The 42,070-nt window shown below is 58.3% G+C and carries 33 protein-coding genes and 3 pseudogenes; 12 read left to right on the top strand and 24 right to left on the bottom strand.

The window, feature by feature from the left end; genetic code table 11:
* From ACFFWD_RS27855 to ACFFWD_RS27830, 6 genes are all read right to left on the bottom strand, one after another.
* A partial coding sequence (locus ACFFWD_RS27855; protein ID WP_376970689.1) for a hypothetical protein occupies positions 1-904 on the bottom strand: 904 nt, incomplete at its 3' end.
* A 342-nt stretch (positions 905-1,246) separates the two neighbouring features.
* Positions 1,247-1,564, bottom strand: a complete 318-nt coding sequence (locus ACFFWD_RS27850) for a transposase (RefSeq protein ID WP_376970687.1) — start codon at positions 1,562-1,564, stop codon at positions 1,247-1,249.
* Between the two features lie 177 nt (positions 1,565-1,741).
* Positions 1,742-3,184, bottom strand: a complete 1,443-nt coding sequence (locus ACFFWD_RS27845) for a lipopolysaccharide biosynthesis protein (protein ID WP_376970685.1) — start codon at positions 3,182-3,184, stop codon at positions 1,742-1,744.
* 172 nt (positions 3,185-3,356) lie between these two features.
* On the bottom strand, positions 3,357-4,481 hold the full coding sequence (locus ACFFWD_RS27840) for a glycosyltransferase family 4 protein (protein ID WP_376970683.1): 1,125 nt from the start codon (positions 4,479-4,481) through the stop codon (positions 3,357-3,359).
* Positions 4,478-5,935: an O-antigen ligase family protein gene (locus tag ACFFWD_RS27835; protein ID WP_376970681.1), complete on the bottom strand. Its 1,458-nt coding sequence runs from the start codon at positions 5,933-5,935 to the stop codon at positions 4,478-4,480. Before ACFFWD_RS27835 ends, ACFFWD_RS27840 begins: the two co-directional genes overlap by 4 nt.
* 218 nt (positions 5,936-6,153) lie before the next feature.
* Complete coding sequence (locus tag ACFFWD_RS27830; protein ID WP_376970679.1) at positions 6,154-7,908, bottom strand: polysaccharide deacetylase family protein; 1,755 nt, start codon at positions 7,906-7,908, stop codon at positions 6,154-6,156.
* Positions 7,909-8,273: 365 nt separating this feature from the next.
* Here ACFFWD_RS27830 and asnB (ACFFWD_RS27825) point away from each other — a divergent pair, with 365 nt between their 5' ends.
* Both asnB (ACFFWD_RS27825) and ACFFWD_RS27820 read left to right on the top strand, forming a co-directional pair.
* Positions 8,274-10,241, top strand: a complete 1,968-nt coding sequence (asnB, locus tag ACFFWD_RS27825; RefSeq protein WP_376970677.1) for an asparagine synthase (glutamine-hydrolyzing) — start codon at positions 8,274-8,276, stop codon at positions 10,239-10,241.
* A 7-nt stretch (positions 10,242-10,248) separates the two neighbouring features.
* The gene (locus tag ACFFWD_RS27820; RefSeq protein WP_376970675.1) at positions 10,249-12,390 is read left to right on the top strand and encodes a beta propeller repeat protein; all 2,142 of its coding nucleotides are present in this window, start codon (positions 10,249-10,251) and stop codon (positions 12,388-12,390) included.
* 123 nt (positions 12,391-12,513) lie between these two features.
* Here the strand turns inward: ACFFWD_RS27820 and ACFFWD_RS27815 are convergent, their stop codons facing one another.
* From ACFFWD_RS27815 to galE, 17 genes and pseudogenes are all read right to left on the bottom strand, one after another.
* Positions 12,514-13,557 carry a polysaccharide deacetylase family protein gene (locus tag ACFFWD_RS27815; protein WP_376970673.1) on the bottom strand — a complete coding sequence of 348 codons (1,044 nt, stop codon included), beginning with the start codon at positions 13,555-13,557 and terminating at the stop codon, positions 12,514-12,516.
* An 806-nt stretch (positions 13,558-14,363) separates the two neighbouring features.
* The gene (locus ACFFWD_RS27810; protein ID WP_376970671.1) at positions 14,364-15,332 is read right to left on the bottom strand and encodes a glycosyltransferase; all 969 of its coding nucleotides are present in this window, start codon (positions 15,330-15,332) and stop codon (positions 14,364-14,366) included.
* Positions 15,333-15,540: 208 nt separating this feature from the next.
* Positions 15,541-15,660 (bottom strand): annotated as a pseudogene (locus tag ACFFWD_RS27805) (Rho termination factor N-terminal domain-containing protein); the annotation flags it as partial.
* Positions 15,661-16,181: 521 nt separating this feature from the next.
* Complete coding sequence (locus ACFFWD_RS27800) at positions 16,182-16,451, bottom strand: FAD-dependent monooxygenase (protein WP_376970669.1); 270 nt, start codon at positions 16,449-16,451, stop codon at positions 16,182-16,184.
* 89 nt (positions 16,452-16,540) lie between these two features.
* Complete coding sequence (locus tag ACFFWD_RS27795; protein WP_376970667.1) at positions 16,541-17,446, bottom strand: GNAT family N-acetyltransferase; 906 nt, start codon at positions 17,444-17,446, stop codon at positions 16,541-16,543.
* Between the two features lie 397 nt (positions 17,447-17,843).
* Complete coding sequence (gene asnB, locus ACFFWD_RS27790; RefSeq protein ID WP_376970665.1) at positions 17,844-19,835, bottom strand: asparagine synthase (glutamine-hydrolyzing); 1,992 nt, start codon at positions 19,833-19,835, stop codon at positions 17,844-17,846.
* Positions 19,836-19,903: 68 nt separating this feature from the next.
* Positions 19,904-21,043 (bottom strand): glycosyltransferase, encoded by a 1,140-nt coding sequence (locus tag ACFFWD_RS27785; RefSeq protein WP_376970663.1) that lies wholly within the window; start codon positions 21,041-21,043, stop codon positions 19,904-19,906.
* A 126-nt stretch (positions 21,044-21,169) separates the two neighbouring features.
* Positions 21,170-21,919 carry a hypothetical protein gene (locus ACFFWD_RS27780; protein ID WP_376970661.1) on the bottom strand — a complete coding sequence of 250 codons (750 nt, stop codon included), beginning with the start codon at positions 21,917-21,919 and terminating at the stop codon, positions 21,170-21,172.
* On the bottom strand, positions 21,916-23,115 hold the full coding sequence (locus tag ACFFWD_RS27775) for a DegT/DnrJ/EryC1/StrS family aminotransferase (protein WP_376970659.1): 1,200 nt from the start codon (positions 23,113-23,115) through the stop codon (positions 21,916-21,918). The genes ACFFWD_RS27780 and ACFFWD_RS27775 overlap by 4 nt, the downstream gene beginning before the upstream one ends.
* A gap of 42 nt (positions 23,116-23,157) precedes the next feature.
* Complete coding sequence (locus ACFFWD_RS27770; protein ID WP_376970657.1) at positions 23,158-23,817, bottom strand: sugar transferase; 660 nt, start codon at positions 23,815-23,817, stop codon at positions 23,158-23,160.
* Complete coding sequence (locus ACFFWD_RS27765; protein ID WP_376970655.1) at positions 23,804-24,970, bottom strand: Gfo/Idh/MocA family protein; 1,167 nt, start codon at positions 24,968-24,970, stop codon at positions 23,804-23,806. The genes ACFFWD_RS27770 and ACFFWD_RS27765 overlap by 14 nt, the downstream gene beginning before the upstream one ends.
* Positions 24,971-25,223: 253 nt before the next feature.
* The gene (locus ACFFWD_RS27760) at positions 25,224-26,780 is read right to left on the bottom strand and encodes a GumC family protein (protein WP_376970653.1); all 1,557 of its coding nucleotides are present in this window, start codon (positions 26,778-26,780) and stop codon (positions 25,224-25,226) included.
* Positions 26,781-27,778: 998 nt separating this feature from the next.
* A complete protein-coding gene (locus ACFFWD_RS27755) occupies positions 27,779-29,056 on the bottom strand; it encodes a glycosyltransferase family 4 protein (protein WP_376970651.1) in 1,278 nt (425 codons plus the stop codon).
* Positions 29,057-29,360: 304 nt separating this feature from the next.
* Entirely contained in the window at positions 29,361-30,239 is an 879-nt protein-coding gene (locus tag ACFFWD_RS27750; protein WP_376970649.1) for a LuxR C-terminal-related transcriptional regulator, read from the bottom strand.
* A 437-nt stretch (positions 30,240-30,676) separates the two neighbouring features.
* Positions 30,677-32,365, bottom strand: coding sequence for a hypothetical protein (locus ACFFWD_RS27745; protein ID WP_376970647.1), 1,689 nt, complete (start codon positions 32,363-32,365; stop codon positions 30,677-30,679).
* A gap of 118 nt (positions 32,366-32,483) precedes the next feature.
* Positions 32,484-32,738, bottom strand: a pseudogene (locus tag ACFFWD_RS27740) (transposase); the annotation flags it as partial.
* Positions 32,739-33,158: 420 nt separating this feature from the next.
* Positions 33,159-34,196: a UDP-glucose 4-epimerase GalE gene (gene galE, locus ACFFWD_RS27735; protein ID WP_376970645.1), complete on the bottom strand. Its 1,038-nt coding sequence runs from the start codon at positions 34,194-34,196 to the stop codon at positions 33,159-33,161.
* A gap of 281 nt (positions 34,197-34,477) precedes the next feature.
* Between galE and ACFFWD_RS27730 the strand changes: the two genes are divergently transcribed.
* Both ACFFWD_RS27730 and ACFFWD_RS27725 read left to right on the top strand, forming a co-directional pair.
* Positions 34,478-34,876 carry a hypothetical protein gene (locus tag ACFFWD_RS27730; RefSeq protein WP_376970643.1) on the top strand — a complete coding sequence of 133 codons (399 nt, stop codon included), beginning with the start codon at positions 34,478-34,480 and terminating at the stop codon, positions 34,874-34,876.
* On the top strand, positions 34,876-35,226 hold the full coding sequence (locus ACFFWD_RS27725) for a hypothetical protein (RefSeq protein ID WP_376970641.1): 351 nt from the start codon (positions 34,876-34,878) through the stop codon (positions 35,224-35,226). The genes ACFFWD_RS27730 and ACFFWD_RS27725 overlap by 1 nt, the downstream gene beginning before the upstream one ends.
* A 48-nt stretch (positions 35,227-35,274) precedes the next feature.
* Here the strand turns inward: ACFFWD_RS27725 and ACFFWD_RS27720 are convergent, their stop codons facing one another.
* Entirely contained in the window at positions 35,275-35,499 is a 225-nt protein-coding gene (locus ACFFWD_RS27720) for an ATP-binding protein (protein WP_376970639.1), read from the bottom strand.
* A 324-nt stretch (positions 35,500-35,823) separates the two neighbouring features.
* Between ACFFWD_RS27720 and ACFFWD_RS27715 the strand changes: the two are divergent.
* The 8 genes and pseudogenes from ACFFWD_RS27715 to ACFFWD_RS27680 all read left to right on the top strand — a co-directional run bounded on the left by ACFFWD_RS27715 (position 35,824) and on the right by ACFFWD_RS27680 (position 41,650).
* A pseudogene (locus ACFFWD_RS27715) lies at positions 35,824-37,426 on the top strand (AMP-binding protein).
* The gene (locus tag ACFFWD_RS27710) at positions 37,423-37,701 is read left to right on the top strand and encodes a hypothetical protein (RefSeq protein WP_376970638.1); all 279 of its coding nucleotides are present in this window, start codon (positions 37,423-37,425) and stop codon (positions 37,699-37,701) included. The pseudogene ACFFWD_RS27715 and the gene ACFFWD_RS27710 overlap by 4 nt, the downstream one beginning before the upstream one ends.
* Before the next feature lie 38 nt (positions 37,702-37,739).
* Positions 37,740-38,654, top strand: coding sequence for a methionyl-tRNA formyltransferase (locus ACFFWD_RS27705; RefSeq protein ID WP_376970821.1), 915 nt, complete (start codon positions 37,740-37,742; stop codon positions 38,652-38,654).
* Between the two features lie 28 nt (positions 38,655-38,682).
* On the top strand, positions 38,683-39,564 hold the full coding sequence (locus ACFFWD_RS27700) for a hypothetical protein (protein WP_376970636.1): 882 nt from the start codon (positions 38,683-38,685) through the stop codon (positions 39,562-39,564).
* Between the two features lie 520 nt (positions 39,565-40,084).
* Entirely contained in the window at positions 40,085-40,342 is a 258-nt protein-coding gene (locus tag ACFFWD_RS27695) for an LLM class oxidoreductase (RefSeq protein WP_376970634.1), read from the top strand.
* Positions 40,343-40,356: 14 nt separating this feature from the next.
* Positions 40,357-40,674 (top strand): hypothetical protein, encoded by a 318-nt coding sequence (locus ACFFWD_RS27690; RefSeq protein ID WP_376970632.1) that lies wholly within the window; start codon positions 40,357-40,359, stop codon positions 40,672-40,674.
* Positions 40,675-41,057: 383 nt separating this feature from the next.
* Complete coding sequence (locus ACFFWD_RS27685) at positions 41,058-41,417, top strand: DUF6883 domain-containing protein (protein ID WP_376970630.1); 360 nt, start codon at positions 41,058-41,060, stop codon at positions 41,415-41,417.
* Positions 41,417-41,650 (top strand): DUF4926 domain-containing protein, encoded by a 234-nt coding sequence (locus tag ACFFWD_RS27680; protein ID WP_376970628.1) that lies wholly within the window; start codon positions 41,417-41,419, stop codon positions 41,648-41,650. The genes ACFFWD_RS27685 and ACFFWD_RS27680 overlap by 1 nt, the downstream gene beginning before the upstream one ends.
* Positions 41,651-42,070: the final 420 nt, after the last annotated feature.

Raw genomic sequence — 42,070 nt, 5'->3', positions numbered from 1 at the left:
CCGTCCCCGGCGAGGCGGAGGCCTGCGTCACTGTCGGCGCGACGTTTGGCGGGGTGGTGGTCGTGGGCGAGCCCCCGCTCACCGCCTCGAGCAATGGAAGGAACGAATTCAAGTCCAGACGGAGGGCGTTCATCGTCGCCGCATCATAGGCGTTCGCCTGGGCGCGAAGGGCGGTCTGGGTGTTTCCATTGTCGGTGACGTAGGCACCGTATTGCTGGAGGGCGCGGAACACCTCTTGGCCGAGCGGCGAAAGGCCGGAGGGCATCGGCGTTCCGGGCGGAATGGCCAGAAGCTGGCCTTCCTGCACGCTGCCGTTGGGGTTGCTGCCGTCGCCGGCAACGGCGGGGGCGACGTAGCCTGGCTTCAAGAGCGAGGACTCGATGGCTAGCTGCAGGGCATGATTGATCGTGCCCGTGTCCGTCTGCGCCTTGACCAGGAGCCCGCCGAGCTCGCTCGCGCCGGCGCCAACGATGCCTGCGCCCTGCGAGGAGGTGCCCCAACCGGTACCCGTGGCCACGTTCGCCTCGCCATACGCCTCGGCGGTCGCGGTCGTGTCGCTCGTGCGGTTGAATCGCCAGAAATTGTAGGCGATGTCGCCGTCGATGACGATGATCGGGGCGTCGGGATTCGGCGAGCCGTCGCCGGCCCCGCCGGTCGCCCCGGCCGGAACATGGACACTGACGGTTCCGCCGGGCCATCCCCAACTAGCGGGAACAGACACCTGCACGACCGGGTCCGACGACGAGGCGACGTAGACTGGCGGCGAGCCTTGGGCCCAGGTCGCGTCGTAGTTCCATCCGGTCGAGGTGGGCCAGTTGAGCCGCGTATATGTTGCTCCAGTCGGGACCTGCTGATTCCAAGCCGAGTCCGACGAAAACGGAGTGGATGACAAATTGTACGACATGCCTACCCTTTCGTTGTGGCGCATCACGAGCCTGGTAACGTACCGAGGCGCTCTCTTGAGCGGTTTGCCGCTCTCCGTGCGTTTCACCCGTCAGTTTGTTCGAACTTTGGTCCTAATGAGACGGACAGACAGCCGAACAACGGCATTTCGTACGTGAATGAACCGGAGCTGGCGCAACCGCTCGACACGCCTGGAACTGCGCGCAGAATCACTCGTCGCGTCCCTGCAATACCCCCGCAGTGCTATTGACATACCGGTTTGAACCCTTCGATTCACTCCGGATTACGGCAGCAAGCCGCTCAGGCTCCACACCGCTGCCGGCACGGACCACAACGTCGCCGATCACGATTTCCACAACGTGCTCGTCACCGCATCAAACCGCACGAACTTGACCGCTTGGCCTCGCGCCCCAGAAACCGGTGCGACCAGTCCAGAGGCAAGCGCCTTGCGTCGCCACGCAAACAACTGCGCTGGATCGAGCCCGTGAGGCCGCGCGATAACCGACACGTTCTCGCCCCCGCAAAAACGTTTCCTTGACGATCCGTTCCTTCGCCTCCCGCGACCAAGTGCGATAGCTTCGCCCCCCGGATTGACCGCAAGCCGCTCGGGTGTGGCCGTGATAACTTCGAAATTCTTGGTGTCAGAAGTTCGTTCGCTCATATGAGATCCTGGCAAACAAATCACCAGGAGATTCTCTGACAATCGAACATCATCCGATACGTGGAAGCACCTACACGGTTACGCTTGTTCGTCCAATGACCGGAAAGAACAGCGATGCACCGAAAGCGAAACAGTCAGCACTGAATCTCGACGCCCAGCAGGTTCGGCCATCCGACGTCACTTCAGCCATTCACGAAGGAGAGAGGACCGATGCATGTTCGTGAGCACAAAACCAAGCAGCACGACCATCACAAAGACCGAAGACTTCACGAAGAGGCGCAGAAGGACGGATGTGTCCAGCCCGGAGCAGAAGATGTGGACGACGAACACACCGACTGCGACCACAAGGATGACCTTCCAAGTCTGATCGAGCCGTATCATTTGAGCTATGCTGGTTCCTAGTGCTTTGGCGACCTTGTTCAAGGCCCAGCACTCCCAAAGAACAAGGCTTGTGATGCTTCCTGCTACCGCGCCGGCAAGTCCGAAAAACTGGAGAGCAAGAATGCTCAAAGCAATCGATAGCAGAAGAGATATTGCGCCGACTATTGCAGCCTGCCGGCCGAATCCAAATGCAAGAAGCAGATGCCCCGCCGCGAAGACGGTTGCCATATCTCCCAAAAGATAAATCCGCATGAGCGGCACCGCGCCCAGATAGGCGCGCGTATATATGAGTTCCACGAGTTCCTCCGCGGTCGAGATCAGCAACCCGAGAACTGGGGGGAGCATAAGTCCCACCAGGAGGTATGCTTTCTGTATCAGCGCGCGGGCGTCATCAAGCTTGCCCTCGCCCACCAAGGAATTGATAGAGGGCTGAAGAGCGTCATTCAGAGGCCGGCGGGTCAACATTCCGACGACCGTAACCATCGAGGCAATCGAGATGAGTGCAAAGGCCGTGTTCGAAAAGTTCGCCGCCACGACCCACTGGTCGGCCTGCCCGCGCAAAGCGAAAAGCCCTTGGGCGACAGCAAAGGGCAACGAATAATTCAATTGCATGCGCGCCAGCTGCCCGTCGAATCCGAGTCCCGTTTCCTGCGCGGCAAACAGGGCATAGGCGACCGCTGTCCCGACCTTCACCATAGCCACGCCGCACATGGCCATCAGGACCCAGCCCACGTCGCCGGACGCGACGGCTGCACCTGACAATGCCGCCGCCCTGAGTATCGCAAGGCCGACCGTTGCGCAGGCCTGCCACTCCGCTCTTCCATCCGCATTCGGCAACACGTCGAGAATCGACGCCAATATCCAGGTGCCGGCGAAAATCTGCACGAGCGGCGAGTGGCGCTGCAAGCCGGCGATCGAACCGGGCAAGACGGGCATCAGCACCAGAAGCAAGAGGACCGAGAGCCCCCCGAGCGCGAACAGGCTTGCGAACGTATTCCCCACCAGCTTCGGTCGGGTTCCGGGAGCAGCGCGCGGCAGGAAATAAAGCAGGGACTGCGGCAAGAAAAGGGGAAACAGGATCACCCCTGTCGTGGCGACCAACCATATCAGCCGGTAGTCCCCAAACTCCTGCTTGGTCAGATGGCGGACCAGGATGACCGGCAGCGCCATTTGCACAGCATACTCGAGCAGCCCTGCAGCGGCCAGAGAACTTGCCTTGCGGCGAATCCTTGACGTCATGCCGCGCGAGCCCCCCTCCGTGTGGCCTTGTCCGGCAGGCTTTCGTGCTTCCTGCGCATCGAGCATAAGGAAACGAGGCCAAGGACGCGCTGACGCGCATGCATGCCATCCCTTTTGCATACATCGCCGTCGATCAGGAGTCTAATCGCCACACCGGTTCGCTCGACGCGCGTCATTTCTTCCTTCGGTGAACCGCTTCCTCGATTGCTGCGAGGTAGGGCTTCAGCACCACGTGATCGCCATGCATCCGGTCCATATAGCTCCTGCATCGCTCGGACGCCTTTCGCCATGCTGTTTCATCGGCAATCAAATGGCCAGCAACGCAAGCCATCTCATCGATGGACTGGGGCGAGGCACCCAGGCCTTCGCGCTCGATAAGTCCATCAGGATCAAAAAATGATACTACCGGAACGCCGCGACGCCAGGACTGAAGAAAGGAATTTGGAAAACCCTCCGTGTCCGAGGTATTGACGAAAATTTTGGCGCGGTCGTACAGGTCACCCACGTCGTGATAAGGCACGCGACCGCAAAACGTCAGGTTCGGCAAGCTCTTCGCGGCAGACTCGATCTTGCTGTACAGATCGGAAAAACCCGGTTGTGGACCGCCAACCATGTGTATATGCCGGGAAGGCATACGACGCGCCAACTCGATGACGAGCTCGGGTCGCTTGAGGTCATACAGGTTGCTGACCCAAAGAATTTCCAGATCGCGCTGATCATGATCCAGCTGCCGATCCGGGGGATCCACCAGCATGTCAGCGACCACGCTCGTCAATCCGTAATTTTCCAAGAGCGCGCGTTGCTGGCCGGCGTGCTGGCAAAGGACACTATCAGCCCTCCTCAATCCGTATTCGTAAAGTTTTTTGTCCCGCGTGTACTGTATAAGCAACTTCTCCGGATCGGCGTCTACGTCGGATGCCAATCGGTGGACGAGACCACGTCCATGCCGACGGCAGAACATCGCAACCAAGCCGACAAGCATCCCGGCACAACTCGTATAGTAGACGTCGGCATCGGCCCGCATCAACGCCGCCCACGTTGCGGTCCAACGGGGATAAACAAAACGAAGTACCGGAAGACCCGCATCCGCACGATACGCCTTGTAGGTCGTGACGCAGTGCCAGGAGGCCGCGTCGGATTGACCGTAATCCCCGACGACCATGGAAACCTGGTATCCACGAGTGGCGAGTGCCTTCGCGAGCAGCGTCTGTTGGACCTGCTCCCCGCCAATACCATGGTGATTGTATTCGGGGGCAAGGACCGGGAGGTTTCCAAGACCGACGAAGCACACCTTCATGGCTGCGTTCTTTTGGTCGAACAGGTTGATTGGGCTTGGCCGAGGGCGAGCCCGTAACACAACCAAAGGGCCACCTGCGGGTAGGTCGGTACAAATCGGTCATCCGTCAATCCCTGGACGGCGAGGCACATCAGGCAAACGACGCCCCCTTCGAAAACCCCGCGCCATAGAGGATCTGCATGGTTCTTCGCGAGGCGCCTGAACATGGCCCATGCCGACCAGAAGAAGGCTGCGACGACTGGGACACCCACCATCCCCAGATCAAGAAGAACGCCGAGATAGGCGCTGTGGGGGTGTCCCACCGGCAGCATGGCTCCGCGGAGATTGGGAGTCGCCCACAAGGTCGAACCGAGGCCATGCCCGAGGATGGGCGCTTCCCAGAACGTTGGCAATAGTGGGAGCCAGATTGTGTCGAGGCGACCGGCCGTGATTGCATGAGTATCCTCTGTGCGGAACCCCGTCGTCGCCCGTTCGAGGAATGCGTCGGGCAATATCAAGGCGACTCCGAGGACGATCAACAGCGCAAGAACAAGCTGGCCCGCGCGGCGCCGGCTGAACAGATAATAGCCAACGATGACGGCAAGGCCGAAAAAAGCGCCTCGAGAAAAGGTCAGCGCCGCCGTCGTGGCGGCGGCGACGGCGCATGCAAAAAGCGTCAGGCGCGGCAGCGGTTGGGCGGTGGCGGCCGCCGTGCAAAGCAGGATCGCAAACCCCAAGTTCGCCATGAGGCCGACCTCATTGGCGTGCATTCCAGTCCAACCAAGAAAATCGCGCGGTTTCATGACATCGCCGTTTGGCGACGCGAGACTGTGCAGGCTGATGCCGTTGACGACGAGGTAACCCACGATGAGCACGAAGAAGACAGCGTAGGCAACTGCGAGCGCCCAGATCAGAGGCCGCCCATTTCCATTTCGCGAGACCACAGCCGCCAGCCAAGCCACGATAACGATAATCATCGGCTTAGCGAAACTGTCCAGCAGGTATGTCCTCACTGTTAACGGCTCTTGGCCGTGTAGCGTGATTGCGCGCTCTGCCGAACCGGAGCCGCGGTAAGCGGCAAGTGCAATCAGTGCGACATAAACCAGTAGTGCCAGCGGCAGACGGGGGAACCGAACGGCCTCTCGGCTTAAGAGCGAAGCCGAGCATAACGACGAGAACGTGAGCACGAGCAGGCAATTTTCCAAATTGAGTCCCGTGACCCCGAATACCTGACGGGGAACCAATTGGGTTGCCGCGAAGGGCAACAGTAACACCAACAGCCAGACCCCGTTCTGATAGTTGGCGAGAACCACCGCCGCGGCAATCGGCAGCGAACAAAGTACAAGGGGAATCGCTCCCCCGACCATTGCCGTCAATCCGCTCGCGATCGCAGCAAATATCCCGATGAGAATTAAGAATAACGTATCGGCTCGCAACGGCGCGAGGGAGCTGGAATTCGAGCGGGAGCCGTTCATCTATCGATACCGTGTTTGTCGAATGACCTTTTGCGTGCCGTCATCGTCCGCGACGTGATAGTGCACGAGATTCGCCGTCTCATTCTTCACGATCATATGCAGAGCCGTTTGACGTCTGATACTGCGCGAACTCTGCGAATTGGAGGTAATCCTTTTGAGTTCTCCGATCACGTATCGGGTCAGGCGTCGGAGTCCGCTACAAAGCGATCTGCTCCCGGCTACATGCGACAACGAAACAGGTCGCGGTGCCCGTAATTGTCGCGAAGTTCGGACAGATATCGCCGAACCGCCACCCCAAGTTGGTATGAGACCGATTCAGAATCCGGGAACGCATCCGGCGGTTCGTGATAAACGCAGCGTATATCCGCCGTCCTACCGGGCGGGATATCGACAATCAATCGAATACATCCATCCATGTATTCGTACGCGACGACGTCTTGGTTGACTGTAACATCTTTCAAAGAGACAACCTGTGGTTCTTGCTTCACGACCCGGATCCGTCGCGTCACCGCCTCCATGTTTTCGATGCGGAGTTGTTCAGCAACCATCTTTACTATGCTTGTTCCGCCGTCGCGTCGAATGCTGTAGCTGCGGCAAACGGCGTCCCCGAGAGTCCGCCAACAGAGTTTCCACCGCAACGATGCAAGCTGTCGGAGGAACTCCGTCAATTCGCTGCCGTGGTCCCGGAAAAGGTCGTGATGCCCGGCAATGAAGCACGGCTTGCCCAGGATTCCATCAAATGCGAAGTTTTCAATGCCGTGGTCGATGTACCGCCGGGTATAAATCGAGAATTCCCCATAGCGGGCGATGGCGACACTCCACAGGTCTGCAAGTGTCGTTTCGTTCGACGTGTCATCGGCCGGTGCGACTTCCGTGTTCACCGCCGCGACGAAGCCATTTCGCTTGAGAGCCGAAACTGCCTCGGGCGAGAATGCCCCTTGCGGAAAAACCATCACGTTATCGTGGTCAAGCGCAGTCTTGTTGAGAAGGGATTGCATCCGACACTTGGCGGTCTTCAGCTTTCTGTCGAGTAGGTCGACTGAACGCGCTGCAAATTCACCACGGGTGTGATCGCAGCCGTGCACGCAGACGGACAGTTTTCCGCTATTTTGCTGAAAAGCGGCAACGGTGTCGCGATTTGTTCGTTGCCAGTTCCATGGAATGAAGGCGATGGTCGTCGCGAACGTCTGCTTATTGGCCAACTGCAGTAGTTCGCCAAAATCGAGAAAGCCGTACCGTGGCCTCAGGGGTGGATCGTCGATGATCAGGCACGCGTTTGTTTCAGAGGTGGTCCAGCAGACGCCGCGGAACGACCACTTCAGATACATCACGACTGGCACCGCACCGGCGAAACGCTTCTTCACATCAAAATAGATCGCAGCCCGTTCGCGAATGTCCACCATCGCCAGTGACGCATCAGCAAAAAAACGCACACCCGAATAAGCAAATCCGGCGAACAGATGTCCCTCGGGCGCCGCGACAATGCTCTGCAATTCGCCGCCGTGCCGGATGACAAGTGCCGCATCCGCGGCGCCGGGCTCCAGTTGGATCTGCAGGGCCGACATTGGGCCGCACATGTCTGGAAAAGTATCAGTGACGGACACGGTTATTGGCCGCGCGTCGATGCCGCGGATGTCCGCCTCCGGGTCTCCCGTGATCTGGCGTAGCAGAGCCCTGCAGGGATCCACAGCTTGAAATCCATAGATGAACACAGAAGCGGCTGCCGTCAACCAAGCCGGAAACGTTCCGGTCTTGCAGGACTGCAGGGTTTCGGCGAGACAGGGCGCGGAAGTTAGGATCGAGAACTGCGGATGACTTGCCGTCAGCGAGGCTACATTGCCCCCTTTCGCTTCGCTGACTGTCAGCGCAGTCCATGGAATTCCGAAAAAATCAAGGATCTCCGCCAAATTGCAATCGTCGGGCGATGGAGTGCCGCTGCGGAGCAGCAGCGCGATCGAAGGTGCCGTATCCATGGCGTCGGTGTTCCCTCCGGCGTGACCTCCAGCAAAGAGTGAGGCTCATGTCATGGTTTGACATAACTTCAAGCGTTGCGCGATTGAGAGGGTAACTGCCAGCCCAATGCTATAGAACGACGACGTGGATTTTGTCGGCGCTGTCGGATGTTTTGTCTACGCATTTGGGGATGCCTCTTTTGGTCTACCTCTTTGGATTCTTGTCCGCGTGTTCTAATGCGTTGCGCTTGGGCTCATAAATTGCAGCACCGCTATCGCTAACCGTCGTCAGTGCTATCCATGCTAGCGTAGTAGGCTCTCGATGAGCAGCGGCCGCTTGCGCGCGCGCCGCGCATGACCGTCTACAAGCGCGAGCGGACTCCATCATGTGCGGCATCTGCGGGCAGTTTAACTTCGGCAGCGGTGCGCCCGTCAGCGCTTCCACCATCGAAGCGATGATGGGCACGATCATCCACCGCGGCCCCGACGACGCCGGCCAGCAATTGGATGGGAATCTCGGCCTGGGTTTCTGCCGACTGGCGATCATCGATCTGTCACGCGCTGGCCACCAACCGATGTCCGACCAAGCCCAGACGGTGTGGGTGGTCTTCAACGGAGAGATCTACAACTTTCAGCGGCTCCGGCAGGAGTTGCAGGGGCACGGCCACGTGTTTCGTTCCAACTGCGACACCGAGGTGATCGTGCACGGCTACAAGCAGTGGGGTGACGCCGTGCTGAACCGCTTCAACGGCATGTTCGGCCTCGCCATCTGGGACGTGAAAAAGCGCCGGCTGCTGCTGGCGCGCGATCCGATGGGCATCAAGCCGGTCTATTACGCAATCCGCAACGGATCGCTCGCTTTTGGTTCGGAGATCCGGCCGGTCCGCGTTGCTCTCGGCGAGCCACCAGGCGTTGATCCTGAAGCCGTCGCTCTTTTTCTGCGCTATCGCTACACGCCGGCCCCGCGCACGATGTTCAAGGGCATCCAGAAGCTCGCCGCGGGTGAAAAACTCGTCGTCGAAAACGGCCAGGTGCACGTCTCGCGCTACTACCAGTTCGCCCCAGTGCCATTTGCCCCGCAGCCCCGCCGGGAGGAGGCGGCGGAAAAATTGATCGAGCTCTATAAGGCGGCGATGAAGCGGCATCTCATCAGCGACGTTCCGCTCGGACTGCTGCTCAGCGGCGGCCTGGATTCGGGCCTGCTGCTCGCGCTGATGAGCTTCTATGGCCGCGACTGGCACACGTTCACCGTCGGGTATGGATCGTCGTTCGCCGATGATGAGCTCGAGGATGCCGCCAAAACAGCCCGGACCTACGGGGCCAAGCACAACACGGTTCACCTCACCCGGGAAACGTTTGAAGACGTCCTGCCCCGCATCGTGGACGTCCTCGAGGAACCCGTCGCCTCGTCCTCGATCGTGCCGATGTACTTCGTCTGCCAGCGCGCCCGTCAAAACGTGAAGGTGGCGCTCATCGGCCAGGGACCGGATGAGCTGTTCGGCGGATACGCCCGACACCTCGGCGTGCGCTATGGCGCCGCCTGGCGCGCGCTGCCCGGCTGGTTGCGGACACCCAGTGCCGCACTCGTGCGCGCCCTCCCGCGGAACGATACGGTCAAGCGTGGCCTTTACTCGCTGCACGAGCCCGACCGGCTTCGTCGTTTCCAGCAGGTATTCTCCCTGGTTTCGGACAACGCGATGCAGGGGCTTTTCCGCCCCGGGCTGATCGCTGACGGCGAAGCCACCGTTACGGCCCGCTGCTGGGAGGAATACCGGCCGGCCTTCGAAAACCTGGACGACCTGAACGCCTTTCAGTTACTCGAGCTGCGCTCGTCGCTGCCGGACGAGTTGCTCATGTATGGCGACAAGCTGTCCATGGCGCACGCCCTCGAGCTTCGCGTACCCTATCTCGATCGCGAAGTGGTCGAGCACGTCCAGCAATTGGGCGCGTCCTTCAAGGTGCGGCAAGGCGTTCGCAAGTGGCTTCACCGCGAAGTGAGCAAGCGGATGTTGTCGTCGGAAATCATCGATCGCAAGAAGCGCGCATTTGCGGCGAATGTGGTCGATGGGTGGTTCCGCCAATCCCTCGACGGACGGATCCGGCAATACCTCGCCGATCCGCAGTCACAGGTCTACCGCTTCCTGGCGCCGGCTGCGGTGCAATCCATGCTAGGCGACCACGCGACAGGCCGGGCCGACCACCACAAGATATTATTTAGTGTCGTCGTGCTGGAGCAATGGCTCCGCATCGCCCGCGAATGCGACGTAAACATCGTGCGTATTAACAGGCAGGACGCCTTAAATGGCTCGGCAAGCGGGGGGTGGCAGCGCGTAGCGCCCCAGCGAGCACCCTAGGAAACCCATGCGCACGTCCAATTACCGGAACTTCATCATTCGCTTTTGCTTGTTCGCGTCGGCCATCGTCGCCGCTTTCACGGGCTATTCGGACGTCGACTTTGTGACCGGCAGGGGTGTTGTCAAGAGCGAGCCATACATCTGGACAAACGTGAAGTGGGGCGGCGGTGGCTACGTCACCGGGATCGTCGCACATCCATCCGCCCCCAACTTGCTCTACATCCGCACCGATGTCGGTGGATGCTACCGGTGGGATTCTGCCAACCAGCGGTGGATTCCGTTGCTCGACTGGCTCCCATTCTCGCACGAGAATCTATTCGGCGGAGAGAGCATCGCTATCGATCCATCGAATCCCAACAACGTCTACTTCGCTGCCGGGATGTTCAATTGGTGGCGCGGCGGACCGTGGGATGTGCTTAAGTCTACGGATCAAGGCAAGACATGGGAGCGCACTAATCTGAACGTCGTAATGAACGGCAACGATTTCCCCGGCGCGCTCAACGGGGAGCGCCTGATTGTAGATCCGAACGACGGCAACGTCCTCTACTTTGGTTCACGCAACGATGGTTTGTGGAAGAGCACCAACGCCGCAGCAAGTTGGCAGCGGGTCGAGAGTTTTCCCAAAGGCACGGCGGGAGTCGGGATCACCTTCGTGGCCATCGATCGCACGACAGGCGGGGCGGGGTCGCCTTCTTCAACAATCTATGCCGCTGTACGTGGCCACGGAGTCTACCGAAGCATGGACGCAGGGCGCTCGTGGGCCGTCATGGCCGACAGCCCAGTTGACCCTCACCGTGAAGCCATCGCCTCTGATGGAACCCTCTACGTGACCCACGACGACGGCGTCGCGAAATTTTCCGGGGGCGCCTGGACCAACATTTCGCCGCCTCAGCGCAGGCGCAACTTTTCGGCCATCAGCGTTGACCCTACAAATCCAAACGTCGTGGTGACGATGGAGGCCCGCTACGGCTGGTACCGCTCCACGAATGGCGGCACCAGTTGGACCTTTTGGAACGTGAGCGCCACGTCTTCGGTTCCGTGGCTGCCCAACAGCGAGTTTGCCGATCGGCCGTCGGCGATGGTAATCGACCCCGCCGATCCGAAGCGGGTCTGGTTCACGGACACCGGTGGGGTGTGGCGCACAGACGACATAACCGCGCGGCTCCAGATCTGGACGAGCTACGTGAGCGGGTTGGAGGAAATGGTCGTATTCGACGTGAAGTCCCCGCCCTCGGGCGCTCCCCTTCTCTCAGGTGTGGCCGACCACATAGGGTTTCGAAACGCCTCTCTAAACGCCCCTCCGCCTAACGAATTCGGATATACGCCTTTCGGCAACTCCACCGGAATCGATTTCGAGGAGGCGGATCCAAACTTCGTCGTGCGCGTGGGTCATCCCGGACTCACCTCTCCCGCTGGTGGGTACTCAATTGACAACGCGCAGACGTTCACCGCCTTTCCATCCAACCCCAACGGAACCGTCGACGGTAGGGTGTCGGTTTCGGCCACCTCGCGGCGGATCGTGTGGCTGCCGAAAGGAAGCGCTCCCTACTACTCGACCGACCTGGGCGCCTCGTGGACGAAGTCAATTGGAGCGCCATCGGGCGCCATCGAAGGGGCGAACTACTGGAGCAAGAACAAGCCGCTGGCGGCGGACCGCGTAGATGGAAGCAAGTTCTACCTCTACGACTACAACAGCGGGCATTTCTACCGCTCAATCGATGGCGCGGCGACATTCGAGAGCGTCTCAACGATTCCATCCTTGGGCTGGAAACAGCAGGTCGTGGAGGCCGCACCAGGAATGAACGGGGAGGTTTGGATGAGCAACGGTGCCTCGGGCCTTTATCGGTCGTCGAACGCAGGCAAGACCTTCGCCAAGGTTGCCAACGTCCATTACGCTTTCATGTTCAGTTTCGGAGCGCCGCCCAACGGGTCGAAAGTCCCGACGGTCTTTCTCTACGGCACGGTAGAAGACACGAAGGGGATATTTCGGTCCGACGACATGGGCACCAGTTGGATTCTCGTCAACGACACCCAGCACCAGATGAGCGATCTCGTGAACGGAGCGGGGTCCATGGCGGGCGACCGGCAGGTCTGGGGCCGCGTGTACATCGGGACCGACGGACGGGGCGTCTTCTACGGCGTACCGTGAGGCAGTCCCAAGTCCGCTCGCGAGCTAAGACGTGTCACGTCAGGTAACTGCTGACCTGTGAAGTACCGAAGTACCAGCATTATTAGTCGTTCGTGAAAAAGCACCCAGGCCGTTGAGCGGGAGTCAGTTCTTGGCGCTGGGGAACAAACTCGTAAGGATCTTCGCCACATTGGAAACCCTTTTTCCGACACCAGAGACCTTCGCAGCTACGGTCAACCAATGATGGTTCACATCAACGCTCAAACGATGCAATAGATATTGGTTGGTCTGGGGTGTGTTAATGCCATTTACTGTCGTCACTGCCCACGTATAGCCAGCCTTTTGTACACTAAGTACCGCTTGCCTCCCTATGTCAGCAAGCATTCCAACTGGATAGGCAAAACTGCGTATTGGGGACTCCAAGTGCTGCCCCAACTGTATACGGGACTCGCTCACCTCATAGTCTATCTCGTTTGGATCCGTTAGGTAGGCCAGAACAGGGTGATGCATTGTGTGACCACCAAATGAAATCCATTCGGACCTCTTCATGATCTCGACCTCTTTCCAAGAGATGGACAAACTGCTCCTTTCTTCTAATTCCAACGCATAAGGCACCACAAGGAGTTGGCGCACTTCTCTCAAATACATTTCGCGCTCGTCAACCGATGAGGCAAAACGTAAGCGAGTATCTATCGATTGCACCAATGAAGTTCGTTCTTCTGGTATGTTCAGGTGATAGGTTTGGCCCTCAATAACAACTTCTTGGACTTGGGCATGCTTAATGAGGTAATTCGGTTCATGCCACCAGAAGCGCTCACCTGTTTCAATGTAGCCGGGAATAAGGAAGAGGGTTAGAGGAATTTGGAGTTCACAAGCTAGCGCAAAAGCATGCGTATAGTTGTCATAGCACCCATCATCTAGCGTTATAACAAGCAGTGTGCGCCGATCCTCTACTGGACGTTTTGACGGCGTAAACAGTTCTTCGAGAGCATCCTCAAGATGGAGGAGCCGATAGTGACGTCGAAGGTAGAGCAGATGTTCTCGCAGTTTACCGCCGGTAACTGCATGGTAATTCACAATGATGAGTCGCCGTCCTTGTCGCCGCATCCACCAGCGTCCTAGCCGCACCAATCCACTGTAAAACAAAATGCCAGCAGCTACAGCCAACATTTTATAATACACAGACACAGGCCGCTAATCCCCTGACTTGTCCCGCAATAAATAGCGAATACCATTCACTGTGGCTGTCCAGGTTGGACGAAGATCTCTCCAATCCAAATAGTCATACGACATGGGTACAAACCCATACCCCCGACGCCCACAAATCCAATTCGCACCAAGTCAATAGCTGGCGCTTTGAATCCAATCATGGGCTCGGCGTTGTTACCGGCACGGACATCGGTCCCGAGAGAGGCAGCCATCATCGCTGCACTCAAACGACCGAGCTTGTTTCCAGAACGATCTTTCATGGCTCCACCTCCAGGTTCTCCACAACGGTCGGCCATGCGATACTCAGGGCGGCGGCATTGTCAGGTGCGGCCGTCGCATCCGGCGACGTGGGCTGGGTTCTGGTGGCCATGTGCGGCGTGGCTATGGTGAAGGTCGGGATAGCGGTCGCCTATGCCCTGTTTGCAACGGGCTGTCTTTCGCGGTCTGAACTTCCGCGTCCTCGGTTTGGTTCGGAGTGTCGAGGAGGGACAATTTTGGAACGCAGTACATTCGAACGAGACATGCTCCCCTCCCTAGGTCGCGCTCTTCGAATTTACTACTATAACCGCCCTTTCTCGCCAGCCCCGTGGAGCGCACTATTGAGGGATAACCCTAAAGTTAGCATCTCGGATGTCGATGGCCGCTGATCTGCGCCCTGACAGATTGGAACCGATCGACCGCGCGCAGTCGAGAACGCCCGTCCCACAAGTTCCCCATTTGGCAAGAATCAAGGGACAACGATCGTCATCCGCGCGCCACGCGCCAACCTCTCCCCTCCCGCAGCTTCACGAAAGAACCCGACCGTACACCGATTGTATTCGCCTTGCGACCTTTGCGAGCGAAAGTTCATCGAGCGCGGCATAACCGTCGGAAAGACGCTTTCCACGGACCAGTACCTTCGCTACAGCTTCCGCGATAAGGGTCGGCTCGTCAGGTACGATGTAACATCCTTCGAGCTCCTTAATTCGCTCGGCCACGTCGCCAACATCGACGGAAACAATCGGTAGATTGCAGGCAAGAGCTTCTTTGACAATGTTCGGAGACCCCTCATGAGCGGACGTAAGGAGCAAACAATCGACGGCGTTCAGGAACCGTGCCACTTCTCGTTGAGGTCTCTTGTCAAGTGTGACCAATTGGGCGGATGGATTTGATTTTCGCACCAACTCAAAAGCGGCTTCGGCGAGCGGGTATCTCTTATAACCCCCCATTGAGGGCCTGCCTGCAAATAGAACGTGCTGCTCGTCTTCCTTTAGACCCACTTCGCGCTTAGCGACCGTTCTGGGATAGAAGATATCAAGATCAACCCCATTGGAAATAATGGACGTTGTCTTGACGCGAAGATATTTTGCAAGATCCGCACTCTTCGCAATATTGTGAGCCGTCGCGTACGACAATAAACGGGAGAATAGTCCGTGCAACACTCGATTAGAGAATCGATATTCTCCCCACTCGTTGCAATCTCCATATACGTCGTTGCCCATAAAAGACACAACGAGTGGCAGGATAGTAGCGAATCTGGCAGTCCAGCCTGAGTACATATAATGCGCATGAACGATATCGTACTCCCTCGAACGCACAGCCTTCCGTACTTCAGCAATGCCCTTGATATATCTGCCAATGCCAGTGCCACTGAGCAGGCAAACATCAACATCAATCCCAAGCTTCGCCAGCGACTCCACTTGAGTGCAGATGAAAACGCCGTCAGACGGATTCTGTTCAGTAGGGTATGCGCCCGTAACATGCAGAACCATCATCGCAGCTTGCTCCTTGCGGCCTCCGGGAATGGCGACCGCCTGATAATTCGCTATAAACCTCGATGAACCTTTCCACCATTGCAGTTATGCTGCGATCTCGAGAAATCGGGCCGTTAAACCCGATGAATCATTTCCTGCCAGAAGCGCCGGCGCATCACCGATCGGAATACGGACGTCAAATAGCGCTCGCCCTCTTTCTGACTGCGGATAGAATGGCGAACATCAGCTCTTGCTTGCGCATGGTGCTGGCATTTTCGACCCCAATCTCTTCCGCGAACGCAACGAGTTTGGTCTTCAGTCTTGTTTTTACACCTCTTGCTGACTTCAGTAGTGCCGGACCTGGATCGTCCCAACGCCAGTAGGCGTTGTGAATCCGATGATGTGGTGGATAGAAACAGCTGGTGCCGAGGATCCGGGCCGAGATAAAATCCGTAAATTCGTCGCGCCAGACATGGGTTGGGTCAAGATTGAGTGGTGGACACGGCTGGCCGGCGGCATCGCAATAAGCGACATGACAGAGATTGATGCCGCAGAGTGCGGAGATCTCCACCTGCCCATCGGTCCGCCCAACTGTTGGCTCGACAAACCGGAAGCCGCCATCACGCTGGTCGCGCTTGTATTCCATGCTGGCGAAGCCGTTCGTAAACCCGATTGATCGGAAGAAGCGTATCGTCAGATCCTCCAACTCCTCGGCGATTTCCGGCGCCGCCCAGCAACTAGCGGTCAGGCCGATCTGCGGCGGCCAAGAACGGCCTTTGCGGCCCGTAAAGGCAACCGAGGCATGCGGGCCGATGTAGCAAAGGCAAAAGTAGATGGAGTCATTCGACCCCTCGATCCACTCCTGAACAATCACCTCCCCCACCTTGTCCAGCACTCGCTCGCAGAGCGACCGCGCGTCGGCTTCGCACTCGATGCGATAGGCCTTCTCAAAGGAGCCGTCATACGCTTGGGAACGGGCGTTCGGCTTGATGCGAACCCAGCTGATTTGAGCAGCATGCCTTTCGGCATGTTGTTTTTCCAACTCGCCATCGGACTGCCGACGATACAGCAATCAACGCCGAGTTTGCGCAAGTGTGCTGCAACCGACAATCCAAAGGGGCCCGCACCGACAACGGCCACATCGCATGATCTAGTCAAAGCCAGACCTCTCGTTGGTTCTCGCCTGCCGAACGGCCCACCCCGCCAGCCGAACGTTCAAGAGCTCGCATCTACACACGGAATACAGAGCACAGCTCCTTCTTGGTCAGCTGCGGCCTCAGATTCGTAGCAATGGTCCTTAGCACTGACTTGGCACGCCTAAAGTTGGCCTCGAGGCGGCGCTCTGGACCGTCTCTACCTATCGCGATCCACTTCATAGCATGCTCCGCATTAGCTAGATGGGACTTATGCCCGGCGGAGCCCGCCAGAAAATCGTAGCCGCACTCCCCGCGTACGATGCTGTCCTCAATAGACAGCACATGGCTGATTAGCCCGGGCTTGAGCCGGCCATCGCGCTCATAGAGAAAGCCGCTTTGGTAGTTAAGAACACGGTCGTCATGCACGAAGTTGTAGAGGACCCCGATCGTCTGGTCCCCCACCAACGTCCGTGAGATGCGGACGGCCCCCATGGGGACCCCGCGCGCAATCAGTTCCTCGTGAAACGGACGGAAGCCCGGATTGGCAAGCGGTCCCCTGCGTCCCCATCGCGCCTCATGAAACGCCTCCAGCAAATCGAACGCGGCAAGGGCCTCCGAGGTGGTTTCCATAATCCGCAGCTCAACAGGGCCGCGTTCCGCATATAACCGCATGGCACGGTTCACGGCCTGGCGCGTATTGCGGCCCAATGTGGCGCGGTAATTTCCGCCTCTCTGGCGGACTTTGGCGAAATCAATCCACCATACCGTATCTGCCCGCTTCACCTCCGTAATGAGCCCAACTCGGCTTGCGGTGCGACTCGCGGCCATCTCAAGGTCTAGGTCAATTCCGGAGAGCACCAGCTGGTCCGAGTGCCGCAAGCGGTGCGTCAAGGCCTCGAGACATGCGTCTATAGTGGCATCGGCTAGAGATCGATCTGCAAGAATATCATTGTACTCGATGTACAATCTGTCGAAACGAGTATCTCCGGCTTCGTTCAACAGCCAACGCGCCCCCGCATGCAGCCCGAGACTCCACGCCCGCCGTCGGCAAATAATCGCCAAGCCAACGATCTTGCCTGACGCCCGAGCGACGAGAACGTGTGGTTGCGCGGCCTTCGGGAGATGATGTAGCCAAGTGCCGATCCAGAGCCAAGACAAATAGAATGAGTGAGTCGCCCGCGCTTCGAGCTCCTTCCACGAAGTCTCAAGTCTCTCAACGTTCCGCAAAGTCTCCACGCTGACGTCGATGAGCATCATGACCCCCAGAGGCGCTCGCGATATGAAGTTTCTCTTAGATGCATGTAAAGATTTGCCTTTGATGCATTTAAAGACGAAATTCTTGACTACCCACCCACGCAGGGGGTGTCCTCCGTGTCATGTCGGTGACATAGGATTCTCACGATCCTGCGTTCCCTAAGCGCCCGCTAGGAATTGCCATCGCATTACTGGCCTGCGCCGGCCTCCGTTGCATTTGCTCGGCCCATTGTCTTCGCCACGCCTCGAAGGAAAGTAGGGTCCATAGCTGGGGTCCATAATTCTTCTCCCCCGAGATATGCTTCCGCCAAATCTCTTGCGCCGGTTTTACGTCGAGGATCCCACCGCCGTATCTGGCAGGCGCAAACAGGTCCTCGGCCCAATCGCGTAACGGTACTCTAAGCCATTCGCCTATAGGGACACTGAATCCCATTTTCGGCCGTTCGACCAAATGGCGAGGAACGAAACGGTCGAGGACCCGTCGCAGCAGCCACTTCGTCTCTCCATTCCGCACCAAAAACCGTGGAGGAAGGCGCCACGCAAATTCGACTATCCTATGGTCCAGGAGTGGCGGACGCGCCTCCAAGGCTACTGCCATTGACGCCCGATCGACCTTCTGCAGTATATCGTCCGGAAGGTAGGTAACTGTATCGAGAAAACGAGCGCGGTCCAAAACGCCAAGTCCTGGTGGCGCCCCTCCCGGCCCAGGGGGATCTTCCCGATCAGCAATGTGAAGCCCCACATCCGGAACCAGGCTGACAAGCCGAGTGTAAACCCCATCCGGATCCAACGACATCACGCAAGATAGATTTCGCACCTTATCTCCAAGTCGTTGCGGAACCATACCGCCAAGGAGGTGCGATAAATGATTTAAGATGGCGGGTGGCAAAGCGCCCAAGATGGCACCGGCGGCCACCCGAAACCGAATAGGCATCGGGCCAGCGTATCGCGAGAACCGCGTCAAAATCTTGTACCTGTCGTATCCGGCGAACAGTTCGTCGCCGCCGTCGCCGGACAATGCTACGGTGACGTGACTTCGCGTCAGCTTCGACACAAGAAAAGTAGGTATTTGCGAAGAATCTGCCAATGGCTCGTCATACATTTCAGGGACCAGAGGTACCGTCGCAAGCGCATCAGCAGCGGTAACGACCAGTTCCGAATGGACACTCCCTATGTGACGAGCAACGCGGGCGGCATAGGCCGACTCGTCAAACCCTAGGTCGGGAAATCCAATCGAAAACGTACGGACCGGCCCTTTCCCAGCTGCCATCATTAACGCCGCAATTGAAGAGGAATCGATGCCTCCTGACAAAAAAGCGCCCAGCGGCACATCGGAAATCATTTGCCTGCTGACTGCATCGGCGAGCAACGACGAAAACGTTTCTATTGCCTCTCGGTCACCAACTTCCAGCGGCGCTTCGAAGCCTTGTGCGACGGCATCTTCCAAGCGCCAATACCGCGACCGGGAAATACGCCCATTGACGCCAATCGATACGATCTCACCCGGCATCACCTTCTCGATGCCGCCTAATATCGCACCCGGTCCCGGAACATAACCAAATTTGAGATAACTGCTTACTGCTGCAGCATCTATCTCCCTTGGCACAAATCCCAGTCTCAGCAAGGCCTTTATCTCGGATCCAAACGCGATCTTTCCTCCATGGAAGGTAAAGAACAGGGGTTTAATTCCAAGTCGATCGCGTACGAGATGCAGCACCCGCTCTCGACGATCCCAAAGTGCCATCGCGTACATGCCGTTGAGCGACTTTATTGCCGCCGTTATTCCTTTACTTGCAACGGACTCGACCAGAACCTCTGTGTCCGAATGACCTCGCCACTTCACCCAGGCAACGCTCGGCTCCCGACGAATTTCTTCCGTATTATATATTTCGCCATTGTAACTCACGACCCACCGCCCATCTGCGGACATCATGGGCTGCGCTCCGGCCTCGCTTAGGTCAATTATGGCAAGTCGGCGGTGTGACATCGCGACGCCAATCGCTGCATCAATCCACACCCCCTCACCGTCTGGTCCGCGATGCGCAATTGCATTCGCCATGTCGCGCGCCGAACGTTGCAAGGCCTCCGGCTGCGCAGCGAGACTAGGGTCAATCAAACCTGCAATCCCGCACATAGCGACCAATACCCCTTTCAGCAGCCTCCAAATATGATCGTTCGATCAACCTGAGGCCCATCTCGCAATCAAACTGCCCTGTTCCCGCTTGCCAATCGCCGAAACAGCTCAACGTGCTTCTGCACCATTTGCTCAATCCCGAACTTCTGCTCCAAGAGCGCCCGTCCTGCACGACCGAACGCGCTTCCGATGTCAGGACGGTCGACAACTTCCCTTATCCGCAACGCCAGCGCATTTTCATCTCCGAATGGTATTAGGAATCCATTCTCTCCGTCCTTGACAATTTCGCGATTACCCCCCGCGTTTGTCGCTATGACCGGCTTCTCCAGCGCCATGTACTCCATAATTGCATTGGCTATTCCCTCCCCGTGGTATCTTGAGTCCGCTAGCAATACTCCGACGGAAAACGTTTTTACGATTTCTTCGACCCGTTTTCTGACTCCCAGAATGCGTATATTCGCCTGACTGTCGCTCTTCAAACGCACCCTGAAGCTTTCCAGATCCGGTCCTTCGCCGACAGCAACGAATGTAATATCCTTCCGCTCGCTGCACAGCAATTTTGCCGCTTTGAAAAACGTACTATAGTCTCTCTCTCGATGGAATCTTCCGACCATACCGACTACGTGTTTGGTTCCTATATCCAACGAACGCTTGACGTCGTCGACGTCCGGAAGATTGTTTATTCGATCAAAATTAAAACCGTTATGTATGCAAAGACCTTTTTTGCCATCTACTCGGAACGATCTAAGTCCCGCTAATGAATTTGCCAATATTACATTTGAAAATGGAGCTGTAAGAAGTAAACGTCGGTACCCGCGATCCTTCAAATTCAAAGAGAGCGGTGCGTTTTGTATCATCCCGTTGATCAAAGCCGATCTAAATATCAACGCAATTGGCGACGCATACACGGAACACATCGACTCCCACGTGTATATTATGTTCGGTCGGTATTGCCTCGCCAGGCTATATAGATTTTGGAGAATACGGAAATCCCATTGCCGGCTTCTTTTGAAGATGTGTATTTTTATTCCCAGTGATCTCACCTCGTCATAGTGTATGACATCTGAAAGAACGACCAGTTCGTTGATGAACCCATCTAATTTGTTGAACCCGCGCAGCAATTCAACCAGTTGCCGCTCCTTCCCTCCGGAGGCCAACGTATCGGTTATATGCAGTATCCTGATCGCGGCGCTTGACGAATTCAGCATTCTATCACCCGATCGTTATGACCGCAGCCCCAGCGTTTAACTGACTAGGACTCGGATCCATGTTGGTGACGTAGAGGATCCTCACGATTAGTGTTCACTCCACGCTTGGCAGGAACTTCCATCGAGTCACTGGTCTGCGCCGGTAGTCGCTTTGAGCCGTCGCCGGATCCCCGCCGGGACACCCATCACGAGCGCGCCGTCGGGCACGTCCTTCGTCACCACCGCGCCAGCGCCAACGACGGCGCCAACGCCGATTCTGACGCCTGGCAATAGGTTGGCTCCCACTCCGATCGCCGCGCCGCGCGCGATGTTGGGCCCAAGCATGGTCGAACCGTCGTAGCCGTCGCGGCCGATCGCATTGTCGTTCGAAGTGCCGACACAGCCCGAGATGAACACGTCGTCTTCGATCGTCATATTGCCCGCCAGCCAGGTGTGATCCTGCACCCGAACGCGATCGCCGATTCGCGTGTTGTAATTGACCGTGACGTAACGTCCGATGATGGTCTTCGAGCCGATCCGCGATTGTTCGCGGATCGAGGCGCCGTCACCGATCAGGGTCCCCGCGCCGAGCGAGACGTCGTAAAAAATCACCGCGTGCGGTCCGATAGAACAATCGGGGCCGATATCGACCCACGCCTCGAAACGCGGCGCGCGCGACAACGCGCCGGCCCCCTTGGGTGCCTTGCCGATATAGGCTCCTGGGAAGATTTCGACATTGTCCCCGACTCTTGCGCCGCTCTCGATCACGACATGCGGGTGAATGGCCACCCCGTTGCCAATCGTAACATCAGGCCGCACCACGGCGAACTCGGCGATCGCGACGGCCGCACCGATCGCCTCGGTCTCGACCACCGCCCATGCGCTGATTCGATTCATCGCCAATCCTTTCGATTCATCGCCAAGCGTTCGCCATCGGCGCGTAGCGCGGCGCGCGAATCCGTTGAGTTTCGCCCCAATTTGCTGTGACCGTCCCGCTCGGCCGCAGCGCGCGCAATCGCGGCGATACGGCGCACCTGGTCGCGTGCGAGCTCGGGGAACATAGGCAGGGACAATGATCGAGCGGCCATCGCTTCGCAGCACGGCAAGTCGCCCCGCCTGTAGCCGAGATGGGCGAGAGCAGGCTGCAGGTGAAGCGGCAACGGATAGTGGATCCCGGTCGTCACGCCAGCCTCGTTGAGCTCATTCCGCATTGCGTCCCGCTCGTTCGTGGCGATCACATATAAATGGTAAACGTGCGTCGACCCCTTTCGAACGAAAGGCGTCTTGATCCCTGACTGCGCCAACTCCGCGGCGTACCACTCCGCAGCGCGCCGCCGATTGGCGTTCCATTGATCCAGGCGCCGGAGCTTGATCTGCAGGACCGCCGCCTGGAGAGCGTCGAGCCGGCTGTTGAACCCGATCTCGGCGTGGTGGTCGTGGGTGGTTCGACCGTGGTCGCGCAGTCGCTCGATCCGCTCGGCGATCGCGGCACTGTTGGTGGTAACTGCTCCGCCGTCGCCATAGGCCCCGAGGTTCTTCGCGGGATAAAACGAGAAACATGCGACATCGCCGAGCGCCCCGGTTCGGACCCCCTGATATTCCGCCCCGTGCGCCTGGGCCGCGTCCTCTACTACATAGAGGGCGCGCCGCCGTGCGATCTCCTTGATTGGATCCATGTCCGCCGGCTGGCCGAAGAGGTGGACTGGGACGATCGCTCTTGTATGACCCGTTAGGGCGCGCTCGATCATCCCGGGATCGATCGTGTAGGTGTCCGGATCGATATCGACGAACACGGGCCGCGCTCCCGTCGCAACGATGGCGGCCGCGGTGGCTATGAAGGTATTGGCGGTTGTAATTACCTCGTCGCCATGACGAATACCCAAGGCCCGCAGCGCCAGGTGAAGCGCGTCCGTGCCGCTCGCCACACCGCGCGCATAGCGCACCTGGCAATACGCGGCGAAATCTCTTTCGAACGAGGCAACCGCCTCGCCGCCGATGAACTGCGCGGAGTCGAGAATGCCCCGAATTGCTTCGGCCACCTCGTCCTTCAGCGTCTCATATTGCGCTTTGAGATCGACGAACGGAATGCGCATTTCTCGAACCTCACGAGAATCCGTCTCTGTTACTCGAGAACCTCATCGGGCACCGCGCCCCCGCAGCACCGCGGGAAACGTCAGGGCAATCACTTTCAGGTCGGTCCATAAGGTCCAGTTCATTGCATACTCGACATCCATCTCGAGCGTCACCTCAGGGCGAACGCGACCCCGACCGCGCACCTGGCCAATTCCGGTTATTCCGGGCTTCACAATGTGACGTTTATGGTGCCAGTCCCGGAAGTATTCGAGTTCATAAGGAATCGCCGGCCGCGGACCGACGATGCTCATTTCGCCCCGCAATACGTTGAAGAGTTGCGGCAGCTCGTCGAGGCTAGTTCTCCGCAGCCACCGCCCCACGCGCGTCACGCGAGGATCGTCTGTCAGCTTGTATGGGGCATCGGGGTCGTCCGAGAGGGGTTCATTCGCCCAAACCCGCCGGACCGCCTCGCGATGGACATTTTCGTCGGCCTTGTGGCGGAGCGTCCGGAATTTGAAGCAGTTGAACGGCTTCTCGTCTCGCCCGATCCGACGTTGGCGAAAGACCGCGGGTCCGGGACTGTCGAGATGGATTGCTGTCCACACCACCATGAGGACGGGGGCCGCCACCACGATCGCAAGAGCGCTGATCGTAACGTCGAGCGCCCGTTTGCCGAATTCCCGCGGGATCGCCTTCCGTCGAGTGGCTTCATGCGGCAGCAATTTCGGGACCTCCCACCGACACGTTCCGCCGCCTAAACGTCGGTTGATGCTTACCGTTGCTACGGTGTTTGTTGCGCCGTAGACACGCCGATGCCGCCTCGAGCGCTTCGACAACGCGCAGCCCATGCATTCCGTCCGCGCGCGGCCGTTTCCCGGTCATGATCGCATTGACGAAGTCGAGCACCTCGAGTTTCAGCGGTTCGCTGTTGGATATCGCGGGGATATTAACGTCGCCATGATGATAGGCCGACTGAAAGTCGGCGTAGGAGTCGCCGTCGATCTGCGGCCTGAAGTGCTTCTGGTAAACGCGCACTTTCTCCGACGGCTGCACGTCGTCGAACACCAGCATCGCATCGCTTCCGACGATCGTGATCTGGCGCACCTTGACCGGGTCCAACCAGGAAACATGCACATGAGCGGTCGCGCCGCTCTTGAAGCCCATCTTGGCGTAAACAACGTCCTCAACGTCGGGCAGAACGTGCGCGCAACCCCAAGCGCCGATGGTTTGCGCCACCTCCTCCAGCAAGAAGAAGATGATCGAGAGGTCGTGCGGCGCCAAGTCCCAAAGGACATTGGCGTCCTGCCGGTAGAGACCGAGATTCAGGCGCCGCGAATCAATGTAGTAAAGCTCGCCGAGAGAGCCACCCTGGATCATCTGGCGCATGAAACCCACCGCCGGGTGATACTCGAACGTGTGCCCGACCATCAGCACACGCTTGCGCTCTTCGGCGATCGCATTCAACTCGCGGCATTGCGCGCTCGTCATGGCCAATGGCTTCTCGACGAGAGCGTGCTTTCCGGCCTGGAGCACCGCCCGCGCCAATTCAAAGTGCGTCTCCACGGGGGTGGCGACAATGACCCCGTCTATGGAAGGGTTATTCAGTACCGTGCCGATATCACGCGAAACAGCGACAGAAGGATATTGCGAACGGACATATTCCAATCTGTCACGCCGCAGATCAGCGGCCATCGACATCCTTGCGTCGCGTATATCGCAGGCGACACGGATGTGTTTCGCACCCCAGTAGCCGCAACCGATGACGGCGAGCAACGGGCCGCCTTTCGCGGTCTGACCTTCCGCGTCCTCGGTTTGGTTCGGAGTATCGAGTAAGGGAGGGAAAAGTTTGGAACGCAATACTTTCGAACGAGACATGCTCCCCTCCGTTGGTCACGCTCTTCGAATTTACTACTGCAACCTACTACAACCTACTACAACCGCCCTTTCTCGCTAGCCCAGTGGAGCACACTATTGAGGGATATTCCTAAAGTTAAGAGCGCGAAATCCCCGCGTCGCAACCATTAAGTTCTCGGCGCTAATCGATCAGCCCAATAAACGTTCTTCGAGGGCATTTGGGAATAGTTTGGCGTTCCTGACTTCGTCGATCGCAAGACGGTCCTGCCGCAAATTATGTCGACGAAGCGGGTGGCGCCGCCGATAGCGCTTGTGTGACGCCTTGCGCAGGGAAGTTAAACGATGTGGGATTTCGCTCGGTTTCGGCGCGCGACCGCACGTGTGTCGCGGCTTCCGCGGACCCAAGCGATACGGCATCGTATGTTCCGACGCTAGCCAACGCTTCTGGCAAAAGAGCCGCAGCCGATGCCAAAACGATCCCGCCGACCAGGCCCAGCGCCAGGAAAATGATCAGTTGGGGAAAGGCGGGAGAATCTGGCGGGCTGGCAAATTGCGCAATTCGCAACCCCGATACGCGTGCGTTCGCGAGACTCGTGTTGATCCGCTCTTCGGTGGTTCGCTTCGCATAACTCTCGGCAGCCGTCACCGCCAGCGTCAGGTCCCGGCTCAGCCGATTGTATTCCGCCTCTCTCGACGAAAGAGCGGCAAGTTCCTTGTTTACACGCTGGAGCTCTGTGCCAAGGTGTGCCTCCCGATTCTTTGTGCCGGCAAAATCCGCGTCAACCTTGAAAAGAGCAGCCATTGTGTCCTGATAGACGCGGATGAGAAGGAGCGGTGGAGCCTCGGTGAGAGATCGCGCCGCCGGGCTCGTCCTGGCGCTACTTTCAGCCCTTTCAACGTTGGTTGCTCCCAAGCTGCTCACAAGCCCGGAGACGTACTGCGATTGCGTGACCGGCTTCAGCCTCAGCAACTGCTCGGTCAATGCTTCCTTCTGACCTTGTAGCTCCACGATCGAGCCCTGCGTTGAACTGAGGGATTGGGTGAGTTGGTCGGCACGGTGGAGAAGGAGAGTGCGCTGATCGTTGATGGAATAGATCGAGACTTCAGCCGAAAAGCTCTCGAGCCTGGTGGCCGCCTTCTGAACCTCTTCCTGCAGCTGTTTCCTCTGCACGTCAAAAAACTGAAAGGCACCCGGCACGTTGAGAAGCTCCACCTGCTTGGCGACCAATGCGTCAGCGAGCGCATTGACGAACTCGGCCGCGATCACCGGATCGCGGTGAGGAAATGAAATCTTCAGAAGGTCGGTTTTGCCCTCTGCTTGTGCGGACATGGAGCGCCGCAGCATCGAGATCAGGATGTCGTCCTTGCGGCGGGTCTGATGAGCAGGAAGCAAGCGCTCGAGACCTAACTTAGCTGCCGCTTCGCGTAAATTCGAAATCTGATCAGCGGAAAGCAAGCGCTCGAGGCCTAGCTCAGCTGCCGCTTCGCGCAGGCGGCCGCCGTTCGGTTGCATCCGGTCGAGATCAGGAAAAAGGCGCTGAAGACCTACCTTCTTCGCCGCTTCGCGCACAACGTCGTTTGTCTCGGCAAGTCGGGCGAGCGAATTGATACCGGTAGGGTCGACGATGCTGCGGGAGTCGACGACGCTGCGGGATTCCGAGTCCTTCACACCATTGCCAACCAGAAGCAGGGCCTCGGCGTTGTAACGCCGCCCGACAAGCTGATAGGCGGAAAGAGACGCGGCGAGGACCGTCAGAAAGACGGCAAGCGCCATGACTTTGCGGCGCCGCAATGCGGCAATCAGAACCTTGGCAGCAAGCAGCAGCTCCACCTAAAGCTCCGTTTTCTCAACAGGCTTGGCTCGCACCCGTCTGCCCTGTCTACTCGAGGACGCGGTCTGCCGCGCCTCGAGTAAGTCGTCCACGCGTGGAGCGTCTCAATGAGATTAGCGCAGCGCAATGCAATTTACGACGCATTAAAACATGTTACGACGCATTAAAACATGCGGACAAGAATCGCAGAGGTAGACCAAAAGAGGCATCCCCAAATGCGTAGACAAAAACATCCGACAGCGCAGACAAAATCCACGTCGTCGTTCTCTAGCGCGGGGCTGGCAGTTACCTCTCAATCGCTCGACGTTTGAAGTTATGTCCAACCATGACATGAGCCTCACTCTTCGCTGGAGGCCACGCTCCCCTGCCGGAACGCCCCAACTCATTCAAGGCCGGCCGAGGACCGGGGTCGGCACGTCACATCGGAAGGAGCGGAGGTCATATGCGAGTTCTTTCGTGTCGCGCGAATTCATCAGGGGTTGGTCGCGCGTCCGGCAACAAGCTCTCCCCAGTGGGCCATCGACAACCATGCCTCCCAGTTCAACAGCAAGAACGACGCGGTCCCCGCGGTAATGTACTCCGCCGTAGAGGACATGATCACGAAGCTCGGCTATCGCTTCGTGCTCACTAGCGCGCGGTTTCCAAAGTCGGTAGGCCGCGGCGAGATTTGATCTCACGTTGAATTGAACGAACGTGGGAAATGCACCGATGTATTCCGACCGACGCTTCTGGTCCGGATCGGCACCCGAGTCTTCGAAACCGCAATTTCAATGAAAGGCTCTCTTCCCGCCACGCGCACGGACGTCGCAACGATTGCCACGCGAGGTCTGGCTCCTGGCGCGCACCCCGTGCAGATCGGTCTCGCCGCAGCCGGGAGCCAAGATCCCGACATTACACTCGCGATCCAGGGGGATGGCCCCTGGTACACTCTCGGCGACCTCGCCATCGGTCACAGCAGTTCACCCGCTCCACCGCTGGACGCTCATTGCTTCCGCTCTCAGTGAGCATCCGTATCGGCTGGTGTCCCTGCTTTCCTCGCATGCGCACGTGCGCGCCTCGGCGCCAACGTCGCATAGGCAGCGAGGAGGGAACGCTTTTCGACCTCCCACTGAAATTCGCAGTAGGCACGCTCCCTGCCGTAGTTCCGCATACGCTCGCGGCCGGCCTCGTCCTCAAGCAGCGCCACGATCCGTTCGCCGAGCGCCTGCGGCGTCGGCTCCGCCACCACCAGGGCGGCGTCGCCTGCATCATGCCTCGCCTGTGCCAAGTCGAACAGGACGAACGGCAGCCCGATGGCCATGTATTCATAGACCTTGATCATCGACATCATCACGTTGCAGGCATTGGGCGGATCCGCAACGACGCCGATATCGCAAGCCGCGAGCATGGCGGGAAGTGTATCGCCCGAAATGTAACCGGCAAATTCGACATTGTCGGCGATCCCGAGTTCACCTGTGAGCGTCCTGAGCCGGCCTGCTTCCGGCCCGTCGCCGATGATCAGGCAGGCGATATCCGTTCGATGCAGGCGCTTGACGATGTGTTCCATCGCCTCGACCAGCAGGTCTACACCGTCCTGCTCGGCAATCATTCCCACATAGCCGACGAGATATCGAAAGGACCGCCTGACCGACAGATCGGGCTTGACCTGCCTGAAGCGCCCAAGATCGGGGACGCTTCTGACGATCCAAACCCTGTCTGGCGGAATCCCGTCTCGCTCCACGGCTTGCTGCTTCAGCGTAGGATTTGTCGCGAGGCTCCCGTCGGCCGATCGAAACGACCAGCGTTCCAGCAGGAACAGGAGACGATAAAAGAAATCGTGGCGGCCGAACTTGACCGCATAGAGTTCGGGCGCGGGATCATGCTGGTCAAACAGAAATTTCTTGCCAAAGAAGAACTTGTAAAAAATCGCGATCAAAAAGATCAAGTCCGGCGGATTGCACGCATGAAGAATATCGAATCCATGCCGGTGCGCCACCTTCAACGACAGAACGAATTCCCAAAAAAGAGCGACAGCATATTCGAGAAGATAAGTTACGGCGCCCGAGCCTTCCACACCCCGTCGATGGCGGTAGATATGCACACCGTCCATCTGCTCGTATGCCCTGTCATATCCTTTCGCTTTCGGACAAATGACCGAAACACTGTAACCAGCTTGGTGCAGCGCTGTGGCCTCCTGCCAGACCCGGCGATCGGCCGGCACCGGCAGGTTTTCGACGATGATGAGGACCGCGCCGGCCGCATCAGCTGCCGCAGATATGTTGGCCGACAGAACCATTGCGCCTACGTCCGTTAGTGGAAATCTGTTGACCTTTCGTTAGAAGTCCCCGGCTGCGCATGGAGCGCGACATATTAAAAACCTTGCAGTACTCATCGATCACCGCGGCACGGAAAATGAATTTGCCGCTGCTCCGGGGAGAGCCCGACCTGATGTATTCGCTTGAGATCGCCCGATCCGGCTTCTCGACGAATTTGGCGACCGCACACACCTCCTTGCAGTCCTCAGGATAACGGCAAACGGACGATACTCACGCAAAACACACTGATCGGCAACCTCTGCGAGGCGGTCCACCGGTTGCTGATTAAGGCCCCGATCTGGTTGAACATCGCCCAAGGCTAGGAGCGGTTTCGGTTAGGCGGCGAGGCAACTCAGTGAGATTTGCGTCCGGTTGGTCGGATCGGTCTATTTGCGCGATCCCAGAGTGCCCCCCTGGTGCTGGCAGCTTGCTGCCCACGCCGGCTGCCCGCGGCGGCTGATTGGTGCTGGTTGTCCGTGCCGGCCATCCGTTGCGCATCCCCCAAATCGCCGCTTGTGTGCGATTGCGGACCCGGATCTTGCGCAGGATCGCCTTGACATGGCTCTTCACGGTGCCCACGGTGATGTGAAATTTTCGCGCTATGGACTTGTTGGAATCGCCATCAACAAGACAGCGGACAATCGATTTCTCCCGTGGCGAAAGCTGCGGTGCGATCGCGTCCTCTGGCGTGGCGAGGAGTGCTTCGCTGTTGGCGGCGCGTGGGTCAGCATGGTCTAGGGGCGCGCCTTCGGGACCGAAGACGAATGCCAGAAATGCCCCAGAGACAACTGTTTCACCCATCATCAAAAGTTCCATTGATTTGATGAATACATCGGGTGTGACCTCCGCGAAATAGCCATTGGCGCCTGTCCGAAATGCCGAAGCCAATTCTTCCAGACGGTAGCGATCGGCAACAATCGCAATTCGCGCGCACGGGTTGCTGCGCCTTAATAATTCGATTTGTTGGGCCACGACATCGAAATCATCACCCGTATGGACGATGAGAAACAGCGGTTGGGGTTGCTGCACTTCGTTGCAGAGAAAATCATCGGCACATGACACTGAAGACATGATTCTAAATTTTGCTGAACGTAGGATTCTGGCAACACCCTCTCTAAGCAAACTATGATTTCCAATGAGTACGATTGCGAAAGAATCTCTCATGCTGGCTCCCAACTCGCACGCAACTGGAAGCTTGACGAAACCTTAAGCTCGGACTCTCATTCGTGGATTTTCTGGTGGCTTTAAGGACCGCTCCTTGGGGATGCCCCCGAGTTGCGATGCGTTTAGTAGTGAAAATGTACGCTTGTTATCCTAATATTCGTGGAATCGAATTGAAGGCACCTTTAGGCGCGCCCTAAAGGAGACCTCCGGCAAGCCCAACCGTCCAGGCATTCATTGTCACTTGCCGAGGTGGTTGAGGGGGTGGCTTTGCCATTCGGCCATTTTTCGTCTCTGCAGCCAAGCCGGAGAGCTGAATCAGCAGCAGCGACAATGCAGCGAGCAAGAGCTGCGGACATCTGCGAGAAAAATTTGGCATCGACCAACTCCTTGTCTTGCGAGGTCGGCACACCGATTTCTCCCACTCGCCGCGCGGTAGCTCACCGGCGCAGCGCGTCGAACCGCTGTTTCGCCTCCTCCATTCCGCCTGCCTCAGCCTTTGCGTAGAATTCTCGTGCCTTCGTCGCGTCGCCGTGCGTCCCAAGCACTCCCCATTTGGCAAGAATGAGGGGGTCATAAGTCTCGGCGAGTGCGAAATTTGCCTGTGCGTTGCCTGTCTCGGCCGCGCGCTCGAGCAAACCGCGAGCCGAGCCGATATCTCCTTGCCCTAGCAACACGCTCGCACGCGCCAATAGCCTTGCCGCTTCCGCAGCATCATCGGCGTGCGGCCGCGGTTCGTCTCCGGGTTTGGTGACCCTTATCGGGTCTTCTGCGGCGAGCTTTGTCGTATCGGTCGCGCCATTGTCCGCCACCTGCTTCAATCGGCTCGCCTCGTCGTTCGCCTTGGCGGCGAGCGCCGTCTGCGTCTCGACATCGCGGCGCGCCGCCGCGAGATCCTGCTCCAACCGGGTGGCTCGCTCGCGTTCCTGTTGCAGGGACTCGCGCAGCTCGACCGCGCCACTGTCCGCCGCGGCTTTCTTCTCTTCAGCTTGCTCGCTGGCCTGCCGCAGCGATTGCTTCAACTCAGCCGCGCTACTGTCCGCGAGCTGCTGCAGTCGGCCGGCTTCGTCCCTAGCCTTGGCCGCCACCGCCGTTTGGGTCTCGAGTTCGCGCCTTGCCGATGCCAGACTCTGCTCCAGCTGTTCAGCTCGCTCGCGTTCCTGTTGTAGCGATTTTCGCAGCTCGACCGCGCTGTTTTCCGCTGCCTCCTTCTTGATCTCTTCCGTTTGCTCCCTGGCCTTACGCGCCTGGGCCCCGTATGCATCTATCTGAGCGTGCGCGCTCGAAAGCTCTTTCGCGAGCGCCTCCGCCTTGTCATGCTCCTGCTGGAGCGATTGCCTCTGCTCTGCGGAGCCTTTTTCTGCCACCTGCTTCAGCTGCGCGGCTTCCTCGCCCGCCTTGACCGCGAGCGCCGTCTGCGTCTCGACATCGCGGCGCGCCGCCGCGAGGTCCTGCTCCAACTTGCTCGCCCGCTCGTGCTCCTGCTGCAGCGATTTGCGCAAATCCGCTGAGCCGTCCGCTGCCTTCTTCAGTTGGCTTGCTTCCTCACCGGCTTTGGCAGCCAGCGCCGTCTGCGCCTCGACATCGCGGCGCGCCGCCGCAAGGTTTTGCTCCAGCTTGCTCGCCCGCTCGTGCTCCTGCTGCAGCGATTTACGCAAATCGGCCGTGCTTGCGTCCGCTGTCATCTTGAACTCGCTTGCCTCGGCGCCCGTCTTGGCCACCAACGCAGCCTGCGTTTCGACATCGCGCCGCGCCGCCGCGAGGTCCTGCGCCAGCTTGCTCGCCCGCTCGTGCTCCTGCTGCAGCGATTTGCGCAAATCGGCCGTGGCCGCGTCCGCCTGCTGTTTTGCCGGGCTGGCCTCGTCACCTGTCCTCGTGACCGTCGCCGTCTGCGGTTCGACATTGCGGCGCATCGCCGACAGATCCCGCTCCATCCGCGCCGCCTGATCGCCTAACATTGATTTACGCAATTCGGACGCGCCGCTGTCCATCTCCTGGTTCGCCCGCGTGGTCCGATCGGGCTCCTCTCGATGGGAGGACAGGGCCACCAGAATGCCGAGGTTCCACGTCGCCGCGAGGACGGCTGCAGCGCCCCACAGCAATGTAACCCCTTTCCCCTTCTGCCACATGGCGATATGGCCAATCTTGATTAGTCGCGACACCTCGCCGACTTGCGAACCCTAATAATCCTCGCAAGGACTGCCTAGGCTAACTCTTTGGGGTTAGCTCCGGGCGATAAAGTGGTGCGACGTCCTTGAGCATGGCGTTGTCCAGCATCGCCTGCGCCAGCAACTTCTTCAGCTTCGCATTCTCGTCCTCCAGCGTCTTCAGCCGCTGGGCGTCGGACATTTCCAGCCCGTCATACTTGGCTTTCCATTTGTAAAGCGTCGCACTTGAGATCCCGTGTTTGCGGCGCACGTCCGCCGTCTTCGACCCGGCTTCCTGCTCCCGCAAGATCCCGATGATCGGGTTCTTCCGTGAAGCGAACCGGCTCATGTCCATCCCCCTCCGAGGTGATGGACTCTACCCATTTTTGGAGGAGATTGCAGGGCTCAGACCAGCCGAGCCACGCGTCCCTGAACTCGCATCCACTAGTCTCTCAATCAATCCAACATTCACCTTCCAAGGATCGCAAACAGCCTTTTGCCGATCGATCCCATAATGTCAGCCCCATAGAGCACCCCATAAAGAATCAGGTGCTCAGCAAGGAATCACAAGTGATTCTTTCGACTCGAGATTTCGCCGATCAGCGGATCAGTCCGAGTGGTCAAAGTTGTGGGCAATTGAAAGGTTTAAGCGCCGCTTACAATTTTTCGCGAACGCCGAGCAATTCTTTGAACCCCAAGGCGTGAAGGATTTCGCGGAATGGAAAGAGCGCCGGCAAGGAGAGGGCGCGTTGCAGTCCGAGGCTCAGCCGTGGCGCTAGAAATCGCTGGACCGCTCCGGGTGCTCGGCACCACGATAGCCGTCGGGGTTCTTCGATTGCCAACACCAATGGTCCGAACACATTTGCGCCAAAGACCGCGTCGATTTCCAACCCAATACTCTTTCCGCAAGCGTCGGATCGGCATAACAGATTGCAACATCACCGGCCCTGCGTTCACCAATCGCATACGGAATTGGCCTGCCGCTCACGGCCTCGAATGTCCGGACCACGTCCAGGACGCTGCTGCCGGCTCCCGTTCCGAGATTGACCGTGAGCAGGCCGGGCTCTTTCAGGTGGCGCAATGCACTTAGATGTCCGGATGCAAGATCGACGACATGAATGAAGTCGCGGATTCCGGTGCCATCCGGCGTGTCATAGTCGTTGCCCCAAATCGTCAGCTTGTCGCGTCGTCCAATTGCCACTTGTGCCACAAACGGCAACAGATTGTTCGGAACGCCCAGGGGATCTTCTCCAACGAGCCCGCTTTCGTGCGCGCCAACCGGATTGAAGTAGCGCAGAATGCCAATGCGCCATTCGTCGTCGGACCGATGCAGATCCTTCAGCATTTCTTCGATGAAAAGCTTTGTGCGGCCGTACGGATTTGTCGGTCCGAGAGGATGCTTCTCGTCGAGCGGCAGGTACGTTGGTATCCCGTAGACGGTAGCGGACGAACTAAAGACGAGCGTCTTGACCTTTGCCTTCGTCATGGCCGACACAAGCCGCATCGTTCCCAGGACGTTGTTCTCGTAATAGGTTATGGGCTGAACATTGGAATCGCCTACGGCCTTCAGCCCCGCGAGGTGAATAACCGCGGTCACTCCGCAACAACGAAGTATGTCGTAGATCGCCGCTTCATCCCGGATGTCGGCGTGCCGAAAGACGAGCGACCGCCCGCAGATGGATTGTACCCGTTCGAGAGACGCTTTGTTGCTGTTGGAGAGATTGTCGACTGCGACGACGTCGAGGCCGGCGTCCAGCAATGCCATGCAAACGTGAGACCCGATATAGCCGGCGCCTCCGGTCAACAGGATCATATCGGACACTTTCCGTATTCGTCCGATCGGTTTCCGCCCGATGGCCGTTTAGGTGCCGACTATGCTTCCAAGACTCAAACTCACGACAGCGGATGCGTCTTTCGCGCGTTGGCATCCGATAATCGCCTTTAGCTCAGCTCACTCTCTCCGGGGGCCGAGTGCAATGGCCCCGAAGGATTACCCCTGACAGCGAGACCTTCCACATCATCGAGGGCGAGGTCGATATCCGAGCGCGTCGCCCCGCTCGGCGCGGAAGGGAGCGGTCGCGGCTTCTACTACGGATGTTGACGCCGGGCCTTCATACCCTGATCGATCGTAACAGTGTCCTGATCGTGCACGAGGTCACCATAACCTGTTCCGGCCGTCGGCGCCCCTCTTTTTTGCGGATTTCGCCAGCGGAGCATCTCGGCAACGCCAACAGCCGAGCCGGCGAACTGATGCGCAATCAACAGCGATCTGATGAAGCCGCAGCAGCAGCGCAAGGCACTGCAGCCCCGTATCTTGCCTTACGGCTTCCAAACTCGCTACCGGCCTTGATCGAACAGGCCGACTTCGACCGGGTGCAGGCGAAACTGGCCAAAAGCAATCCGAAGCCAAAGCGGCGCTGGGCCACGCCCGCGCCCAATGCGGCGCCGCAGCCGCCATCGATGCCGGGAAGATCGATGCGTTTGCACGGCTGATGAACCAGAAGCTCGATACCGTGGCTACCAGCGCCCGTAAGGGCTACATCCATTCGATCATCGACGCCGTCGAGGTCGACGACAAGTCCATCCGGATCATCGGCAGCAAGGACATCCTGCAAGCCGCCATAGCCGGCAAACAGATTGAGAACGGAAATGTGTTCGCGGTTTTGTCCGCAAATGGCGCGCCACGGCCGATGAAGATGGGAACTACTGTTTCGCCGTGGATCTATGATGCGGCGACCCACCATGCGCTTCAATCGGCGAGTCAGCGGCGACCCGCGATCTTGTGCTACGCCTCATTGGCGGCCACCTCGATTTTGCAGGATGGTCCGGTTACCCTTCGATAGCGGCCCTCTCGATCCAGGCTGCGACTGACGTGATGGCCACTTTCGGACTCATGCATCGCAGCGAACCACGTCTTGTTCGATCACTTCGTCGGTGCGGTTCCGCCAGCGTCGCTCGCCCACTGTGCTTGTGGGGATCGAGGTCACACTCCGAGCATATCCTGCAGGCGAACCGAGAGCTCCGTAAACGCGAGACAATCCGAGGCCACTTCCCTTGCCGATTTCCTTGGTGGTGAAAAAAGGCTCGAACACGCGGTCGAGCACTTCCTTTGGCATTCCGGTTCCAGTGTCTTCCACCGAAATTCCAATCCATGGACCGGGCGACAATTCGATTGGCTTGTTAGGCATGGCCCGGATATAGGCTTGGCGGCCCGCAGACTTAACCCTCCTTTGTTACCCCTTTTGCGCGTTCATTCTGACATTTTTGTCACATTCTAACAAGACCGCGCCGCGCTAGCGTCACCGCGCGGGTCCGAGCGACGACGGGTGGGATGGTTCTGGAAGATCCACTTCTTAATCGGGTTAATCGGACCCTTATCTGCAATTGGATATCTGCCCGATGGCTGGCCGGCGGCAAGGCTGACTGCTTTTGGTGGACTAATGGCGCATGGCCGTATCGCAACGAGGATTGTGGATAGGATTCATGCGGTCTGCAGAGCGGTTTCCCGAACGCCCTGCGGTTATCGTATCGCGCAGGGCACGTCGCTTTCTTACCGGCAGCTTCGCAAAACCGCCATCCGTATAGCCGCTAGCATCCAGGCCCGTCAGGAAGATTCATGGACGCACCTGACCGCCGTATTTGCGCATCGCAGTGCAACAGCGCTTGCAGGGGTACTCGCGGCTCTCCTGGCCGGCAACGGCTATGTGCCGTTGAATCGCACGTTTCCGGTCACGAGAACTCGACTGATGTTTGAACGCTCGCTGTGTCGCTCAATTATCGTAGACGAAGAGTCTTTGCCTCAGCTGGATGCGCTCTTGGACGGAGATAACCGACAGCTGCTTGTCATAGCCCCCGATCTCGAGGACCCTCGGAGTTATCGTGAACGATGGCCTCAGCATATTTTTGTCGGCTCCGGGGATCTCGAAGGGTGCGCGGCCTGGCGCGAGCCGGCACTGGGTTGGGACGCAATTGCTTATCTGCTTTTCACCTCGGGTAGCACGGGTGCGCGAAAGGAGTCATGGTTGCGCACCGGAATGTCACTTCCTTCGTCGACTACATTGCAGATCGGCTCGAGGTCACAGAACGGGATATCGTTTCGCAGATGTTCGATTTGACCTTTGATCTGTCAGCCTTCGACATGTTTGTGTCCTGGGAGCGGGGAGCGTGTGTGTGCTGTCCTTCACAACATTGATCAATCCGGGACAATTCATTCGCGGCCATGGGCTGACAGTCTGGTTCTCAGTACCCTCAACGGTTTCACTCATGAAGCAATTGGGTCTGCTGAAACCGGGCGCGTATCCATCCCTGAGACTGAGCCTGTTCTGTGGTGAGCCGCTGCCCGTGAGCTGCGCCGACGCGTGGCTAAGGGCCGCGCCGAACAGCGTTCTGGAGAACCTTTATGGACCGACGGAGCTGACGATCGCATGCACAGCCTACAGATGGCACCCTGAACGATCGCCGGGCGAGTCGGAACTGGGCATCGTGCCGATCGGATTTCCACATCGAGAGATGAACGTTCTCGTTGCCGACGAAAGTTTGAACGAAGTAAGTCCGGGCGCGGAGGGCGAACTCCTGATGAACGGCCCGCAAATGTCCCTCGGATATTGGAGGGATTCCGAAAGGACCAGTTCGGCCTTCGTCGTTCCCCCCGGGAGGAAGGAAATTTTCTACCGCACCGGTGATCGCGTCCGTCGGCCATCCGGCGATGGTCCCCTCACGCATCTGGGGCGCATAGATTCCCAGGTGAAAATACTTGGGCATAGAGTGGAACTCGGTGAGGTCGAAGCGGTCGTACGGCAAACTTCCGGCAGGGACGGCGTCGTAGCAATCGGCTGGCCTGCTACCCTAAGCGGCTACGGAGGTGTCGAAGTATTTATTGAAGGGCAGTCGGTTGATGTCAATCGGCTCCGGAGCGCGATCGCCTCTCGATGTCCGGACTACATGGTCCCCAGAAGGTGGCATGTCCTGAGCAGATTGCCTCGCAATGTCAACGGCAAATTCGACCGCAAGGCTTTGCTGGCGATTTTGGGAGACTGCCAGTGAACAGCGCTACTCTAGACAACGTTCGCGTATTTGTCGCAGACTTCCTTAACCGCAAGCTGAAGGACCGTGGGCAGGGCCCTTTGAGCGATCTTCCCGATGATTACGACGTGTTGCTGTCGGGAGCGCTGGACTCCCTAGCCTTCGTTGAAATGATGATGGCCGCGGGCGAGCACTTTGTCGGGGAAATCGATTTTGAGAGTCTCGCCCCCGAGAAAATGACGGTCGTCGGCCCCTTGTGCGTATTCGTATCGGAGCAATTGACGAAGCGTCAGTAACCTTTGGCCCACGTGCGCGGAGGGTATCCGTGGCTGGCATGAACGTCGTCCTAATAGGTGAGGAGGCGGCCGGGATGCGAGCATTGCAGTCGTTGGAGCAATGCGGCGTTCGGGTCATTGCTGTTATGGCATCACCGAGACGGCAGGACGAAGGGGTGAGCCTTTGGGGGTTGGCGACCAAGCTTGGATATAGGACTTGGCCGGCACAGCTAGTTAGGGATCCGAAGTTCGCAGCGCAGGTGCGCGACGAGAGAGTGGACATCATACTCAACGTGCACTCGCTCTTCTTGATCCGGAAGGAGGTGCTAGAGGCCCCGCGTCTCGGAAGCTTTAATCTCCATCCAGGGCCCCTCCCCCGCTACGCGGGACTGAACTCGGTATCCTGGGCGATCTGCCGAGGCGAAAAGGAGCATGGCGTAACGTTGCACAAGCTGGTGCCGGGGATCGACGCCGGGCCCATCGTCTACCAGGAATCTGTCGGCGTCGGAAACGAGGAAACTGGACTGTCGCTGACTGTTAAGTGCGTCAACGTCGGAGTTCCATTGATATCGCGGCTGTTGGAAGCGGCTGCACAAGGACCGTCCCATATACCGTTGATCCTGCAGGATCTGAGCAAGCGGGAGTATTTCGGTCGCGAGGTGCCAGAGAACGGGACCTTGTCCTGGAATCGTCCCGCGCGGCGCATCGTTGACTTCGTCCGCGCGTCGAACTTTTTCCCGTATCGCTCACCCTGGGGTGTTCCTCGGACCAAGCGTGGGGATTCGACACTCGGAATTCTCAACGCGCGGTTGACAGGAACGCCGGTAGATGCGCCGCCAGGCACGGTTGGCGCGGAGAGGCGTGGAGGCGTCGAGGTGGCGGGCGCAGACGAATGGATCCGGTGCGACAGGTGTTTCGGGACGGAATATGCGTTCCAACTCGAGAAGTGCTCAAGGCTGGGGATCGGTTGGTAGACTGCTTGAACACGCGAGCTTCCAAATAATGACGCGCGCCATGGATTACGCCGCTGACAGCTTGCTTCGGCTCATGAGAAGCCGGCATCGCCCGATAGCCGGTGAAATCGGCCCGGAGAACGTACCAATCCCCGCGAAGCAGCGGGAGGTCCGGTTCTCGGATCTCGAAAATGTCGCAAGGCTGCAGGAGCGCGGGGGACTCCCGAAAGATAACGAGGAGCACTGGTGCCGGCTCTGGCAGCAAAATCCTGCGATGTCCGTTGCCAAATCGCAACTCAGCATGGGATGGGTGCTGGAGACTGCGCAAGGAATTGTTGGGTACCAGGGAAGCATCCCGCTGCTCTACCAATTTGGAGGCCGAACGCTTGTTGCAGCTGTCGGCACCAGCCTGGTGATCGAACCAGCATACCGCGCGCGCTGTATCGGCCTGATGGCTTCGTTCTACCGGCAACGAGGTGTTGACCTCTTTTTGATGACGTTCGCGATGCCATCTGTGGTCGAACTATCAAAGGCTCTTCACGCAAAGGCGTTGAATCAGCACTGCTACGACAAGAAGCTTTTCTGGGTCCTGGATGCCCACCAGTTTTTTGCGAAAGCGCTCGCAGCGAAGTTCGCCTTTGGGAGCGGAATGGTAGCGGTTGGGAGCTTCCTCGGCTCGTCGGTCTTGCGAGCGGATACCCTTCGCCGTGGACCCCGGGGTCACCTTACGAATAAATTCGGAGTAACGAAAATCGAAGTAACAGACATCGGAGACGAATTCCAAGCCCTGTGGCAGCGCAAATTGACCGAGGTGCCTCGTCTCATGGCGGATCGAAGCCCCGCTTCTCTCAGATGGCACTTCACGATCCCGGGTAGCTCGTCAACAGCTACTGTCCTCTGCTGCCGTCGATTTGAACGCCTAGTAGGTTAAGCCATTGTGCGACACACGATCGACCCCGAAACTGGTATGCGACGGTCGTTGCTCGCGGACATCCTGGTAGAGCAAGACGATTCTAGCGTGACGGAAGCGTTGTTGGAGGCAGCTTATTCGAATGCTATCGTCTCAGGCGATCACTGCTTTGAAGTGCTGGGCCTGCCGATAAATATCAGGCAGATTCTGATGCGTTGGAATCCATACGTCAGGGCGTACCCGACTGATCCACTAATCTACAAGACGGCGGACCAGGCCTTGGATCGGACCCTCGCAGACGAGAACGCATGGTACGCTGGCCCGTTGGACGGCGATACAACGCTGGTTCGGTAAAGGCCCGCCAAAGCAAATTGCGACGTGCTCGCTTAGAGACAAAGAGCAGACGAGCGACGCCGTAAATAGGTTACGAGGAGGAACTGTCAGCAAATGAAGTCGCGCAAGATGGGGATCGTCGCGGAGAGGGAACAATCTTTTCGAAAGGCGCGTTTTCCGAACGGGCGTTTTCCAAAAGGAGGATGTGATGGTTGACACCATATCTGAAGTTCAGCTCGAAGTATTCTGCACCTGTCCGCAATCCAGCATGGTTTTGCGGGAGAAGTATGTAGATGAGGTGATAGCTGTTGCACGCTGGAGCGAAGAATGCGGATGCAAGGGGATTCTGGTCTATACTGACAACTCCCTGCTCGATCCCTGGCTCGTTTCTCAGGTCATTCTGCAAAACACCAAGAAACTTTGTCCGCTAGTTGCAGTGCAGCCTGCCTACATGCATCGCAGCTAACGCACAAGCTGGCCATGAAGGTTTCAGATTCTTCCTGGCACAAGCAACTTTCCGAGCTTGCGAGCCATTCGAATATCGAAGAAGCGCCTTACTGGCTAGTGCCGTTTGAAAACTACAAGACCTTCTGCCCCTATCTGGTCGGTGACTATGGGACTGTTTCCGATGAACTTGCTCTCTATGTCGCTGCTGGTTATGAGACGTTCATTCTGGATATTCCTTCCAATCAAGACGAGTTATCCCACACAAGCGCGGTCTTCAAACTAGCCGCGAAGAAAGCTTCGACTGGGAGGTCGCCTCACAGCATACCTAACGGCGCAACCAGTTCGACGTAGCAAGACCTATCGATTGTTGTAAGGCGGCGTTCGTTGGCCGCTGTCCTGGCGCTAAAGGCGAGCCCTATGGTCGGTCCGTCCGGGACGGCTCCGGTGATGGTGGCGACAACGAAGTACGTGCATCGCGCTCGTTCAACGTCCGCTTCAGGTCTTGGCGGTGTAAAAAGAGCCCTTAAGGGTGTCGGTCCTGGCAGCCAGGAGCCTGGGGTGTCTCAGGCTGCGATCGCAGCGAACAGCGGCTTGATTCCGTCAATGTTCATGACTCGCGTCAGAGTATAGGCCAGAACCGAGAGCGCCATCTGCGGCCGGAAGCGCGCCTGGACATCCAGGCATTCGCCGCCCTTCTCAGAGGCACTACTGGTATTGGGCTTGCACTCTACCGGATGCGAAGCCAATCTGCCGCGATGACGAAGCGTCTGCCGAACGGCGATCAGGCAATCCTCGATCTTCGCAAGATCGAGGATTACTGTTTGAACCCCTCGCATCCTCGGGGACGGCACAAAGCTCGGGTATTCCGCGAGGCCCTCGGTCTTCAGTGGAGCGATGCATCGTGGCTGCGCAATGCTCTGCTCGAAGCCGCTCGTTCCGGCGAAGCCGTGCAGGATGGGGAGGATGCTTGGGGGAGGTATTGGCGCCTCGATGCGACCGTCAGGCGACAAGAGAAGAGTGTTGTGGTAAGAACAATCTGGATCGTGCGAACCGGCGAGAGCGTGCCGAGGTTCGTTAGCTGCTGGGTGCTGTGATGAAGGCGAAAAAGACCAAGAACGAAAGACCGTCCGTTTTGGATGTGGTGGCATTACTGACGGACCTTCCCGCGCAGCGGCTTGCTCGCGGACAGGTCGGCACCGTCGTCGAGCAGCTTGATGATAAGACGCTACTCGTGGAGTTCAGCGACGACCAAGGTCGTGCCTACGCGATCGCGCCCTGCCCACGGGCGGACTTGCTCATCCTGCACTACGTCCCAGAAGCCGCCTGACAGTCGTACGGTAGGGTTGAACCGGAGGCTTCAGCGATCTACAGCGTGCCTTGGCGTCGATTCGGGAGTGGCGCGCCACGACCGATGAAGATGGGCACTACTGCTTCGCCGTGGCGCTTATATGAGGCTTCGTCAGTCAAGAGGTTTTTTGCGAGAGCTTCGCTTTCTTGCTTCCCAAGAGGCCTGTGGCTGCATTCATGGCGTGATGGTCCCTTGCTTGGCCGGGCTTTCGCGGTCAAGCCCCAACGCCCGCAAGGGTTGCGCCGTTGGGCGCAAGGGCTTGACGGCGAGAGCACGCGCCGAGCGATAATGGTCTGGGTCATGTGGCGCTCGCGGGTTTCTCAGCGAACGAGTTAACCTCCCCCCTTTTGTCGTCAGGTGTTTTTCGGTTGAAGTTACGTTTCTATTTGGTCCCATTTG

This window comes from Bradyrhizobium erythrophlei, from assembly GCF_042430365.1.
GTDB classification, from domain to species: domain Bacteria; phylum Pseudomonadota; class Alphaproteobacteria; order Rhizobiales; family Xanthobacteraceae; genus Bradyrhizobium; species Bradyrhizobium erythrophlei.
The sequence above is the reverse complement of the archived record's forward strand: the minus strand, read 5'-3'. Positions and strand labels throughout refer to the sequence as shown.

Bases quoted from the DNA above. Each gene is read 5' to 3' on its own strand.
- galE (WP_376970645.1), bottom strand. From the start codon at position 34,196: ATGATCCTGTTGACCGGAGGCGCCGGCTATATCGGGTCTCACGTTTGC.
- ACFFWD_RS27820 (WP_376970675.1), top strand. From the start codon at position 10,249: ATGCGCACGTCCAATTACCGGAACTTCATCATTCGCTTTTGCTTGTTC.
- ACFFWD_RS27730 (WP_376970643.1), top strand. From the start codon at position 34,478: ATGTTGACGCCGGGCCTTCATACCCTGATCGATCGTAACAGTGTCCTG.
- ACFFWD_RS27810 (WP_376970671.1), bottom strand. From the start codon at position 15,332: ATGATGGTTCTGCATGTTACGGGCGCATACCCTACTGAACAGAATCCG.
- ACFFWD_RS27720 (WP_376970639.1), bottom strand. From the start codon at position 35,499: ATGCCAAAGGAAGTGCTCGACCGCGTGTTCGAGCCTTTTTTCACCACC.
- ACFFWD_RS27835 (WP_376970681.1), bottom strand. From the start codon at position 5,935: ATGAACGGCTCCCGCTCGAATTCCAGCTCCCTCGCGCCGTTGCGAGCC.
- ACFFWD_RS27680 (WP_376970628.1), top strand. From the start codon at position 41,417: ATGAAGGCGAAAAAGACCAAGAACGAAAGACCGTCCGTTTTGGATGTG.
- ACFFWD_RS27685 (WP_376970630.1), top strand. From the start codon at position 41,058: ATGCGAAGCCAATCTGCCGCGATGACGAAGCGTCTGCCGAACGGCGAT.
- ACFFWD_RS27700 (WP_376970636.1), top strand. From the start codon at position 38,683: ATGACGCGCGCCATGGATTACGCCGCTGACAGCTTGCTTCGGCTCATG.
- ACFFWD_RS27745 (WP_376970647.1), bottom strand. From the start codon at position 32,365: ATGTGGCAGAAGGGGAAAGGGGTTACATTGCTGTGGGGCGCTGCAGCC.
- asnB (WP_376970677.1), top strand. From the start codon at position 8,274: ATGTGCGGCATCTGCGGGCAGTTTAACTTCGGCAGCGGTGCGCCCGTC.
- ACFFWD_RS27830 (WP_376970679.1), bottom strand. From the start codon at position 7,908: ATGGATACGGCACCTTCGATCGCGCTGCTGCTCCGCAGCGGCACTCCA.
- ACFFWD_RS27775 (WP_376970659.1), bottom strand. From the start codon at position 23,115: ATGCGCATTCCGTTCGTCGATCTCAAAGCGCAATATGAGACGCTGAAG.
- ACFFWD_RS27765 (WP_376970655.1), bottom strand. From the start codon at position 24,970: ATGTCTCGTTCGAAAGTATTGCGTTCCAAACTTTTCCCTCCCTTACTC.
- ACFFWD_RS27845 (WP_376970685.1), bottom strand. From the start codon at position 3,184: ATGACGTCAAGGATTCGCCGCAAGGCAAGTTCTCTGGCCGCTGCAGGG.
- ACFFWD_RS27695 (WP_376970634.1), top strand. From the start codon at position 40,085: ATGGTTGACACCATATCTGAAGTTCAGCTCGAAGTATTCTGCACCTGT.
- ACFFWD_RS27725 (WP_376970641.1), top strand. From the start codon at position 34,876: ATGAACCAGAAGCTCGATACCGTGGCTACCAGCGCCCGTAAGGGCTAC.
- ACFFWD_RS27750 (WP_376970649.1), bottom strand. From the start codon at position 30,239: ATGAGAGATTCTTTCGCAATCGTACTCATTGGAAATCATAGTTTGCTT.
- ACFFWD_RS27840 (WP_376970683.1), bottom strand. From the start codon at position 4,481: ATGAAGGTGTGCTTCGTCGGTCTTGGAAACCTCCCGGTCCTTGCCCCC.
- ACFFWD_RS27705 (WP_376970821.1), top strand. From the start codon at position 37,740: ATGAACGTCGTCCTAATAGGTGAGGAGGCGGCCGGGATGCGAGCATTG.
- ACFFWD_RS27755 (WP_376970651.1), bottom strand. From the start codon at position 29,056: ATGGTTCTGTCGGCCAACATATCTGCGGCAGCTGATGCGGCCGGCGCG.
- asnB (WP_376970665.1), bottom strand. From the start codon at position 19,835: ATGTGCGGGATTGCAGGTTTGATTGACCCTAGTCTCGCTGCGCAGCCG.
- ACFFWD_RS27850 (WP_376970687.1), bottom strand. From the start codon at position 1,564: ATGAGCGAACGAACTTCTGACACCAAGAATTTCGAAGTTATCACGGCC.
- ACFFWD_RS27785 (WP_376970663.1), bottom strand. From the start codon at position 21,043: ATGCTGAATTCGTCAAGCGCCGCGATCAGGATACTGCATATAACCGAT.
- ACFFWD_RS27690 (WP_376970632.1), top strand. From the start codon at position 40,357: ATGAAGGTTTCAGATTCTTCCTGGCACAAGCAACTTTCCGAGCTTGCG.
- ACFFWD_RS27780 (WP_376970661.1), bottom strand. From the start codon at position 21,919: ATGAATCGAATCAGCGCATGGGCGGTGGTCGAGACCGAGGCGATCGGT.